The organism is Streptomyces sp. NPDC086147, assembly GCF_040702165.1.
GTDB lineage: Bacteria > Actinomycetota > Actinomycetes > Streptomycetales > Streptomycetaceae > Streptomyces.
The window spans coordinates 31,688-87,753 of the sequence record NZ_JBFBJO010000003.1 but is presented as its reverse complement, the minus strand read 5'-3'; the positions used below and the strand labels follow the sequence as shown (position 1 = coordinate 87,753).

General features: G+C 71.6%; 51 protein-coding genes, 8 tRNA genes and 1 other RNA gene. 27 read left to right on the top strand and 33 right to left on the bottom strand.

All coding sequences use genetic code 11. The features are described 5' to 3' along the window. Window positions 1–94: 94 nt before the first annotated feature. The 3 genes from tadA to AB0398_RS08455 form a co-directional block, all read right to left on the bottom strand. Window positions 95–523, bottom strand: a complete 429-nt coding sequence (tadA, locus tag AB0398_RS08465) for a tRNA adenosine(34) deaminase TadA (RefSeq protein WP_366373103.1) — start codon at window positions 521–523, stop codon at window positions 95–97. A gap of 89 nt (window positions 524–612) precedes the next feature. Beyond that, a complete protein-coding gene (locus AB0398_RS08460; RefSeq protein ID WP_366373102.1) occupies window positions 613–1,149 on the bottom strand; it encodes a hypothetical protein in 537 nt (178 codons plus the stop codon). A gap of 344 nt (window positions 1,150–1,493) precedes the next feature. Next, a complete protein-coding gene (locus AB0398_RS08455; RefSeq protein ID WP_053640088.1) occupies window positions 1,494–1,703 on the bottom strand; it encodes a hypothetical protein in 210 nt (69 codons plus the stop codon). Window positions 1,704–1,795: 92 nt separating this feature from the next. Between AB0398_RS08455 and upp the strand changes: the two genes are divergently transcribed. Further along, on the top strand, window positions 1,796–2,431 hold the full coding sequence (gene upp, locus AB0398_RS08450) for a uracil phosphoribosyltransferase (protein WP_366373101.1): 636 nt from the start codon (window positions 1,796–1,798) through the stop codon (window positions 2,429–2,431). 124 nt (window positions 2,432–2,555) lie between these two features. Here upp and AB0398_RS08445 read toward each other — a convergent pair whose 3' ends face one another. The 6 genes from AB0398_RS08445 to AB0398_RS08420 form a co-directional block, all read right to left on the bottom strand. Continuing rightward, a complete protein-coding gene (locus tag AB0398_RS08445) occupies window positions 2,556–3,185 on the bottom strand; it encodes a LytR C-terminal domain-containing protein (RefSeq protein ID WP_366373100.1) in 630 nt (209 codons plus the stop codon). A 113-nt stretch (window positions 3,186–3,298) separates the two neighbouring features. Further along, a complete protein-coding gene (locus tag AB0398_RS08440; protein WP_030209440.1) occupies window positions 3,299–3,595 on the bottom strand; it encodes a type II toxin-antitoxin system VapB family antitoxin in 297 nt (98 codons plus the stop codon). Between the two features lie 285 nt (window positions 3,596–3,880). After that, on the bottom strand, window positions 3,881–5,434 hold the full coding sequence (locus AB0398_RS08435; protein WP_366373099.1) for a M28 family metallopeptidase: 1,554 nt from the start codon (window positions 5,432–5,434) through the stop codon (window positions 3,881–3,883). A 179-nt stretch (window positions 5,435–5,613) separates the two neighbouring features. Next, window positions 5,614–6,564, bottom strand: a complete 951-nt coding sequence (gene pip, locus AB0398_RS08430) for a prolyl aminopeptidase (RefSeq protein ID WP_366373098.1) — start codon at window positions 6,562–6,564, stop codon at window positions 5,614–5,616. Window positions 6,565–6,763: 199 nt separating this feature from the next. Further along, on the bottom strand, window positions 6,764–7,348 hold the full coding sequence (locus tag AB0398_RS08425; RefSeq protein ID WP_366373097.1) for an alpha/beta hydrolase: 585 nt from the start codon (window positions 7,346–7,348) through the stop codon (window positions 6,764–6,766). A gap of 120 nt (window positions 7,349–7,468) precedes the next feature. Beyond that, window positions 7,469–8,113: a helix-turn-helix domain-containing protein gene (locus tag AB0398_RS08420; RefSeq protein WP_366373096.1), complete on the bottom strand. Its 645-nt coding sequence runs from the start codon at window positions 8,111–8,113 to the stop codon at window positions 7,469–7,471. Window positions 8,114–8,299: 186 nt separating this feature from the next. Between AB0398_RS08420 and wrbA the strand changes: the two genes are divergently transcribed. Continuing rightward, entirely contained in the window at window positions 8,300–8,908 is a 609-nt protein-coding gene (gene wrbA, locus AB0398_RS08415) for an NAD(P)H:quinone oxidoreductase (RefSeq protein WP_366373095.1), read from the top strand. Window positions 8,909–8,932: 24 nt separating this feature from the next. Here wrbA and AB0398_RS08410 read toward each other — a convergent pair whose 3' ends face one another. After that, window positions 8,933–9,220 (bottom strand): metal-sensitive transcriptional regulator, encoded by a 288-nt coding sequence (locus tag AB0398_RS08410; RefSeq protein ID WP_366373094.1) that lies wholly within the window; start codon window positions 9,218–9,220, stop codon window positions 8,933–8,935. Window positions 9,221–9,725: 505 nt separating this feature from the next. After that, entirely contained in the window at window positions 9,726–10,142 is a 417-nt protein-coding gene (locus AB0398_RS08405; protein WP_366373093.1) for a YciI family protein, read from the bottom strand. 135 nt (window positions 10,143–10,277) lie between these two features. On the opposite strand from AB0398_RS08405, the gene AB0398_RS08400 reads away from it, so the two are divergent. Continuing rightward, window positions 10,278–10,907 carry a MarC family protein gene (locus AB0398_RS08400; protein ID WP_366373092.1) on the top strand — a complete coding sequence of 210 codons (630 nt, stop codon included), beginning with the start codon at window positions 10,278–10,280 and terminating at the stop codon, window positions 10,905–10,907. Between the two features lie 20 nt (window positions 10,908–10,927). Here the strand turns inward: AB0398_RS08400 and AB0398_RS08395 are convergent, their stop codons facing one another. Continuing rightward, entirely contained in the window at window positions 10,928–11,905 is a 978-nt protein-coding gene (locus AB0398_RS08395; RefSeq protein WP_366373091.1) for a DUF5937 family protein, read from the bottom strand. A 104-nt stretch (window positions 11,906–12,009) separates the two neighbouring features. Between AB0398_RS08395 and AB0398_RS08390 the strand changes: the two genes are divergently transcribed. Next, window positions 12,010–13,221, top strand: a complete 1,212-nt coding sequence (locus tag AB0398_RS08390) for an MFS transporter (protein ID WP_366373090.1) — start codon at window positions 12,010–12,012, stop codon at window positions 13,219–13,221. Between the two features lie 4 nt (window positions 13,222–13,225). On the opposite strand, the gene AB0398_RS08385 is transcribed toward AB0398_RS08390, so the two are convergent. The 5 genes from AB0398_RS08385 to AB0398_RS08365 all read right to left on the bottom strand — a co-directional run bounded on the left by AB0398_RS08385 (window position 13,226) and on the right by AB0398_RS08365 (window position 17,385). Further along, a complete protein-coding gene (locus AB0398_RS08385) occupies window positions 13,226–13,438 on the bottom strand; it encodes a DUF4287 domain-containing protein (RefSeq protein WP_366373089.1) in 213 nt (70 codons plus the stop codon). Between the two features lie 79 nt (window positions 13,439–13,517). After that, entirely contained in the window at window positions 13,518–15,770 is a 2,253-nt protein-coding gene (locus tag AB0398_RS08380) for an FtsX-like permease family protein (RefSeq protein WP_366373088.1), read from the bottom strand. Further along, the gene (locus AB0398_RS08375) at window positions 15,767–16,441 is read right to left on the bottom strand and encodes an ABC transporter ATP-binding protein (RefSeq protein WP_366373087.1); all 675 of its coding nucleotides are present in this window, start codon (window positions 16,439–16,441) and stop codon (window positions 15,767–15,769) included. The genes AB0398_RS08380 and AB0398_RS08375 overlap by 4 nt, the downstream gene beginning before the upstream one ends. 55 nt (window positions 16,442–16,496) lie before the next feature. Further along, window positions 16,497–16,904, bottom strand: a complete 408-nt coding sequence (locus AB0398_RS08370; protein WP_366373086.1) for a hypothetical protein — start codon at window positions 16,902–16,904, stop codon at window positions 16,497–16,499. Window positions 16,905–17,297: 393 nt separating this feature from the next. Continuing rightward, window positions 17,298–17,385, bottom strand: a tRNA-Ser gene (locus AB0398_RS08365). Between the two features lie 117 nt (window positions 17,386–17,502). On the opposite strand from AB0398_RS08365, the gene ffs reads away from it, so the two are divergent. The 6 genes from ffs (at window position 17,503) to AB0398_RS08335 (ending at window position 26,132) form a co-directional block, all read left to right on the top strand. Beyond that, window positions 17,503–17,601, top strand: an RNA gene (ffs, locus tag AB0398_RS08360) — signal recognition particle sRNA small type. A 196-nt stretch (window positions 17,602–17,797) separates the two neighbouring features. Continuing rightward, window positions 17,798–19,879 carry a DNA polymerase III subunit gamma and tau gene (locus tag AB0398_RS08355; RefSeq protein WP_366373085.1) on the top strand — a complete coding sequence of 694 codons (2,082 nt, stop codon included), beginning with the start codon at window positions 17,798–17,800 and terminating at the stop codon, window positions 19,877–19,879. A gap of 61 nt (window positions 19,880–19,940) precedes the next feature. Continuing rightward, window positions 19,941–21,191 carry a phosphoribosylamine--glycine ligase gene (purD, locus tag AB0398_RS08350; RefSeq protein WP_366373084.1) on the top strand — a complete coding sequence of 417 codons (1,251 nt, stop codon included), beginning with the start codon at window positions 19,941–19,943 and terminating at the stop codon, window positions 21,189–21,191. Between the two features lie 251 nt (window positions 21,192–21,442). After that, a complete protein-coding gene (locus AB0398_RS08345) occupies window positions 21,443–23,347 on the top strand; it encodes a hypothetical protein (protein WP_366373083.1) in 1,905 nt (634 codons plus the stop codon). A 303-nt stretch (window positions 23,348–23,650) separates the two neighbouring features. After that, window positions 23,651–25,111, top strand: a complete 1,461-nt coding sequence (locus tag AB0398_RS08340) for a N,N-dimethylformamidase beta subunit family domain-containing protein (protein WP_366373082.1) — start codon at window positions 23,651–23,653, stop codon at window positions 25,109–25,111. A 109-nt stretch (window positions 25,112–25,220) separates the two neighbouring features. Next, window positions 25,221–26,132: a phosphoribosylaminoimidazolesuccinocarboxamide synthase gene (locus AB0398_RS08335; protein WP_366373081.1), complete on the top strand. Its 912-nt coding sequence runs from the start codon at window positions 25,221–25,223 to the stop codon at window positions 26,130–26,132. 48 nt (window positions 26,133–26,180) lie between these two features. Here the strand turns inward: AB0398_RS08335 and AB0398_RS08330 are convergent. The 8 genes from AB0398_RS08330 to AB0398_RS08295 form a co-directional block, all read right to left on the bottom strand. Continuing rightward, a tRNA-Gly gene (locus AB0398_RS08330) sits at window positions 26,181–26,256 on the bottom strand. A 22-nt stretch (window positions 26,257–26,278) separates the two neighbouring features. Continuing rightward, the gene (locus AB0398_RS08325) at window positions 26,279–26,887 is read right to left on the bottom strand and encodes a response regulator transcription factor (protein ID WP_366373080.1); all 609 of its coding nucleotides are present in this window, start codon (window positions 26,885–26,887) and stop codon (window positions 26,279–26,281) included. Next, window positions 26,884–28,266: a histidine kinase gene (locus AB0398_RS08320; RefSeq protein WP_366373079.1), complete on the bottom strand. Its 1,383-nt coding sequence runs from the start codon at window positions 28,264–28,266 to the stop codon at window positions 26,884–26,886. The genes AB0398_RS08325 and AB0398_RS08320 overlap by 4 nt, the downstream gene beginning before the upstream one ends. Before the next feature lie 22 nt (window positions 28,267–28,288). Continuing rightward, window positions 28,289–29,092 carry an ABC transporter permease gene (locus AB0398_RS08315; protein ID WP_366373078.1) on the bottom strand — a complete coding sequence of 268 codons (804 nt, stop codon included), beginning with the start codon at window positions 29,090–29,092 and terminating at the stop codon, window positions 28,289–28,291. Next, on the bottom strand, window positions 29,089–30,120 hold the full coding sequence (locus AB0398_RS08310; protein ID WP_366373077.1) for an ABC transporter ATP-binding protein: 1,032 nt from the start codon (window positions 30,118–30,120) through the stop codon (window positions 29,089–29,091). The genes AB0398_RS08315 and AB0398_RS08310 overlap by 4 nt, the downstream gene beginning before the upstream one ends. A 143-nt stretch (window positions 30,121–30,263) precedes the next feature. Next, window positions 30,264–30,336: transfer RNA gene (locus AB0398_RS08305), tRNA-Gly, on the bottom strand. A gap of 80 nt (window positions 30,337–30,416) precedes the next feature. Then, window positions 30,417–30,488, bottom strand: a tRNA-Gly gene (locus AB0398_RS08300). 310 nt (window positions 30,489–30,798) lie between these two features. After that, entirely contained in the window at window positions 30,799–31,173 is a 375-nt protein-coding gene (locus AB0398_RS08295; protein WP_366373076.1) for an Lsr2 family protein, read from the bottom strand. A 354-nt stretch (window positions 31,174–31,527) separates the two neighbouring features. Here AB0398_RS08295 and purS point away from each other — a divergent pair, with 354 nt between their 5' ends. The 9 genes from purS to purM all read left to right on the top strand — a co-directional run bounded on the left by purS (window position 31,528) and on the right by purM (window position 40,962). Further along, window positions 31,528–31,797, top strand: a complete 270-nt coding sequence (gene purS, locus AB0398_RS08290) for a phosphoribosylformylglycinamidine synthase subunit PurS (RefSeq protein ID WP_030209633.1) — start codon at window positions 31,528–31,530, stop codon at window positions 31,795–31,797. Further along, entirely contained in the window at window positions 31,794–32,474 is a 681-nt protein-coding gene (gene purQ, locus AB0398_RS08285) for a phosphoribosylformylglycinamidine synthase subunit PurQ (RefSeq protein WP_366373075.1), read from the top strand. The genes purS and purQ overlap by 4 nt, the downstream gene beginning before the upstream one ends. Then, window positions 32,474–34,723 (top strand): phosphoribosylformylglycinamidine synthase subunit PurL, encoded by a 2,250-nt coding sequence (purL, locus tag AB0398_RS08280; protein ID WP_366373074.1) that lies wholly within the window; start codon window positions 32,474–32,476, stop codon window positions 34,721–34,723. The genes purQ and purL overlap by 1 nt, the downstream gene beginning before the upstream one ends. Before the next feature lie 168 nt (window positions 34,724–34,891). Beyond that, window positions 34,892–35,401 carry a helix-turn-helix domain-containing protein gene (locus AB0398_RS08275; RefSeq protein WP_366373073.1) on the top strand — a complete coding sequence of 170 codons (510 nt, stop codon included), beginning with the start codon at window positions 34,892–34,894 and terminating at the stop codon, window positions 35,399–35,401. A 67-nt stretch (window positions 35,402–35,468) separates the two neighbouring features. Next, window positions 35,469–36,308, top strand: a complete 840-nt coding sequence (locus AB0398_RS08270; RefSeq protein ID WP_366373072.1) for a M23 family metallopeptidase — start codon at window positions 35,469–35,471, stop codon at window positions 36,306–36,308. Window positions 36,309–36,349: 41 nt separating this feature from the next. Beyond that, window positions 36,350–37,138: a sterol carrier family protein gene (locus tag AB0398_RS08265; protein WP_366373071.1), complete on the top strand. Its 789-nt coding sequence runs from the start codon at window positions 36,350–36,352 to the stop codon at window positions 37,136–37,138. A gap of 88 nt (window positions 37,139–37,226) precedes the next feature. Further along, on the top strand, window positions 37,227–38,054 hold the full coding sequence (locus AB0398_RS08260) for an META domain-containing protein (protein ID WP_366373070.1): 828 nt from the start codon (window positions 37,227–37,229) through the stop codon (window positions 38,052–38,054). Between the two features lie 230 nt (window positions 38,055–38,284). Beyond that, the gene (purF, locus tag AB0398_RS08255) at window positions 38,285–39,811 is read left to right on the top strand and encodes an amidophosphoribosyltransferase (RefSeq protein ID WP_366373069.1); all 1,527 of its coding nucleotides are present in this window, start codon (window positions 38,285–38,287) and stop codon (window positions 39,809–39,811) included. Between the two features lie 71 nt (window positions 39,812–39,882). Beyond that, a complete protein-coding gene (purM, locus tag AB0398_RS08250) occupies window positions 39,883–40,962 on the top strand; it encodes a phosphoribosylformylglycinamidine cyclo-ligase (RefSeq protein ID WP_366373068.1) in 1,080 nt (359 codons plus the stop codon). Between the two features lie 158 nt (window positions 40,963–41,120). Here purM and AB0398_RS08245 read toward each other — a convergent pair whose 3' ends face one another. Together AB0398_RS08245 and AB0398_RS08240 are read right to left on the bottom strand one after the other, a co-directional pair. Continuing rightward, window positions 41,121–41,378 carry a DUF3073 domain-containing protein gene (locus tag AB0398_RS08245; RefSeq protein WP_062753514.1) on the bottom strand — a complete coding sequence of 86 codons (258 nt, stop codon included), beginning with the start codon at window positions 41,376–41,378 and terminating at the stop codon, window positions 41,121–41,123. Between the two features lie 290 nt (window positions 41,379–41,668). Further along, on the bottom strand, window positions 41,669–42,769 hold the full coding sequence (locus AB0398_RS08240; RefSeq protein ID WP_366373067.1) for a Glu/Leu/Phe/Val dehydrogenase dimerization domain-containing protein: 1,101 nt from the start codon (window positions 42,767–42,769) through the stop codon (window positions 41,669–41,671). 156 nt (window positions 42,770–42,925) lie between these two features. Between AB0398_RS08240 and AB0398_RS08235 the strand changes: the two genes are divergently transcribed. Further along, window positions 42,926–43,789, top strand: a complete 864-nt coding sequence (locus AB0398_RS08235) for a hypothetical protein (RefSeq protein WP_366373066.1) — start codon at window positions 42,926–42,928, stop codon at window positions 43,787–43,789. Window positions 43,790–44,569: 780 nt separating this feature from the next. Next, window positions 44,570–44,776 carry a developmental transcriptional regulator BldC gene (bldC, locus tag AB0398_RS08230; RefSeq protein ID WP_003949541.1) on the top strand — a complete coding sequence of 69 codons (207 nt, stop codon included), beginning with the start codon at window positions 44,570–44,572 and terminating at the stop codon, window positions 44,774–44,776. Between the two features lie 328 nt (window positions 44,777–45,104). On the opposite strand, the gene AB0398_RS08225 is transcribed toward bldC, so the two are convergent. From AB0398_RS08225 to hrpA, 3 genes are all read right to left on the bottom strand, one after another. Beyond that, the gene (locus tag AB0398_RS08225) at window positions 45,105–45,305 is read right to left on the bottom strand and encodes a DUF6274 family protein (RefSeq protein ID WP_366373065.1); all 201 of its coding nucleotides are present in this window, start codon (window positions 45,303–45,305) and stop codon (window positions 45,105–45,107) included. A gap of 127 nt (window positions 45,306–45,432) precedes the next feature. Continuing rightward, window positions 45,433–45,506, bottom strand: a tRNA-Asp gene (locus AB0398_RS08220). 177 nt (window positions 45,507–45,683) lie between these two features. After that, window positions 45,684–49,646: an ATP-dependent RNA helicase HrpA gene (hrpA, locus tag AB0398_RS08215; RefSeq protein ID WP_366373064.1), complete on the bottom strand. Its 3,963-nt coding sequence runs from the start codon at window positions 49,644–49,646 to the stop codon at window positions 45,684–45,686. 334 nt (window positions 49,647–49,980) lie between these two features. Here hrpA and AB0398_RS08210 point away from each other — a divergent pair, with 334 nt between their 5' ends. The 3 genes from AB0398_RS08210 (at window position 49,981) to AB0398_RS08200 (ending at window position 51,996) form a co-directional block, all read left to right on the top strand. After that, entirely contained in the window at window positions 49,981–50,286 is a 306-nt protein-coding gene (locus AB0398_RS08210) for a hypothetical protein (protein WP_366373063.1), read from the top strand. A 67-nt stretch (window positions 50,287–50,353) separates the two neighbouring features. Further along, window positions 50,354–51,160: a thioredoxin domain-containing protein gene (locus AB0398_RS08205; RefSeq protein WP_366373062.1), complete on the top strand. Its 807-nt coding sequence runs from the start codon at window positions 50,354–50,356 to the stop codon at window positions 51,158–51,160. Continuing rightward, on the top strand, window positions 51,157–51,996 hold the full coding sequence (locus AB0398_RS08200; protein ID WP_366373061.1) for a cytochrome c biogenesis CcdA family protein: 840 nt from the start codon (window positions 51,157–51,159) through the stop codon (window positions 51,994–51,996). The genes AB0398_RS08205 and AB0398_RS08200 overlap by 4 nt, the downstream gene beginning before the upstream one ends. A 113-nt stretch (window positions 51,997–52,109) precedes the next feature. On the opposite strand, the gene AB0398_RS08195 is transcribed toward AB0398_RS08200, so the two are convergent. From AB0398_RS08195 to AB0398_RS08185, 3 genes are all read right to left on the bottom strand, one after another. Next, window positions 52,110–52,183, bottom strand: a tRNA-Phe gene (locus tag AB0398_RS08195). 22 nt (window positions 52,184–52,205) lie between these two features. Beyond that, a tRNA-Asp gene (locus AB0398_RS08190) sits at window positions 52,206–52,279 on the bottom strand. Between the two features lie 40 nt (window positions 52,280–52,319). After that, window positions 52,320–52,392: transfer RNA gene (locus tag AB0398_RS08185), tRNA-Glu, on the bottom strand. Between the two features lie 105 nt (window positions 52,393–52,497). Between AB0398_RS08185 and AB0398_RS08180 the strand changes: the two genes are divergently transcribed. From AB0398_RS08180 to AB0398_RS08170, 3 genes are all read left to right on the top strand, one after another. Further along, window positions 52,498–52,848 carry a metallopeptidase family protein gene (locus AB0398_RS08180; protein ID WP_053648331.1) on the top strand — a complete coding sequence of 117 codons (351 nt, stop codon included), beginning with the start codon at window positions 52,498–52,500 and terminating at the stop codon, window positions 52,846–52,848. Window positions 52,849–53,113: 265 nt separating this feature from the next. Then, window positions 53,114–53,806 carry a hypothetical protein gene (locus tag AB0398_RS08175; RefSeq protein ID WP_366373060.1) on the top strand — a complete coding sequence of 231 codons (693 nt, stop codon included), beginning with the start codon at window positions 53,114–53,116 and terminating at the stop codon, window positions 53,804–53,806. 199 nt (window positions 53,807–54,005) lie between these two features. Further along, window positions 54,006–56,066, top strand: a 2,061-nt coding sequence (locus tag AB0398_RS08170) for a DEAD/DEAH box helicase (protein ID WP_366373059.1), incomplete at its 3' end; no start/stop codon positions are given.

The following is a 56,066-nucleotide window of genomic DNA, read 5'->3' as shown; positions in this document are numbered from 1 at the left end:
CTGGCGCTGCGATGAAATCCGTATCCCGGCGCAGGTCGGAGCGGGGGCGGAGGGGGCGTCGGCAGGGGTGTCGGCGGGTGCGTCAACAGGCGTGTCAGCGGGTGCGGAAGAAGGCCGTGAGCCGCCGGGCGCACTCCTCGCCGAGCACGCCGTGGATTACCTCGGGGCGGTGGTTGAGCCGCCGGTCCCGCACGAGGTCCCAGAGCGATCCCGCCGCGCCCGCCTTCTCGTCCGGGGCGCCGAACACCACGCGCTCCACCCGGGACTGGACCAGGGCGCCCGCGCACATCACGCACGGCTCCAGGGTCACGACCAGCGTGCAGCCCGTCAGGCGCCACTCCCCGGTCACCGCGGCCGCCCGGCGCAGGGCGAGCACCTCGGCGTGCGCGGTGGGGTCGCCGACCGCCTCCCGCTCGTTGTGCGCCCGCGCGAGGACCTTCCCGTCCGGGCCGAGCACGACCGCGCCGACCGGCACGTCGCCGGCCGGCCCGGCGGCCTCCGCCTCGTCGAGCGCGAGCAGCATGGCGTCCCGCCAGGGATCCCGCAGGGGATCCGGTGCGGGACCGGCCGTGGAGCCGGCTCCGGCGTCGGGAACAGGTACCGCGGGAACCACTAGCGGACGGCCTCCAGGACCTCGCCCGCGCCCAGCGCGTCCGCGATCTCGGTGAGCGCGTCGGTCTCCAGGGCGAGCAGATCGGCCGGCGGCAGACCGAGGTCCGCCAGGATCAGCCGGTCACCCACCGGGGCGGCCGGGACGGCCTCGGCGGCCACGGAGCCCGCCTCGTCGTCCTCGTCCCCGTCGGCGTCGAGCGGTTCCCCGTCCTCCGTGCCGTCCAGGTCCAGCGACTCCAGCTCGTCGGCCAGGTCGTCCAGATCGTCACCGAGGATCTCCCGGGTGAGCATCTCCCCGTACGAGGAACGGGACGCGGCCGCCCCGTCCGAGACGTAGATGCGGGGATCCTCCTCCCCTTCGATCCGGACGATCCCGAACCACGCGTCCTCCTGCTCGATGAAGACGATCACCGTGTCGTCGTCCGAGGCGTCGCGGGCCAGCTCGACCAGATCCGACAGGGTCTCCACGTCGTCGAGCTCCGTGTCGCCCGCTTCCCACCCGTCTTCGGTGCGCGCGAGCAGTGCGGCGAAGTACACCTGACTCTCTCCCACTGATCAGAGGTGTGACGTTCCGGTGGCGCGGTCTTGAGCCCCGCCCCCTCGGCATCGTGACAGAAACGGCGCTCGCAGGAGAGGTCTTCGGCTCTTGCGTCGTGCATCAGTCTGAACGTCCCCGCTATCGGGCGGGCGCGCGACCCCGGCGCACTCGGGGGGCGCACGGCCAGCCCCGGCCGGTCGTCGCTGGTCCGGGCCCGTTTCCACCGGTCACACCGCGCCCGGCGGTACGCACGCGTTCCGGGACGCCCGACCGGCCGGTCACGCCGGAACCCGCCCGTAACCCCCATAACACCCGTACCGCCGGCACCGCTCGTCCCGCCGCCTCACCAGCGGAAGGTCCGCATCCGCATCGCCTGCCGCATCCGGGCCGCCCGGGCGCGCCGGGGCTGCACGCGTTCGCGCAGCGCCTTCGCCTCGTGCAGCTCGCGCAGGAACTGCGCACGGCGCCTGCGGCGCTCCGTGTCGGTCTCCGCCGCCGGTCCCCGGGCCACCCTCTCGGCGGCCCTCTCGACCGGTCCTTCCAGGTCGGACATCTCCCACACCACCCCATCACCGGGTCCGTGTGCCCCCACCTTCCCCCAGTGGCGCGGATCGACGCCAGTGCGGGGCGGGCTACTGTTGAGTCATGCGTCTCCACGTCGTCGACCACCCCCTGGTCGCCCACAAGCTCACCACCCTGCGCGACAAGCGCACGGACTCCGCGACCTTCCGGCGTCTCGCCGACGAGCTGGTCACCCTGCTCGCCTACGAGGCCACCCGGGACGTGCGGACCGAGCAGGTCGACATCGAGACCCCGGTCACGACCACGACCGGTGTGAAGCTGTCGCACCCGCGCCCGCTGGTGGTGCCGATCCTGCGCGCCGGCCTCGGCATGCTCGACGGCATGGTCCGGCTGCTCCCGACCGCCGAGGTCGGCTTCCTGGGCATGATCCGCAACGAGGAGACGCTGGAGGCGTCGACCTACGCCACGCGGATGCCGGAGGACCTCTCGGGCCGCCAGGTGTACGTCCTGGACCCGATGCTGGCGACCGGCGGCACGCTGGTCGCGGCGATCCAGGAGCTGATCAAGCGCGGCGCGGACGACGTGACCGCGGTCGTGCTCCTCGCCGCCCCGGAGGGCGTCGAGATCATGGAGCGCGAGCTCGCCGGCACCCCCGTCACCGTCGTGACGGCCTCGGTCGACGAGCGCCTCAACGAGAACGGCTACATCGTCCCGGGCCTCGGCGACGCGGGCGACCGCATGTACGGCTCGGCCGAATAGGCCTCCGGGCCGTAGGGGCCTCAGGGGCTTGTACGGGTCGTAGAGGCCGTACGGGCCGTGAGAGTCGTACGGGGGCCGTACGGGCCTCCGGGGGCCGGTCGGACCCCCGGGCCGGTCACGGTCCTCAGCACTTCCCGGTCGGAGCGGGCGCGGGCTTGGTCAGGGCGACCAGGGCCGCGTCCGCCGTCGTTTTCGGGGACAGGTTCTTGAAGGCGGTCCCGATGATCAGGTCCACGTCCGCCGTGGCCCGGGTGTCCGTCCTGGTCGTGGCGCCCGCGAGCTGGGTGCCGAGGACCGGGAAGGCGCCCTTGGCGGCGGCGGGCGCGCCGAGGAGCAGTCCGGCGCCGGGGACCTTCTTGTCGTAGGCGACGGGCGCGTTCCCGACCTTGCCGACCTTGAAGCCGCGCTTCTTGAGCTCGTCGGCCGTCGTCTTGGCGAGTCCGCTGCGCGGGGTCGCGTTGTAGACGTTGACCGTGATCTGCGCGGGCTTGGGCAGGGCCGCGGCCGGTGCGGCGGTCGGCGTGGGAGCGGGCTTGCAGTCGGCCGTCTTCCCGGCCGCCGCCTTCGTGCCCGCGTCGCCGGAGAACACGTCGACGAGCTGGAGCGTGCCCCAGCCGGCCGCGCCGAGCACGACCACGGCGGCAGTGGCTGCGAGGACGATCCTGCGCCGACGGTGGGGGCGGCGCATGCGCGGGTAGACATCCCCCGTGATGCGGTACTTTCCGCCCATGCCGGGGGGAGTGAGCATGCTCATGAGCGCAGCGTAATGCCGCTGGTGGGTGATGCCTACTTGATGATCATGTGATCGCGTCCGGATGGGGTGGAACTGACCCCGAAAGGGTCAGCGGCCACCCTTGCGGGCCACCGTCAGTCCAGTTCGAGGACGCGGGCGTGCAGCACCTGGCGCTGCTGGAGCGCCGCGCGGACGGCCCGGTGCAGTCCGTCCTCGAGGTAGAGGTCGCCCTGCCACTTCACGACGTGCGCGAAGAGGTCGCCGTAGAAGGTGGAGTCCTCCGCGAGCAGGGTCTCCAGGTCCAGCTGGCCCTTGGTGGTGACCAGCTGGTCGAGGCGGACCGGGCGCGGGGCGACGTCCGCCCACTGCCGGGTGCTTTCCCGGCCGTGGTCGGGATACGGCTTTCCGTTTCCGATGCGCTTGAAGATCACACGGAAAGCCTACCGGGCGAGCGGCTCTCGGCGCAGCCACGCCCGCCCGCTGGGATGCCGGTGCGAAACGGGACGAACCGGGATCCGGGTGCCGTCACGCGCGCGAGCGGGCCGCCACCGCCCCGGGAAGAGGGGCCCGGAGGGCCTCGCTCCGGGACGCCGCCCGTCACCCGGACGAGCGGCCGGGAACGGGGCGAGCGGCCGGGAACGGGACAGGGGCTCCCCTCCGGCGGCGGTCCGCCGGAGGGGAGCCCCTACGGGCCGACCCTTCGGTGCTTGCCCGACTTACTCGGTGACCTCGTGGTGGTCGTCGTGCAGGCCGCCGCCGCTGCCCGCGTCACCGGTGGTCGGGACGGAGACGACCGGCTTGCGGAGCGAGGAGATGTCGTGGGCGTAGGTGCCCACGGCGTTGGCGATGACGTCGATGTTGACGTCGAACGCCTTCAGGTTGATGTTGCTGAGGTTGTCGCCCTTGGCGTGGTAGTTCACGTCGTACGCGACGCCCGCCTGGCCGCCGAACTTGGCCGCCTGGCCCGCGGTCTTGATGCCCTCGGCGCCGGTGAAGGTGCCGCCGGAGGGGATGCCGACCTCGATGAACGGGCCGTAGTCGGAGCGGCCGGTGAAGTCGGTGCCCTCGTGCGGGTGCCCGTTCTTGTCGAGGAACTCGTTGATGTCGCGCTCCAGCTGGGCCGAGCCCGCGGGGCCCGCGCCGGCGCCGACGCCGTCCGAGTCGTCGCCGTCGTACACGAACAGGCCGTAGTTCGGCGAGGCGATCATGTCGAAGTTGAGGTAGAGCTTGATCTCCTTCTTGTCGAGCGCCGTGAGGTTCTGCACGTAGTGCTCGGAGCCGAGGAGGCCGTTCTCCTCCGCCGACCACCAGGCGAAGCGGACCTTGTTGCGGACCTTGTCCTTCGACTCGGCCAGCTTCAGGGCGGCCTGGAGGAGGCCGGCGGAGCCGGAGCCGTTGTCGTTGATGCCGGGGCCCGCGGTGACGGAGTCGAGGTGGGAGCCGAGCACCACGGTGTTGGCGGCGTTGCCGGCCTTGGTCTCCGCGATGACGTTGTTGGTGGAACGTATCTGCTGGAGCTGGCGGATCTCCACGGAGAGGGTGACCGGGCCCTTGGCGAGGTCGGCGGCGAGCGCCGTGCCCTCGGCCAGGGTGATGCCGCCGGTGGGGATCTTCCCGGAGGCGGCGTCCCCGAGGGTGCCGGAGAGGACGCCCTCGGCGTTGTTGTAGATGACGGCGGCGACGGCACCGGCGTCGGCGGCGTTCTGCTGCTTCACCGCGAAGGCGCAGCCGCCGCGCTTGATGAGCGCGATCTTGCCGGTGAAGGCGCCGGCGGCGAAGTCGCCCGGCTCGCAGCCGGTGGTGGCGTCGGCGTCGACCGGCACGGCCACGAGCTCGGCCTTGACGCCGCCGACCGGGGTGGACTTGGTGTAGGTCATGGCCTTGATGTCGAACGCGCGGGGCGCGGGGGTGACGACGGAGGCCTTCTCGGCGAGCGTCTCCGTGTACTCGAAGTCGAACTTCTGGTACCAGACGTTGTAGCCGGCCTTCTTGAGCTGCGTGTACACGTACGCGGCCGAGGCGTCGTGCCCGAGCGAACCGGCCGCGCGGTGGCCGCCGGCCGAGTCGGCTATCGCCTGGAACTTCTGCAGGTGCTTGTAGGCGTCCTTGGCGGTGGTGTCGCGGACCAGCTTCTTCGCCAGCTTGGCGGCATCGCGGGCGGGTGCGGCCGTGGGGTCCTGTCCCGCGGTGGCGGGGGATGAGAGGACCAGCGGGGCGGCGAGAGCGGCGGCGGCGAGGATGGCCGCGGCCCGGCGCTGGGATGCGTTCACAGAAGTCCTTCCCGGTACGGACGAGGTTGAGGGGAAGTTAGCGATCTCGGAGGCGTTCTGTGAACAGATTCGCCACAATTCCTGCCGGGTCGAACAGGATTGAAATCTGGAATTCTCAATTCCCTTACGAGTTGCGATCGTTCAGGGCTTTTGCCGGATACGTTCCCGACGGGTTCCGGTCACGTCCTCGCGAAGCGGTCGAGGGCCGCGAGGAGCAGCCGGCCGGTCTCCTCGCCGCCCAGGTGTCCGGCGCGCTCGACCACGTGCAGCTCGGCGTCCGGCCAGGCGCGGACGAGTTCCCGGGCGGTGGTGAGCGGCCCGCCCAGGTCGAGCCGGCCGTGGACCAGGACGCCCGGGATTCCGGCGAGCCGGTGCGCGTCGCGGATCAGGGCGCCCTCCTCCAGCCAGGCGCCGTGCGCGAAGTAGTGCGAGCAGATCCGGACAAAGCCGAGCCGGGCGTCGTCGACGCGGTCGGTGTACGGGGTGCCCATGCCCTCCGTCGAGAGGACGGCGTCCTCCCAGGCGCACCAGTCGGCCGCGGCCCTCTCCCGTACGGCCCGGTCGGGGGCGTTCATCAGGGCGGCGTACGCCCCGACGAGCTCGTCCGCCCCGGCCCCGTCGGCGGCCCCGGCCCCGGCCCGGAAGCGCTCGTGGGCCTCGGGGAAGAAGCGCCCGACGCCCTCGTACAGCCAGGCGGTCTCGGAGCGGCGGGTGGTGGTGACGGCGGCGATCACGATCTCGGTGACGCGCTCGGGGTGGGCCTCCGCGTACGCCAGGATCAGGGTGGAGCCCCAGGAACCCCCGTAGAGCAGCCACTTCTCGACCCCGAGGTGTTCGCGCAGCCGCTCCATGTCCGCGACCAGGTGCGCGGTGGTGTTGACGGAGAGGTCGGCGGCCGGGTCGCTCGCGTGCGGGACGGAGCGGCCGCAGCCGCGCTGGTCGAAGAGGACGACCCGGTACGCCTCCGGGTCGAAGAGGCGCCGGGAGTGCGGGGAGGAGCCGGAGCCCGGCCCGCCGTGGACGACGAGCGCGGGCTTGCCCTCCGGGTTCCCGGAGACCTCCCAGTGGACGCGGTTGCCGTCGCCCACGTCGAGCAGGCCCTGGTCGTACGGTGCGGTCTCCGGGTGCATCCGGCCGACCCTACGGGGACCGCGGTGGCCCCGCCCGGGGTTTCCGGCGGCCCCTACGGGACCTCGGGGCCTTGAGGGGCTTCGCCGGTCCCTACGGGACCTCGGGCCCCTACGGGACCTCGGGCCCCTACGGGACCTCGGGCCCCTACGGGACCTCGGGCCCCTACGGGACCTCGGGCCCCTACGGGACCTCCGACCCCTACCGGCCCCGCACCCGCACCGACGGGTCCTCGCACCACTCCAGGACCGAGGGCCAGTCCCCGTACCCGCTGGCGGGGTTGAGGTGCTCGCCGCCCGGTACGCGGTCGGGGTCGAGGCCGAGCGGACGGCCGTAGTGCAGGTCGGCGCCCTCGGGGCAGTACGGGTCGCCGTCCCCGTACACCAGGCGCGCCGCGAGGCCCGTCTCCGCGAGGTCGAGGCCGTCGGCGAAGGCGGCGATCTCGGGGATCGAGGCGGTCACCGGCGGCGAGGGCGGGGCGACGAGCAGCACCCGGTCGGCGTCCGGCCTGCGGGCCCCGGCCCGCAGCCACAGCAGGACGGACAGGCTGTGCGCGAGGACCACGAACTCGCCCCGGGCGGGCCGCTTCCCGTGCTCCTCCAGGGCGTCGAGCCACTCCGCGAGCACGGGCGCGTCCGGCGAGGGGAGCTGCGGATAGCGGACCTCGTGCCCGCGCTCCCGCAGCCGCCCGGCGAGCCAGTGCTGCCAGTGGCCGACCGGCCGGTGGTTCTGGAACCCGTGCAGGATCAGGAAGGTCTTGGCGGTGAAGTCGTTCTCGGTCGTCATGGCGTGATCGTGCGGTCCGGGGAGCCCGGAGGTCCAGACGGGTTCCGGGGTGTGGACACGGCGGTCGTGCCCGGTGCGCACGCACCGGCCCCGACCCCGTAGGGGACGGGCCCCGGGCCCTCAGGAGCCTTCCCGCAGGGTGAGGAGCTCCCGTACGCCCGCCTTGAGGCGCTCGCCCGAGAGTTCCTGTTCGACGGCCAGGTGGTGCATGACGTCGGGGGAGAAGGGCGCGAGCACCAGGTGGGCGAGGAGCGCGCCGTCGGATCCCGGCCTGAGCTGTCCGACGAGCAGGGCGACGTGCGTGTGCATCACCCGGTACGCGCCGCTGTGGTACCGGGCGCGGGGCGCGGCGGAGTGCGCGGCGAGCAGGATCTCGCGCTGCTCGGCGACCCGGTCGACGAGCGCGTCGAGGAAGGCGTCGAGCCGTTCGGCGGTCGGGGCGCCGGGGCCGAGCGGCGGCGGGCCGCTCATGTACGCCTCCTGGAACTGGCGCTCGCGGTCGTCGAGGAGCGCCCACAGGAGCTGGGAGACGTCGCCGAAGCGGCGGTAGACGGTGCCGACGCCGATGCCGCTGGCGTGGGCGACCTGGTTCATGGTGACGGCGTCGGGGCCCTGCTCGGCGACGATCCGGGCGGCCGCGTCGAGGATCCTGCGCCGGTTGCGGGCCGCGTCGGCGCGCTCGGGGGCGGGGGCGTCGAGCGTCGGGAGCAGGCCGAGCGCGGGCGCCGCCGCCCGATCGCCGTCCCGCGGGTTCTCGGTGCTCATCTCTGCGGACTCCTGCCCTTCTGTCCTGCGTCCCTGCCCCTCGGATCGAGCATACCCGCCCCCCTTGCAAAACGGATAGAGATCCGCTTAGCTTCGATCAGGAAAGCGGATAGCAATCCACTTCTACGGATCGATCCGGTCCCGATCGTGAAGACATCGTCGCGAAGACATCGAGGAGAGTTCGTCATGTCCGTCAAGGTCGCCGTCATCCACTACTCGGCCACGGGTAGCGTCCACCACCTCGCCCGGGCCGTCGCCGAGGGTGCGGAGAAGGCGGGCGCCGAGGTGCGCCTGCGCCGGGTGCCCGAGCTCGCCCCGGACGCCGCGATCGACGCGAACCCGGCCTGGCGCGCCCACGTGGACGCCACCGGCGACGTGGAGGTCGCCACCCTCGACGACCTGGAGTGGGCGGACGCGTACGCCTTCGGCTCCCCGACCCGCTTCGGGAACGTGGCCGCGCAGCTCAAGCAGTACATCGACACGTCGGGCGGCCTGTGGCAGCGCGGCGTCATGGCGGACAAGCCCGCGACCGCCTTCACCAGCGCCCACAACGTCCACGGCGGCAACGAGTCGACGCTGCTCGCCCTCTACAACACCTTCCACCACTGGGGCTCGGTCATCGTCTCGCCCGGCTTCACCGACCCGTCGGTGTACGCGGCGGGCGGCAACCCCTACGGGACCGCCCACCCGGGCGCCCACGGCGAACCCGGCGAGGACGTCCTCGCCGCCGCCCGCTACCAGGGCGAACGCCTCACCCGGATCGCGAAGCGCCTGAAGGGCCTCGCGGACGCCTGAGGCGCCGCGGCACCCCGCGGGCGGTCACGCCAGGGACAGGAACAGCTTCTCCAGGCGGGCCCGCATGGCGTCGCGGTCCTCGCCGTCCTTGCGGCCGTCCTCGATGTCGGTCAGGCACTGCTGGAGCCCGGTCGCGATGATCGCGAAGCCGGCCCGGTCGAGGGCGCGGGAGGCGGCGGCGAGCTGGGTCACGACCTCCTCGCAGTCCCGGCCCTCCTCGATCATCCGGATCACCCCGGAGATCTGGCCCTGCGCCCGGCGCAGCCGGTTCAGTACGGCCTTGAGCTCCGCGCCCGCGAGATCGAGTTCCACAACGTCTCCTCCACAGATACCCCAGGGGGTAATTTACTCCCCGGCCCGGGGCTCCGTCGTAGTCCAAGGATGACACCTGGACGGACACCTGGAGGAGGACGCCGACGGGCGGCGACCGACGGCCGGGAGCGGGAGCGGGCTCCTGACCGGCCGGTGGGCCGGTCGGCCGGTCCTGGAGGGCTCGGCCCGTTCCGCCCGTCGAGCAGGGTCTCCATATGCAGGTCGACCGGCGCTTCCTCTCTCCGTCGGGACCTTGCCCAGGAGCCGCACGCTGCCGTCCTGGTGGGCGGGGCGGTCGTAGAAGTGGAAGTCGGCGTCGCGCCGTGGATCTTGTTGCGGTCGTCGAGGAGCGACAGCGAGACGTCGGCGTCGGCGCCGTCGTCCGCCGCACTGCTCCAGCTCGGCCCGACGACCACCGGGCCGGTGGCTTCACCGAGGGTGGTGACCCCGTCCGGGCTCGGCCAGATGACCCGCCCCAGCTCCATCCAGGTGACCCGATCCGGTTTCACCCCACCTCCGGACCCGCCTCGTCCACCGGCCGCACGACCACCGGGTACACCGGGGAGCCGGCCGGGGCCGGGCAGCGGGCCACCCGGGCGGCGATCTCGGTCACGCGCTCCAGGGAGGCGCACTCCAGGAGCCAGTAGCCGGCGACGACCCCCTCGGCCGCCGCGTACGGGTCGTCCGTGACGACCGCGCTCCCGTCGTCGTCCACCGTCACGAAGCGGGCCGTGGACGGGGCGGCGAGGCCCTGTGCGTCGAGCAGCTCGCCGTTCGCGGCGAGTTCTTCGTTGACCGCGTTCATGTGGTCGAACATTGCCTGCATCCCCGCCCGGTCCCAGGCGGGACTGCCGGCGGAGCCGCGCCCCGCCATCGCCTCGTAGTCGGCCTGCGATCCCTGGACCGTCACCAGGTACTTCATGGCGCTCTCCTTCCTGCCCGGCGCGCACGCGCCCGTCCTCCGCAGCACAGCCGGAGCCGGGCCGCCGTGCCCGACACCGCGCGGACGCGAACCCGAAAAACGGGATAAATCACTCGGCCGCCCCATGATGCAGACGTGAACGCATTCACCTTCTCCGCCGCCTTCATCACCTTCTTCTCCGTCGTCGGCCCGCCGAAGGTGCTCCTCTCCTTCGCCGGCCTCGCCCAGGTCCACCCCGCCAAGCAACTGCGGACCATCGCCCTCATCTCCTCGGGCGCGGCCGTCCTGGTGGGCCTCCTCGCCGGCATCACGGCCCCCTGGCTGCTCGACCTCTTCCACATCAGCACCCCCGCCCTCCAGCTCGCGGGCGGCGCCATCTTCTTCCTCTACGCCGTCGGCCTCGTCCTCGGCATGCACCTCGGCTCCGACCGCGCCCACCAGGACGCCCCGGACCTGGTCAGCGGGGTGCGCGAACTGCTGATGCCGTACGTGGTGAGTCCGCTGGCCCTGACGGCGGTCCTCATCGAGGCGGCGGCCCGCTCCGGCTTCAGCTGGCGCTCGACGGTCGTCGGGGCGTACGTGGCGGTCATCGTCCTCGACCTGGTCTGCGTCCTGCTCCTGACCCGGGTCCTGCTCCACACCCACCACGCCACGATCGAGCTCCTCGGCCGCCTCCTGGGCCTCCTGCTCGCCGCCGTCGGCGTCGACCTGATCCTCGACGGCCTCTCCGACCTGGGCGTACCGGGCCTGGACGCGCGGAAGTAGACGGCCGGGAGGCGGCTCCCCTAGGGGTTGAGGAGCTGATCGGCGACGGAGGTGCGGGCGTAGAGGACGGAGCGTCCGCTGCGGTGGGCGGTGACGAGGCCGGCGTTCCGCAGGGCGATGAGGTGCTGGGAGACGCCGGCGGCGGAGAGCCCGGAGTGGGTGGCGAGCTGGGTGGTGGAGGCCGGGGTGTCGAGCGAGGTGAGGAGCAGGGTCCGGGAACGGCCGAGGACGGCGGCGACGGCGTCCGTGGAGGCGGTGGTACGGGGTTCCCATACGGCCCCGAACCCGCGGGCCGGGTAGGCGAGTTGGGGCGGGTCGGGGTGGACGGAGCGGGTGAGGACCCGGGGCCAGACGAAGACGGAGGGCACGAGCAGCAGCCCGGACCCGGTCTGGTCGCGGCTGAGCGCGCAGTGGCGCCGTACGAGGCGCAGGGTGCCGTCGTCCCACCGTACGGTCTCGTGGAGTTCGCCCAGGACGCGGGCGGAACCGTGCTCGGCGACCTGCCGGGCCCGGTGGAAGACGTCGGCCTCCAGGACCTTCTGGATGCGGGCCCAGTAGGGGGCGAGGGCGAGTTCCCAGTAGGTCTCGATCTCGTCGGCGACCTTCGGCAGGACGGCCTCGGGGTCGTCGTGCAGGGACTGGAGCCGCCCGCCGTCGCCTCCCTCCGCGACCAGCTTCCGCAGGTCCTCGCGCACCTGCCCGGCGGGGGTGCGGCGGACGGCGTCGAGCTCGGCGCCGAGGGTGGGGAAGGGCCCGTCGGGGGTGGGGTTGAGGAAGTCGGCGAGGTATCCGTGGGCGGGCACGAGGGCGGCGAGCCGTCCGCGGTCGAGCCCGGCGCGGACGATCCGGGGCCGTACCTGGGCGGCCCAGCGCTGGTGGGGGGCGGAGTCGGACCGCTGGGCGAGGATCCGGAAGCTGGTGACGACCTCCCAGAGGGGGGAGACGGCGAACCGGGTCTGGGCGAGGTCGGCGGCGGAGAAACTGAGTTCGGATTCCATGCGTGCGTGCCCCCGGAAGCGGCGAAGTGGCGACCGAACCCGAATGGATTCGCTCCCACCTTAATCATTGGAGCCCCCACCGACGGAAGAAGCAATCTCCCTCCATGCCCTCCAAGCCGTTCATGCCCTCCGCCTTCCGCGACCTCCCGCCCGTCGTCTGGACGCTCTTCGCCGGAACGATCGTCAACCGCCTCGGTTACCTCGTCACCCCGTTCCTGGTCTTCTTCCTCGCGTCGCGGGGAGTGACCGGCTCCGACACCTCGTACGTCCTCGGCGCCCTGGGGGCGGGCCATCTCCTCGGCCCCGCCGTCGGCGGCGTCCTCGCCGACCGCATCGGCCGCCGCCCCACCATGCTGATCGGCCTGATCGGCGCGTCGGCGGCGCAGGGGGCCCTGTTCCTCGCCCCCGGCGTCTGGACGATGGCGGCGGCCGCGCTGCTGATCAGCGCGGCGGGCAGCACCGTCTCACCGGCCGTGTACGCGCTCCTCGCGGACGCGGTCGACAGCGAACGGCGCCGGCGCGCGTACGCCCTCTTCGGCTGGGGCGTGAACATCGGGACGGCGGCCGGGGGAGTGCTGGGCGGCTACCTCGCGGCCCACGGCTACTGGCTGCTGTTCGCGGTGGACGCGGGCTCGATGCTCCTGTACGCGCTGGTGGTGACGTTCCGCCTGAAGGAGCCGGAGCGCCCCACGAGGAACGACCGGAAGGCGGATGACGGAATCGGCTACGGAGTGGTCCTCCGGGACCGCCTGGCCCTCCTGACCCTCCCCCTCTTCGGCATCCAGCTCTTCGTCTACTCGCTCACCGAGGTCGCCCTGCCGCTCGCGATCCGCGACAGCGGCCTCTCCCCGGCGGTGTACGGGGCGATGGCGGCGGTCAACGCGGTCCTGGTGGTGGCGCTCCAGCCGCTCGTGACGGCGTGGCTGACGAGGCTGCCGCAACTGGCGGTGCAGAGCGCGGGCAGCGCGCTGATCGCGGTGGGCGTGGCGCTCACCGGCCTCGCGGACGGGGTGGCCGGCTACACGGTGTCGGTCGTGGTCTGGTCGCTCGGCGAGGTGGTGGTGGCCGGCATCGCGGCGAGCGTCGTCGCGAACCTGGCCCCGGCGCACGCCCGCGGCCGCTACCAGGGTGCCTTCGGCTGGACGTGGGGCATGGCCCGCTTCGCGGCCCTGACCCTGGGCGTCACCGTGTACACGACCCTGGGCCCCGCGGTGCTGTGGTGGACGGCCCTGGTGGCGGGCACGGCCGCGGCGGCGGGGACCCTGGCCCTGGCGAAGAGGATCGAACGCCGCACGAAGCACGCGCTGGCTGCCTGAGTCCCTACCCCTTGGCGGAGGCGCGGACATGGGCCACGAGCGCGTTGGCGTGCCCGTGGCCCAGGCCGTGCTCGGCCTTCAGCCAGGAGACCAGCTCCATGTGCTTGTCGAGCGGCGAGGAGCGGACGATCTCCAGCCACTCGCCGATCGGCCGTCCGTACTTCTTCTCGATGGAGGGGAAGTATCCGGCGGGACCCTTGACGACGTTCTCGACCACGGTGATCTCCTGTACTGGCTCGGGCGCTTGTCACAGTGAAGACCGCCGCCCCACCGGAAACTCATCGCTCCCTGCCCGGTCAATCCCGCCGGATGTGCTCGGGATCGATGTGCCGCCGCACCATGGGCACGGAGGCGAGCGCGGCCGCGAGCACGACGCCCAGCGCGCAGGCGAAGAGCAGGGGAAGCCCCTCCCAGTCCCAGTGCACCGCCCCGCCCCCGGTGATCAGATAACTGGACTCGGCAAGCCACCCGGCCACGATCGCCGCCCCCAGCCCCACGACCAACGGCAACACCACCTGCACGACCTGCACCACCCGCAACGTCCCGGCCCGCGCCCCCAACAACGCGAGCGCGGTCACCTGCCCCCGCCGCTCCATGGCCCGATCGGCCACGGACACGACGAACGCGGCCACCCCGATGACCAGCCCGAGCACCATCCCGACGACCAGCAGACTCCGAATCACGGTCAACTGCGCGAGCGAGTCGATCACGATGCCGACGGGTTCCACGGATGCGGTGGGGGCGATGGCTCCGATGCCGTCCAGGACGGAGCGGATGGTGGCGGGGTCGGCGTCGCTCAAGAGGGTGAGGACGCCGTCCGTGTCCGCCAAGTCGGAGGGAACGAGTGAAGGCGGTACGAGCAGAGTGCCCGACTCGAAGACGGACAGGTCCCAGGGATGCACATCGATTCGCTCATCCGGTACGGCGAACATGATGTTCCGGCCGTTCTTCAGCGCGAAAGGATACTGCTCTCCGGCCTTCGGGTCGTACTCGTACGTGGTGCGATCGTCCCGCAACTGCATGATCCGGTCGTCTGCACAGCCCGTGGCCCGCTCTGTGTAGACGGCAAGCTGCGCGCAGGTGCCGACTACCAGGGCAGCGTGTTCTACATCGCTCCCGTCCAGTGGATCCCAGGAGTTGTACGAGATGACCGATGCCTGTACACCAGGGACCTTGGCCATTTCCTTCCGCTGTGCAGGCGAGACCTCGTTCAGGCGGATGTTGTACTCCTGAAAGGGGGCTGTTCGCCGACTGATCTGATCCAGCTCGATGAGCACTCCCTGCGTGAGCGAAGCCCCGAAGACCAACAGTACGAGTCCGGTGACCACCCGCAAGGATGATCCCGGATCAACTTCCGTACGTCGCATCGCCAAAGCCACGGGCAGCGACTTCGTGATTCCCGCCAACCGCTGCGCCAGCCACGCCGTGATCGGCGCCAGCCCGAAGACGAGTCCGGCACCGGTCACCAGCACGGCGCTAGGAACCAGCACAGAATTGGACGATCCCCCTGACGGGTCTCGTCCCATCAGACTAAGTGCGCAGTAACCGCTGATGACTCCGAGCCCGGGAACCAGCAGCAAAGAGGCGTACTTCCTCGGTAGCTTTCGTTCGCCGGTCCTCCGCACGCTGATCGGTGACACCGCGGCTCGTCGCGCACTGAACTGCCCCACGATCCAAGCAAGCGCTGGACACCCCGCCATGCATACGACCACGGTCATCCCGTCGGGACGCCCATCCGCTGGGTACCAGTGAAGTCCAGGCAGTCCGACCCGGGCCATTACTTCGTTGAGCCCGATATAGCCAATGAGCCCGATCACGGCTCCAGCAAGAGCAGCGGCCACGCTTTCTCCGGCGTTCACTCGCAACGTGTCTTTCACACTTAGCCCGGCAAGCCTGAGGGCTGCGAGCCGGCGTGCGCGAGACTCACCGGAGAGGCGTGCGCAGACGGAGAGGAAGATGACCAGGGGCAGTAGCACGATGCACCCGAGGACGAACCGCAGGATGTCCAGGGTCGCGGGCTCGACGACCGGCTGCCAGGTTCGCCCCGTGCCGAAACCACCGAGCGTCTCTGCTTCGGGCAGGTCGGCTGGGGTGGTGCCGATGTAGGCGTACAGGTCATCGGAGCCGCCCAGTCCCTCTGGTGAGACAGTGCCGGTCAGACGGCCAGGGACAAGCCCAGCTGCTTTTGGATTGGCTGCCAGGGCCTCGCCCAATTTCGGCGAAACGATTACTTCACCAGAGCCGGGAAGGCTTTCGATGCCCGGTGGAACTGGTGTCGAACCAGGAGCAATGCGAGCGACGAAGACTCGATGGAGAAGTTGTGAGCCGTATGGGTCCCGAAATTCACGGTAAATGACATTGCTTGTACCGGGCCGTGGCTCCCGGGCGGCAGTGCGAGCGTCATGAGCGGCAAGAATCGACGGAATGGTCAATACAGCGGCAAGACAGGCCACCCCGAGCGCCGACCCGAGCGACATCAACAGAAAACGGATCCGCCCCCTGCGCCCACTGCCCCACAGCAGGCGCATCCCAAGGAGGAACGGGTTCACACTGCCACCCGCTGTGCCAGAACGCCGTCCGTCATCGTGTACTGCGTATCGGCCTTCGCCGCGACGTCCGCATCGTGAGTGACGATGACCACCGCAGTCTTCTGCCGCCGCGCAAGCTGAAGAAACTCGTCCAGCACGGCAGCCGCGTTGACGCTGTCGAGCGCCCCGGTCGGCTCATCCGCGAACACCACGTCCGGCCGGTGGACCAGAGCCCGGGCGACCGCCACACGCTGACTCTGGCCACCCGACAGCTTCGAGGTCCTGCGACGTGCCAGATCGCTCATACCGAGCCGCTTCAACACCTGGCCGGCCATGACGTGGGCATGGTCCTTGCTGATCCCGGCGAGCCGGAGAGGAAGCGCTGCGTTCTCCTCGACGGTCAGCTCCGGCAGTAACTCCCCGTACTGGAAGACGAAGCCCAACCGCGTACGACGCAGCGCGCTGAGTTCCCCGTCGGGAAGGCAGGACAGCCGCTCCCCGTCGAAGGTCACCGCCCCGTTGGTGGGCGGCAGGACCCCGGCAAGGCAGTACAGCAGGGACGACTTACCTGACCCACTGCTGCCCATGATGGCGGCCACCTCGCCGCGCTTGAGGGTGAAGTCGACACCGAAGACGGCCTGCTCGGTGCCGTAGAAGAGGTCCACGCCTTCGGCGCGAAGAATGACATCCATTTGATGTACCTCCTGGGGAACGGGGGCCGCCTTTCGACAGCCCCTCAATGGCCGATTACCGTCGCACGAACAGTCGCTCGGTTGAGCAGCTGTCCGGCCGGAAGGAGCCACGGTCGAGGCACACCTGCAGTCGGACTTCTTTAGTCTTCAGAACTGCTCCGTCGTAAAAGACCTTGTCAACCTTAATGCTCTTCCTTTGGACACCGTTGAGTTGGCGCCACGAATAACCCTCCACCTTGGACCGGAGGTAGATGTTGTGGCCGTCCTTCGGTGCCTCGTCACGCAGTGTTCCCTTTACGTGGAGACCACTCGGAGCCTTGCTTGTGGGCTGCCACTGATACGTGCCGAGAAGCGCAGCTCCAGGCGTCCTTAGAACCAACTTGTTCTCAGAGGAGGCCAAAGCTGTCCCCATTCCTCCGAAGAACAGCCCTGCAGTTACCACCGCTGCAACCAACTTCTTCATGAATAACCTCTGTTGGGTCGCGTGCCGACTGATGATCACAGAACGTATCCGCATCGCTGCATGCTGAATGCCGCAGGAACGTGTCTCCGTGCCTACAACCCTCTGATCCAGTGAACGAAACGCTCCTGGTCGCCCCTACTCCGTGAGGGTGATCGCTGAGGTGTCCGCAGAGAAGGGGAGCCCCGGTCTTCAGTCGCCCCTTTGGTGCGCCCCGTCGTCACCGTCAACCAACCGCCCCCTCGCGGCCCGCATATCCGTCAATCGCAGGGTGGGACGGCTCTGCGCACCCCTGGCCAATGTGGCGGGGGTCACTGAAGGTGTTGATGGTCGGGAAACGTCGAAGGGCCCCACTGCTTGCAGTGGGGCCCTTCGACATCGTGCCCGGTGAGGCACTGGCGGAGGATACGAGATTCGAACTCGTGAGGGGTTGCCCCCAACACGCTTTCCAAGCGTGCGCCCTAGGCCTCTAGGCGAATCCTCCGCCGGGAACATTACATGACCGAGGGGGGTGCTCGCGAACTCGATCGCAGGTGGGGTCTGCGGGAGGCCCCGGACGGGAGGTGTGGGGCCCGGCGCCGTCGGCATCGGGTAGTCTGGGCGGAGCCCCTCACGCGGCGCTATCTGACTGAACTCCCCCAGGGCCGGAAGGCAGCAAGGGTAGGTCGGCTCTGGCGGGTGCGTGGGGGGCGCTTGCGTTCCCAGGGCCAGCCCAGGGCCAGCCCAGGGGCGGAGGCCACGGGCAGGACCGCCGGGTCCGGGGCCAGGGTCAGGGCCGGAGCCAGGCCCATGAGCCCGAGCCGGCAAGGCCCGTCAGCCGGCCCCCCCCGCAGGCCCGAGCCCCCGCACCCCGCGATTTTCCCGAGTTGTCGGTGCGCGCCTATAACCTCGTACACGTGTCGTCTCTCGCGCTCTACCGCCGCTATCGCCCCGAGTCCTTCGCCGAGGTCATCGGTCAGGAGCATGTCACCGACCCGCTGCAGCAGGCCCTGCGGAACAACCGGGTCAATCACGCGTACCTGTTCAGCGGACCCCGTGGCTGCGGCAAGACGACCAGCGCGCGCATCCTCGCCCGCTGCCTGAACTGCGAGCAGGGTCCGACGCCCACGCCCTGCGGCGAGTGCCAGTCCTGTCAGGACCTCGCGCGGAACGGGCCGGGGTCGATTGACGTCATCGAGATCGACGCCGCCTCGCACGGCGGCGTGGACGACGCCCGCGACCTGCGGGAGAAGGCCTTCTTCGGGCCCGCCTCCAGCCGGTACAAGATCTACATCATCGACGAGGCCCACATGGTCACCTCGGCGGGCTTCAACGCTCTCCTGAAGGTGGTCGAGGAGCCCCCGGAGCACCTGAAGTTCATCTTCGCCACCACCGAGCCCGAGAAGGTCATCGGGACCATCCGCTCGCGGACCCACCACTACCCCTTCCGGCTCGTGCCGCCCGGCACCCTCCGGGACTACCTCGGCGACGTCTGCGGACGCGAGGGCATCCCCGTCGCGGACGGCGTGCTGCCCCTCGTCGTGCGCGCCGGTGCCGGTTCCGTGCGTGACTCGATGTCCGTCATGGACCAGCTCCTGGCCGGCGCCGCCGACGACGGTGTGACCTACGCCATGGCCACCTCGCTCCTCGGCTACACGGACGGCTCGCTGCTCGACTCCGTCGTCGACGCCTTCGCCGCCGGCGACGGCGCCGCCGCCTTCGAGGTCGTCGACCGGGTCATCGAGGGCGGCAACGACCCCCGCCGCTTCGTCGCCGACCTCCTGGAGCGGCTGCGCGACCTGGTGATCCTGGCCGCCGTGCCGGACGCCGCCGAGAAGGGCCTCATCGACGCCCCGGTCGACGTCGTCGAGCGCATGCAGGCGCAGGCGTCCGTCTTCGGGGCCGCCGAGCTCAGCCGGGCCGCCGACCTGGTGAACACCGGCCTCACCGAGATGCGCGGCGCCACCTCCCCCCGGCTCCAGCTGGAGCTGATCTGCGCGCGCGTCCTGCTGCCCGCCGCCTACGACGACGAGCGCTCCGTCCAGGCGCGCCTGGACCGGCTGGAGCGCGGCGCCACGACCGCCGCCGCGTCCGCCCCCGCGCCCGTCTTCACCCCCGGACCCCCCGCGTCCGCCGCGCCCGCCATGGGGTACGTCCCCGGGCCCGACGCCCACACCCCCATGGCCCCGCCACCGCCTCCGCCTTCGCCTTCGCCCGCCCCCGTACAGGCGCCGTCGCAGCCGCAGGCTCCCGCGTCCGCCGGGCCCCGGCCCGGTGCCTGGCCCGGGGCCGCCGCGCCCGGCGGCGGCAGCGCCCCCGGCGCCTGGCCCGGAGCCTCCGCCCCGGCCCCGCAGGCCCCCGCACCCGCCACCACCCCCGCTCCCGCGCCCGCCGCCACCCCCGCTCCCACCGGCGGCGACACCGCCCAGGTGCGGAACCTGTGGCCGCAGATCCTCGACGCCGTCAAGAACCGGCGCCGTTTCACGTGGATCCTGCTCAGTCAGAACGCGCAGGTCGCCGGGTTCGACGGCACCACCCTCCAGCTCGGCTTCCTCAACGCCGGCGCCCGGGACAACTTCGCGAGCAGCGGCAGCGAGGACGTCCTGAAGCAGGCCCTCGCCGAGCAGTTCAACGTGAACTGGAAGGTCGAGGCGATCGTCGACCCCTCGGGCGGTGCCGCGCCGCCGCCCGCCGCCGCCAACTTCGGCGGCCGTCCGGCGGCCCCGGCCCCGGCTCCCACATCGGCGCCCTCCTTCCAGCAGGCCCCGCCGCCCCCGCCCGTACAGGCGGCTCCCGCTCTCGCCCGGACGCAGCAGCCCGCGCCCGCCAAGGACCCGTCCCCGCCCGCGTACACCCCGCCCGCGCCGCGGCCCGTGGCGCCGGAGGACGACGTTCCGGAGGAGGACGATCCCGACCTCGTCGACTCGGCCCTCTCCGGGCACGACCTGATCGTGCGCGAGCTCGGCGCCACGGTCGTGGAGGAATACACGAACGAGTAGCGGCGTCTCGCTCGGTGGCCCGTACGAAGGGCATCCCGTCCCGCGGGCTACCCTGGCTGGCGTGAAGGTCCTCGTCATCGGCGGCGGCGCCCGCGAACACGCCCTGTGCCGCTCTCTCTCCCTCGATCCCGACGTCACCGCTCTGCACTGCGCGCCCGGCAACGCCGGAATCGCGGAGCTCGCCGAGCTGCACGCCGTCGACCAGCTGGACGGCGACGCCGTCGCGCGCCTCGCCACCGAGCTCGGCGCCGGTCTCGTCGTCGTCGGCCCGGAGGCCCCGCTCGTCGCCGGCGTCGCCGACGCCGTGCGCGCGGCCGGCATCCCCGTCTTCGGCCCCTCGCGGGAGGCGGCGGAGCTGGAGGGCTCCAAGGCCTTCGCCAAGGACGTCATGGCCGGCGCCGGCGTGCCCACCGCCCGCAGCTACGTCTGCACCACCCCCGAGGAGATCGACGAGGCGCTCGACGCCTTCGGCGCCCCGTACGTGGTGAAGGACGACGGCCTCGCCGCCGGCAAGGGCGTCGTCGTCACCGACGACCTGGAGAAGGCCCGGACGCACGCGCTCGCGTGCGACCGCGTGGTCATCGAGGAGTACCTCGACGGCCCCGAGGTCTCCCTCTTCGCCATCACCGACGGCACCACCGTCCTGCCGCTCCAGCCCGCGCAGGACTTCAAGCGCGCGCTCGACGGCGACGAGGGCCCGAACACCGGCGGCATGGGCGCCTACTCCCCGCTGCCCTGGGCCGACCCGAAGCTGGTCGACGAGGTCCAGGAGACCGTCCTCCAGCCGACAGTCGACGAGCTGCGCCGCCGCGGCACCCCCTTCTCCGGCCTCCTGTACGCCGGTCTGGCGATCACGAGCCGCGGCGTCCGGGTCATCGAGTTCAACGCCCGCTTCGGCGACCCCGAGACCCAGGTCGTCCTGGCCCGGCTCGCCACCCCGCTCGCCGGCGTCCTGCTGAACGCCGCCAACGGCACGCTCGCCGACCAGGCGCCGCTCCGCTGGCGGGACGACGCCGCCGTCACCGTGGTCGTCGCCTCCCACAACTACCCGGACACCCCGCGCACCGGCGACCGGATCACGGGCCTGGAGGAGATCGTGGAGCTGGACGCCCCGCACGCGTACGTGCTGCACGCCGGTACGAAGCGGGACGGCGACGCCGTGGTGAGCGCGGGCGGCCGCGTCCTCTCGGTCACCGCCACCGGAACGGACCTGGCGCGGGCCCGCGAGCGCGCCTACGCGGCGGTCGGCCGCATCCGGCTGGACGGCTCCCAGCACCGTACGGACATCGCGCGCAAGGCCGCCGAGGCCTGATTTCCGCATGACCGCTCCGTGCGGCCGGGCGGCGCACCGCACGGCCGCACGAGCGCCATCACCTTTGCCCAAAGCCATTCCATCGAGTGACGGATGGGCCATCCGGATGACGCCCGCCACCGCCCCAACTAGGGTGCGGCGCAGGCGTTCCGGCACTTGGCCCACCGGCATTGCGATGTCAGTGGCGGGTGCCACAGTGGGGGAGTGACCAACACCGCCACAGGCAGTCCCGACCAGGGCAGGAGGGGATGATGAGCGGCGTGTCCGGCAGCGGTTCCGCCGTCGGCGAGGAGTGGGGTGCGCGTGCCGCGCGCTCCCGGGCCCTCGCCGTCCTCCGCGTCCGCGGCAGGGCGCTGGGCCTCGCGGTGCTCCCCGCCGCGGTGGCCGTCGTGCTGTACGCGGGCGAGGTCACCGGCCACTTCTCGGGTACGGGATGGGGCACGGCCCGCTGGATCGTGACCGTCCTCGCGGTCGTCGTCCTCCTCGCCGCCACGGCGGTCGCCCTCGTCGTCGCCCGGGCCCGCCCGGCCGCCACGCCGACGGTGGAGCTGGCCGAGACCGCCGCCCCCGACCTGTACCGGCTCGTGCGGGACCTGGCCGACCGGCTCGGCGTCCCGGCGCCGGCCGCGATAGCCCTGACGCCGGACTGCGACAGCTGGCTGGAGGACCGCACCCACCGGGCCCACCGGGCGCATCGCGCGGGCGGCGGAACCGGTGCCGCTCCCGTCCTGGTCATAGGCTCGCCCTTCCTCTGGTGGATGCGCGTCGGCGAACTGCGGGCGGTCCTCGCCCCCGTCGTCGCCGGTACGGGACCGGCCGCCCATCCCGACATAGCCGCCGCCCGCCGCTTCGTCCGCGGCCTGGACGCCGCGATCGCCGTGCCCCGCGACCCCGGCCTCGACCCGGTCCGCCGCCTCGGCGCCCACGGCGTCGGGCAGGTCGCCCGCGTCCTGCTGCGCGCCTGCCGCGGGCACGCCGCCGAGATGGAGCGCGGGGTCGCCGCCGCAGGCTCGGAGCGCGCCCAGGAGGTCGACTACGGCGTACGGATCGTGGCGCAGGAGCAGGTCGGCCTGGCCTACGCGGGCTGGGACCGCCTCCTGACCCGGGTCGCGCTGCCCGCCTGGCGGATGGGCCGCTGGCCCGCCAAGCTCGACGCGGGCGTGGTCTCCGCCCTGACCGAGCTGTCCCGCCGCGACCGGCTCGCGGACGGCTTCTCCTCCCGGCTCGGCGAGCGCCCGGCCTGCGACCTCCTGGAGGAGCCGGGCGCGGTCGACGAGGCCGCCTCGCTGCTCGCCGCCCGCCTCTTCCACGGCGGCCCGGCCGCGCCCGGCCCCGATTGGTCGCCGGTGGAGTGGAGCCAGTACCCGGAAGAGGTCGTCGACCGGAAGTGGCGCACGGACGCGGCCCGTCTCCACCGGGCCCTCGACGGCATCGACGCGGCCGCCGCCACCCCCGGCGCCCCGCCCCCGGCCGACGGCCCGACCCTGACCCGCGTGATCGACCGCCTGACGACGACGGCGGCGGCGATCACGGCTACGGCCACAGCTACGGCTACGGCGCCCGAAGCGGTCCCGGGAGCGCATACCGAGACCGTCATCGAAGTCGCCCCCGAAGCCTCCGCCGGCCCGGACGGCCGCGACGGTCACGACAGCCGCGCCGACCTCACCGACCTAACCGACTTCGACGACCTCGACGACGACCCCCCGGTCAACCCCGCCGCCGACGCGCTCGCCGGGGCCCTCAGCGCCCTGCTCGCCCGTGAGGAGGCCGCGCGGGAGGCCCGGTTCGCCGCCGAGAGCGCCCGGGGCCGGACGGCGGGCGCCACCGCCCCGGCGGCGGACCGGGCCACCGCGTACGAGGGCGTCAGCGGCCCCGACGGCCCCCTGCCGCTCTTCCCGCTCCAGCCGCCTCGCAGCGGTCGTGACCTGCTGGCCGACCACGTCACCGCGATGGTCTGCTGCGCGGCCGTGGACACCGCCGAGGCGGCCCCCGGGCTCGACTGGCTCGACGGCCCCGCCCTGCTCCTTGGCGGCGAGCGGACGACGGACCTCGGCCCCCGTGTCCTCTCCCTCGTCGAGGACGGCGACCCCGAGCCCCTGCGGGACTGGCTGGCGCGCACCGGCGTACGTCCCGAGAAGCCCGTACGGCTCGTCTGACCCGCCGTCGGCCCCACTGCCCGCCCCGCCGCCGTCCAACTCCGCTGTCCGGCTCCGCCGTCCGAACCGCCGTTGACCCCGTCGTCCGGAGCGCCCCGGGCACGGACCCGGGACACGGACCCGTCGCACGCCCCCGGCATAGACCATCGGCACATGCGGAACCTCGTCTTCCACTCTCGTCAATTCACGACGAACGGTGACGGAGTGCGTGCGTTATGTGATGTGCTGGAGGCCATCACTGACAGAAGCACGAATCCACGGGAACTGACCGGCCGACCGGGGGAGTCGAGGGAGGGGCGCAGCATGGGGGCGGATCAGATCAGGCGGTGGGAGTCGGGTGCGCTCGCGCACGCCGTCTCCGATCCCTTCGGCCAGGGCCCGCTGCCCTGGCTGCGCGGCTCGGACAACTACTTCGACGACACCGGCCAGATGGTGCCCTGGTACGCGGACGAGGTGCTGGCCCGGGGCGGTACCGGCGGCCCCCGCACGGCCGACGACGTCCGGCGCCAGATCAAGGGCTTCGCGTCCGGCGGCGCCGTCGCGCCGGGCGATTCGATCGACTTCCACATCACCGTGGACCCGCCGCAGCAGTTCTCGGTCGACATCTATCGGATCGGTCACTACGGCGGTCACGGCGCGGCGAAGATCATCACCAGCCCGCGCCTCTCCGGGATCGTCCAGCCCGCCCCGCTGATCGTCGACCGCACGGTCTCCTGCCACCACTGGTGGCAGTCCTGGCGGCTCCAGGTCCCCAGCTACTGGGCGATCGGCGCGTACGTCGCCGTCCTCACCACCGCCGACGGGCACCGCTCCCACATCCCCTTCACGGTCCGCGACGACCACCCGGCGGACCTGCTCCTCGTCCTCCCGGACGTGACCTGGCAGGCGTACAACCTCTATCCGGAGGACGGGCACACCGGCGCCAGCCTCTACCACGCCTGGGACGAGGACGGCCGGCTGCTCGGCGAGGAGGACGCGGCCGTCACCGTCTCCTTCGACCGCCCCTACGCGGGCGCGGGGCTGCCGCTGCACGTCGGGCACGCCTACGACTTCATCCGCTGGGCCGAGCGCTACGGCTACGACCTGGCGTACGCCGAGACCCGCGACCTGCACGCGGGCCGCGTCGACCCGGGCCGCTACCGGGGCCTGGTCTTCCCCGGCCACGACGAGTACTGGTCGGCGCCGATGCGCCAGGCCGCCGAACGCGCCCGCGACCAGGGCACCTCGCTCGTCTTCCTCTCCGCCAACACCATGTACTGGCAGGTGGAACTGGGCCCCTCGGCCTCCGGCGCGCCCGACCGCCTCCTCACCTGCCGCAAGCGCCAGGGCCCCGGCCGGCCCGCGCTCTGGCGCGAGGTCGACCGGCCCGAGCAGCAGCTCCTCGGCATCCAGTACGCGGGCCGGGTGCCCGAACCGCACCCGCTGGTCGTGCGGAACGCCGAGCACTGGCTCTGGGAGGCCACCGGCGCCGGGGACGGCGACGAGATCCCCGGCCTGGTCGCGGGCGAGGCCGACCGGTACTTCCCGCGCACCGCGCTCCCCGAGCACGAGAGCCGCATCCTGCTCGCCCACTCGCCCTACCGGGACGGTGACGGGGTGCTGCGCCACCAGGAGACCTCGCTCTACCGGGCTCCGTCCGGGGCCTGGGTCTTCGCCTCCGGCACCTTCGCCTGGTCGCCCGCCCTCGACCGGCCCGGCCACGTCGACTCCCGGATCCAGCGCGCCACGGCGAACCTCCTCGACCGCATCTGCAAGAGGGACTGACCGGGTACGGGGAGAGGCGGGGAGGTCCGTACGGAGAGGCCGCCCACCGGTGGTCCGCGCGGGTGCGAGAGAATCGAAGCGCTCCTGGATCAACCTACGCGGAGGAACCGTGTCCGGATTCGTAGAAAAGCCCGAGCCCGTCCAGGTCCCGGGCCTCACCCATCTCCACACGGGCAAGGTGCGCGACCTGTACCGGAACGAGGCCGGCGACCTCGTGATGGTGGCGAGCGACCGCCTGTCCGCGTACGACTGGGTCCTGCCCACCGAGATCCCCGACAAGGGCCGGGTCCTCACCCGGCTCTCCCTGTGGTGGTTCGACCGGCTCTCCGACCTGGTCCCGCACCACGTCCTCTCCACCGAGCTGCCCGCCGGCGCCCCCGCCGACTGGGCGGGCCGCACCCTGGTCTGCAAGTCGCTGAACATGGTCCCGGTCGAGTGCGTCGCCCGTGGTTACCTCACCGGCTCCGGTCTCGTCGAGTACGACGCGTCCCGCACGGTCTGCGGCCTCGCGCTGCCCGAGGGCCTGAGCGACGGCTCCGAGCTGCCCGCCCCGATCTTCACCCCGGCCACCAAGGCCGCCGTGGGCGACCACGACGAGAACGTGTCGTACGAGGAGGTCGCCCGCCAGGTCGGCGCCGAGACGGCCGCGCTGCTGCGCCAGACGACCCTCGCCGTCTACTCCCGGGCCAGGGACATCGCCCGCGAGCGCGGGATCATCCTGGCCGACACCAAGTTCGAGTTCGGCTTCGAGAGCACCCCGGACGGCGACCGGCTCGTCATCGCCGACGAGGTCCTCACCCCGGACTCCTCGCGCTTCTGGCCGGCCGACCAGTGGCAGCCGGGCCGCGCCCAGCCCTCGTACGACAAGCAGTTCGTGCGCGACTGGCTGACCTCGCCGGCCTCCGGCTGGGACCGCAAGAGCGAGCAGCCCCCGCCGGCCCTCCCGCAGGAGGTCGTGGACGCGACCCGCGCCAAGTACATCGAGGCGTACGAGCTCCTCACCGGCAACGCCTGGAGCTAGCACGGGAACGAGAAAGCCCCCGGTCGGATCGACCGGGGGCTTTCTTCGTGGAGCGGACGACGAGATTCGAACTCGCGACCCTCACCTTGGCAAGGTGATGCTCTACCAACTGAGCCACGTCCGCATGCGCCGTAGCGCGCAGCCCACTATACCCAACCTTTCGCCCGCGCGAGACGCACCGCCGTGTGACGGTTCTCGGCACCGAGCTTCGCGGCGGCCGAGGAGAGGTAGTTCCGGACGGTCCCGGGGGAGAGCGAGGCGCGCCGGGCGATCTCCGTGACGGGTGCTCCGTCGGCGGCGAGTTCGAGCACCTCGGCCTCCCGGACGGTCAGCGGCGAGTCCCCGGACGCTATGGCGTCGGCTGCCAACTCCGGGTCCACATAACGGTTTCCGGCGTGCACGGTACGGACGATCTCGGCGAGCCGCTGGGCGCTGACGGTCTTCGGGGCGAAGCCGCGGACGCCCGCGGCGAGGGCCCGCTTCAGGTGCCCGGGGCGCCCGTGACTCGTCACGATCATGGCGCGGCAGTCGGGGAGTTCGTCCCGCAGGGCAGTGGCGACCATCACACCGTCCATGCCCGGCATCTGCAGATCGAGCACGGCGACGTCGGGGCGGTGGGCGCGGGCCATGGCGAGCGCCTCGGGTCCGGTCGCGGCCTCGGCGACGACCACGAGGTCGTCCTCCAGGGCGAGCAGGGCGGCGAGCGCCCCCCGGATCAGGTGCTCGTCGTCGGCGAGCAGTACGCGTACGGTCACGCGACCGTCTCCTCCTTCTCGTGTCTGCCGTGCTTCTCGTGTCCCCCGTGTCCCCCGTACTCCTCGTTCTTCCCCCGTACGGCCCGTGCTGGGCCCCCGGGCGTCCGCGCGGACCCGCCCCGCCCCGTACGGGGCAGCGGGACACGGGCGGTCACGCGGAACGAGTGCGGCACCGCCGGGCCCGCGTCCAGGGTGCCGTCCACCGCGCCGAGCCGCTCCCGCAGCCCGGCGAGCCCGGACCCGTGCCCCGCCCTGCTCAAGGCGTCGGCCGACCCCGCTCCCGTCTCGTCTCCGGCGCCCGCCTCCTCCGCCCCGTCGTTCTCGACGGTGAGCAGCACCGCCCCCGGCTCGGCCCGGAGCACGATCGCGCACCGGCGTGCGTCCCCGTGGCGCAGGACGTTCGTCGTGGTCTCCCGGACCACCCAGCCCAGGGCCGACTGCACCTCGGGCGGCAGGTCGAGCGCCGGGGCGTCCACGGCGCAGTCGATTCCGGCGGCCCCGAGCACTCCGCGCGCGCCCTCCAGCTCGACCCGCAGGTCGGCCTCGCGGTAGCCGCGCACGACCTCGCGCACCTCCCGCTGCGACTCCTGCGCGATCCGCTGCACCTCGACCATCTGGTCCACGGCCTCCGGGCGCCCGCGCCGGGAGAGCTGCACTGCGAGCTCGCTCTTGAGCGCGATCACCGAAAGGTTCCGTCCCATGACGTCGTGCAGGTCCCGTCCGAAGCGGAGCCGCTCCTCGGCGACGGCCAGCCGGGCCTTGAGGTCCCGGGAACGCTCCAGCTCCTGCACGATCCGGAGCAGCCAGGAGGAGAAGCCGCTGGTCATGGAGATGAAGACGCCGCCGACGAGGATGCCGGCCGCCGAACCGGCCGCCATGTCAAGGCCGTTGCCGACCGCCGCCATCGGGGCTCCGGTGGCGACGGCGGTGCCGAGCACCGCGTACACCACGTGCCGCACCGGGCCCAGGCAGAGGACGAGCGCGCAGAGCGTGAAGATCGAGGTCCCCGCGAGGACGCCCACGTTCACCGCCGGCTCGGGCAGCACCCCGCCCGCCCACAGGAGGTTCAGGGCGAGGTCGACGGCGAGGGTGACGCCGGCCACCGTGACGGCGAGCCGGACCGGCCGCTCCCGCTTCCCGGTCGTGTGGTCCAGGGCGCGGGAGGCGAGGAAGGCGCAGAGCACGGCGTGGACGCCGATCCACAGGAGCAGTCCGACCGCGGCCTCCGTGGGGAGCGGGTTCTCCACGTCGCGGTTGAACGGGGTGCCGCCGAGCACGAACAGCTCTATCGGCACGAAGAGGTGGAAGGTCCACCGCGTGTACAGCTCCACCTTCTCGGCGCTGCTGCGCCGGGACCACCATCCCGTCAGCCTGGACATCAGACCGCCCCCTCCCCGAGGTCTAGCGTCGCGGTTCCCAGCGGAACCACCGGCGGACCGCCCATGCCGTCAGGACGCCCCAGGCCACTGTATTGAGCCCCGCGCCCACCAGGCTCTCCGCCTGCGCGGTGCCGAGCCAGCCCGCCCGCACGAACTCCATCACGCCGCTGAGCGGCAGCAGTCCGCAGAGGTCGGCGGCGAGCGGGGGCAGGGCGTCGCGGGGCACGAAGAGACCGGAGCCGAAGCAGGAGACGAGGAAGAGCGGCAGGGTCGTCAGGCCGGCGCTCTCGACGGAGCGGGTGATCACGGTGGTGAGCGCGGCGAGCCCGGCGAGCAGGACGATCGCGGCGACGACACCGAGCAGTAGCAGGTCGGGCCGGGCGGGGGCGGACACGTCGAGGACGGCGATCCCGCCGGCCGTGAGGACGGCGCACTGCACGAGCGTGATGGCGGTGGCGGGCAGGGCGCAGCCGGTGAGTATCTCCGCGTCGCTCGCCTCGCCGGTCCGCAGCCGCTTGAGAACCAGCTCCTCGCGGCGGGCGACGAGCGCGGAGACGAGGCTCATGTAGGCGACGAAGAGCAGCACCATGCCGGTGCCGCCGATGAGGGTGGCCGCCCCGGCGCCCATCGGCAGGGCCTCCGCGTCGAGCTGGCTGAGCGAGGAGCGCAGCAGGAAGACCATGAGGAGCGGCATGAGCAGCGCGATGAAGAGGTTGTTCCGGTTGCGCACGAGGAGGGTCAGCTCGGCCCGGCCGAGAGCGGTGAGCCGGCTGCGGACGGTGGAGGCGGGCCCGGCGGCCGGGGGCGTGGTCGTGGCGGTGCTCATCGGGCGTCGGCCTCCTGCCGGTCGGTGCGGGCTGCGGTGTCGTGCGGCGGGACGCCCTGCGAGTGGCCGCCCCGCGGGCCGCCCTGCGTCAGGTCGTCCCGCGTGGATCCCTCGCGCGAGGCGATGTCGAGGAACGCCTCCTCCAAGGAGGCGGAGCGGGCGTCGAGCCCGTCGAGCCGTATCCCGCCGTCGCCGGCCCAGGCGAGGAGCACGGAGAGGTCCTCCTGGAGGTCATGGGTGCGGATCTCCACGCGGCCGCTGCTCTCGGCGGCCCGCAGACGCAGCGGGAGGTGTGCGGCCAGGACGCCCTCGGGGAGGGTGAAGCGGATCCTGGCGGGACGGGCCGCGGTGACCTCGGCCGGTGTGCCCGAGAGCACGATCTCGCCCCGGTTCATGATCGCGAGGCGGTCGGCGAGGGCTTCGACCTCCTCCAGGTAGTGCGTGGTGAGCAGCACGGTGGTGCCGCCGTCCCGCAGCTGCCGGACGAGGTCCCAGGTGTCGCGGCGGCCCTCGGCGTCGAGACCGGTGGTGGGCTCGTCGAGGAAGAGCACCTCGGGTCGGCCGAGCAGGGCGAGCGCCAGGTCGAGCCTGCGCCGCTCGCCGCCGGAGAGCTGCTTGATCCGGACGCGCTCGCGCCCGGCGAGGCCGGTGGCGGCGAGCGCCTCCCCGACGGGGCGGGCACCGCTGGTGCAGCCCGCCCACATCCGTACGGTCTCGGCCACGGTGAGGTCGGAGGGGAAGCCGCCCTCCTGCAGCATGATGCCGATCCGGGGTCGGACGGCGGACCGCTCGCGGTACGGGTCGTGGCCGAGGACGCGGGCGGTGCCGGCGCTGGGTGCGGCGAGGCCCTCCAGGAGTTCGACGGTGGAGGTCTTGCCGGCGCCGTTGGTCCCCAGGAGGGCGAAGATCTCGCCCCGGGGGACGGCGAAGGAGATCCCGCGCACGGCCTCGAAGCCGCCGCCGGATCCCCGGCCGGATCCCTCGGCATACGTACGGCGCAGGTCGGTCGCCTCGATCGCAGGTGTCATGTGTCCAGACTCCCGGCGTCCGTACGTCCCCGGCAGTGCGCACTGTCATGACCCCTGCTGACAAATGTCATGAGGACGACGGTGGAGAAGAGGGAAACACGTCGAAGGCCCCGGTTCCTGAGAACCGGGGCCTTCGCACTCTGAGCGGACGACGAGATTCGAACTCGCGACCCTCACCTTGGCAAGGTGATGCTCTACCAACTGAGCCACGTCCGCATTGCTCCCGACCGGCTTTCACCGGGCGGTGCGAGCACCACTGTACCTGATCCACAAGAGTGGCCGGTCATACGATGCAGAGCGGGTGACAGGAATTGCACACTGCGCCTTCCCCCTGGAAGGGGGCTGTTCTGCTACTGAACTACACCCGCACGCTGCTTGGAGTGGGGCCTTCCGGCCTCGCCCCTCGGCGTGATCCAGACTCTAGCCGATCACCCGGGGTGCAATGCAAATCGGCTCGGCCTGCGGTGACGGACGGGTCCGCCCGGACGGGCCCCTTTCCCGGCGGCCGCCCGCCTCGGCCCGGGTGGGCGTCCCGGTTGGGCGACCTGGTTCGGCCCGGGCGGGCGGCGCCCCGGTTCAGCCCCGGTGGGCCGCCCCGCTTCAGGCCGTCCCGCGCTCGGACCGCCCGCGCTCGGACCGCCCCGCTTCAGACCGCCCACCCCCGGATCGCGCCCCGCCTCAGCTCGCCTCGCGAAACGCCTCGTACACCCGCTTGGGGATCCGCCCCCGGGCGGGCACGTCCATCTTGTTGGACTGGGCCCAGGCGCGGACCGCCGCCGGGTCGGGGGCGAGATCGGTGTGCGTGTACGCCGCGGCCGTGGTCCTGCCCCGGCCGCCGGCGGCACCCGAACCGGCCCCGGCACCTGCGCCGATCCGCGCGGGGATCTTGCGGCCGGCCGCGAGGTAGGGCGCGAGGGCCTTGCGGAGTTTCTTTGCATTGGCAGCATTCAGGTCGATCTCGTACATCTTCCCGTCGAGGCCGAACGCGACCGTTTCAGCTGCTTCTCCGCCCTCGATGTCATCGGAGAGGGTGACCACCACACGCTGAGCCACGGATATCGGTCCTTTCCTGCGGCCGCCGAGGTCGTGGGGAGCGCTTGTGGCGCTCCTGACGTGCGACGATGCCGACCGTTCGGCTGTGCCGGAACAATGCTGCTTTCTTCTTGAAACCTTTCTACAGCGGCAGGTGTCGCATTGTGAAGCCCTGCCAATTGTTTCAGCGTGTCCCGGTGCAATGCGGTCCGCAATATTTCACGCGAATTTTGCCGTGGGGGATCGGCCCGGACGTGGCCGGAGAGGCCTTCGGGAACCCGCCTTTTGTAGGATCCTTCAGATCTCTACCCGCGTAGAATTTGGAGGCAGGTACGCTGAAGGAACCGCCCACGCAACACACCACCGGGAGTGCCAGTGGCACGCGTCGTAGTCGACGTCATGCTCAAGCCGGAGATCCTCGACCCCCAGGGGCAGGCGGTGCAGCGTGCACTGCCCCGCCTGGGATTCGCCGGAATCGCCGACGTCCGTCAGGGGAAGCGCTTCGAGCTGGAGGTGGAGGGGCCGGTCGACGACGCCGCCCTCGCCCGCATCCACGAGATGGCCGAAACCTTCCTCGCCAACACCGTGATCGAGGACTTCACCGTGAAGGTGGAGTCCACGGAGACCGCCGGGGCCTCGTCGTGACCGCACGCATCGGCGTCGTCACGTTCCCCGGAACGCTCGACGACCAGGACGCGCTGCGCGCCGCCCGCCTGGCGGGCGCCGAGCCCGTCTCGCTCTGGCACCGCGACAAGGACCTCAAGCAGGTCGACGCCGTGGTCCTCGCCGGCGGCTTCTCCTACGGCGACTACCTGCGGGCCGGAGCCATCTCCCGCTTCTCGCCGGTGATGGAGACGGTCATCGAGCAGGCGAAGGCGGGCATGCCCGTCCTCGGCATCTGCAACGGCTTCCAGATCCTCACCGAGGCCCACCTGCTGCCGGGCGCGATGCTGCGCAACAACCACCTCCACTTCATCTGCCGCGACCAGAAGCTGCGGGTGGAGAACGCGGAGACCGCCTGGACCTCGGACTACACCGAGGGCCAGGAGATCGAGGTCCCGCTCAAGAACATGGACGGCCGGTACGTCGCCGACGAGCGCGTGCTCGACGAGCTGGAGGCCGAGGGGCGGGTGGCCTTCCGCTACCTGGACGTCAACCCCAACGGCTCGCTGCGCGACATCGCGGGCATCACCAACGCCGCCGGCAACGTGGTCGGCCTCATGCCGCACCCCGAGCACGCCGTCGAGCCGCTGATCGGCACCGGAAAGACGGACGGTCTCGGTTTCTTCACCTCGATCCTCAAGAAGCTGGTCAACGCCTGATGAGCCTCGACACCGTCAAGCACGCGAGCGGGACGCCGGACAGCGAGCAGCCCTGGAAGGAGCTCGGCCTCAAGGAGGACGAGTACGCGCGCATCCGCGAGATCCTCGGCCGCCGTCCCACCGGCGCCGAGCTCGCCATGTACTCCGTCATGTGGTCGGAGCACTGTTCGTACAAGAGCAGCAAGGTCCACCTGAAGCAGTTCGGCGAGAAGGTCCCCGCCAACGACGCCATGCTCGTCGGCATCGGCGAGAACGCGGGCGTCGTCGACGTCGGCCAGGGGTACGCGGTCACCTTCAAGGTCGAGTCGCACAACCACCCCTCGTACATCGAGCCCTACCAGGGTGCGGCCACCGGTGTGGGCGGCATCGTCCGCGACATCCTCGCCATGGGCGCCCGCCCGGTCGCGGTCGTCGACCCGCTGCGCTTCGGCGCGGCCGACCACCCCGACACCAAGCGCGTGCTGCCCGGTGTCGTCGCCGGCATCGGCGGCTACGGCAACTGCCTGGGCCTGCCCAACATCGGCGGCGAGGTCGTCTTCGACTCCTGCTACCAGGGCAACCCGCTGGTCAACGCCGGCTGCATCGGCGTGATGAAGCACGAGGACATCCACCTCGCCAAGGCCTCCGGCACCGGCAACAAGGTGATCCTGTACGGCGCCCGCACGGGCGGCGACGGCATCGGCGGCGTCTCGGTCCTCGCGTCCGAGACCTTCGACGACACCAAGCCGACCAAGCGCCCCGCCGTCCAGGTCGGCGACCCGTTCCAGGAGAAGCTCCTCATCGAGTGCACCCTGGAGATCTTCGCGGAGAAGCTGGTCGCGGGCATCCAGGACCTCGGCGGCGCCGGGCTCTCCTGCGCCACCTCCGAGCTGGCCTCCGCCGGTTCCGGCGGCATGCGGGTCGACCTCGACCGCGTGCACCTGCGCGACGCGACGCTCTCGCCCGAGGAGATCCTCATGAGCGAGTCGCAGGAGCGCATGTGCGCGATCGTCGAGCCCGGCAAGGTCGACCGCTTCCTGGAGATCTGCGAGAAGTGGGACGTCATCGCCACCGTCATCGGTGAGGTGACCGAGGGCGAGCGCCTGGAGATCTTCTGGCACGGCGAGCAGATCGTGGACGTGCCGCCGCGCACGGTCGCCCACGAGGGCCCGGTCTACCAGCGTCCGTTCGCCCGTCCGGAGTGGCAGGACGCGCTCCAGGCCGACGACGCCGGCAAGCTGCCCCGGCCCGCGAACGGCGGGGAGCTGAAGGACCAGGTCCTCAGGCTCGTCTCCTCCCCGAACCAGGCCTCGAAGTCCTGGATCACGGACCAGTACGACCGGTTCGTGCAGGGCAACACGGTCCTGGCGCAGCCCGAGGACGCGGGCATGGTCCGCATCGACGAGGAGACCAACCTCGGCGTGGCCATGGCGACCGACGGCAACGGCCGGTACGCGAAGCTCGACCCGTACGCGGGCGCGCAGCTCGCGCTCGCGGAGTCGTACCGCAACGTCGCCGCCTCCGGTGCCAAGCCGCTGGCGATCTCCAACTGCCTCAACTTCGGCTCGCCCGAGGACCCGGACGTGATGTGGCAGTTCGCCGAGGCCACCCGTGGTCTCGCGGACGGCTGCTTCCAGCTCGGCACCCCGGTGACCGGCGGAAACGTCTCGCTCTACAACCAGACCGGTGACGTGGCGATCCACCCGACGCCCGTCGTGGCCGTCCTCGGCGTGATCGACGACGTCAACCGCCGCACCCCGATCGCCTTCGCGGAAGAGGGCCAGCTCCTCTACCTGCTCGGCGACACCAAGGAGGAGTTCGGCGGTTCGGCCTGGTCCGAGGTGATCCACCAGCACCTCGGCGGTCTGCCGCCGGCCGTGGACCTCGACCGGGAGAGGCTGCTCGGCGAGATCCTGATCTCGGCCTCCCGCGACGGCATGATCGACGCGGCGCACGACCTGTCCGACGGCGGTCTCGTGCAGGCGGTCGTCGAGTCCTGCCTGCGCGGCGGCAAGGGCGCCCGCCTGGTCGTCCCGGAGGGCCTGGACGCCTTCACCTTCCTCTTCAGCGAGTCGGCGGGCCGCGCGGTCGTCGCCGTCCCGCGCAGTGAGGAGCTCCGCTTCACCGACATGTGCGGTGCGCGGGGCCTGCCGGCGACCCGGATCGGTGTCGTCGACGGTGACGCGGTCGACGTGCAGGGCGAGTTCGCGCTCTCCCTGGAGGAGCTGCGCACGGCCCACGAGGCGACGATCCCGGGCCTGCTGGCCTGATCGCCTCCTCGCGGTAGGAGCAGTACGTACGGGAGCCCCCGTCCGGACCTTCGGGTCCGGGCGGGGGCTTCGTCGTCCCCTTCCGCGTTCTCCCCAAGTCGCCTCCCTCTTCCGATTCGCCTCCGATTCACCCTTGCACGGAGTTACGTAGTTACGTAATCTGTACGCATGGAGCTGGAAGAGCGGTTCACCGAGCTGGAGCGGCGCATCGCGGCGCTGGAGGGCATGGAGGCCCCCGAGCGCCCCGGATCCGCCGGAGGGCACCTTTGGGCCCTGGAGGGGTTCAAGGCCGAGCTGGCCGAGGCGGGCCCGCGGGGCGCCGATGGCGGAGTGCTGTTCACGGGCTCGGTCCGGCTGCCCACCGAGGAGCGGTACGAGTGGCAGTTCGGCGCGTTCACCGAGCGGCTGCTCGACGAGGACTGGGCCGAGACCGCGGAGTCCTTCGCCGCCCTTGGCCATCCCGTACGGCTCCGGCTCCTGCGGGAGATACTCGGCGGCTGCCACACCGCCGCCGAGCTGGCCGAGCTCCCGGAGACGGGCACGACCGGCCAGATCTACCACCACCTGCGCCAACTGACCGGCGCGGGCTGGCTGCACACGACCGGACGCGGCCGTTACGAGGTTCCGGCGGCCCGGGTCGTCCCGCTCCTGGTGGCCTTCACGGCGGCCCACCCGTAGCCCTTCGACCACAGCCGCCGGTCCTTCGACCACAGCCGTCGACCACGATCGTTCAGGGGGAACGCTCATGTTCACGCGCAAGTCCGCAGTGCTGCTCCACCGCACGCTCTGGTTACTGTTCCTCGTCCAGGCGATCGTCTCGTTCACCGTTGGACTGCCCTACTCGTACGCGGTGAGCTGGCTGCCGCTGGCCGCCGCCATGGTGGTGGGGATCGGCCTCGCCCGGCACACCGGCAAGCAGGTAGAGGCGGCGGCGCGGCCCCCGGTCGAGGTGGACCCGCCGGTCGCGGGGCGCTGGTCGGCGCTCAACAGCCCGGCGGACCGGACGCCCAGCCACGGCACCCACCAGTACGGCCAGACGTACGCCATCGACATCCTGACGGAGGCGGAAGACGGGGAGCGGGCCCGGCCCTCCTTCGCGTGGCTGTGGCCGGTGGCCCGCCGGAGCGAGGACTTCCCGGCCTTCGGCGCCCCGCTGTTCGCGGTCGCCGACGCGACCGTCGTGCACGCCGAGGACGGCCAGCGCGACCACCTCAGCCGCAACTCGCTGCCCGCCTTCCTCTATCTGATGGTCTTTGAGGGCATCGTCCGCGTCCTCGCGGGAGCCCGGCGGGTCGTCGGGAACCACCTGATACTCGACCTCGGGAACGGCACCCACGCGGTGTACGCCCACCTCCGGCGGGGTTCGCTCACCGTCCGGGCGGGCGACCGGGTGACGGCCGGCCAGCGGCTCGCCCAATGCGGAAACTCCGGCAACTCCACCGAACCGCACCTGCACTTCCACCTCATGAACGGCCCCGACCTGGGCACGGCCAGGGGTGTGCCCTTCACCTGGCGCGGTGTCGGCGTGCCGAAGAACGAGGAGACGTTCGAGGCGATACCGGGCTCGGCCCGCCCGGCGGTCTGACCTCCACCCGTGACGCACCCGTCGCCGACTACCCTCGCCCCATGCCACCGGCCAAGAAGCGCACCCGCAGTTACGACTCCGCCAAGACCCGGGCCGCGGTCCACGCCCAGTTCCGGCACGTACGGGTGGCCGTCGAGGCGTTCACGCCGGTCCAGCTCGACGGGCCGACCCGGCTCGGCGAGTGGACCGTGCGGGACCTGGCGGCGCACCTCGCGCGGATGGTCGACTCCGTGCCCCGGCTGCTCGCCGCGCCCGCGCCGGCCGCGAGGGAACTGGCCCTGCTCGACTGGCCGTCCAGGACGGCGTCGGCCGCCGAACGGATCGACGCGGAGACGCGCGGGGCCGACGCCTCCGATCTGCACGGGCTCTACGCGCGCGTGCAGGACGATTACGAGGAGGCGGTGGCGGGCGCGCCCGACGAGCGACTCCTGCCGGTGAGCTTCGGGGCCATGACGCTCGGGGACTTCCTCGTCACCCGGACCGTCGAACTGATCGTCCACACCGACGACCTGAACGAGGCGACCGGCGCCGGCATCCCGTACGACCGGCAGGCGCTCGCCGCCTGCACCCGTCTCCTCGCCGACGTCCTCGCGGTGCGGGTCCCCGGCGGGGCGGTCGAGGTGCGGGTCCCGCCGTACGCCGTCGTCCAGTGCGTGGAGGGGCCCCGGCACACCCGGGGCACCCCGCCCAACGTGGTCGAGACGGACCCCCTGACCTGGATCCGGCTCGCGACCGGGCGCGTGGAGTGGGCGACGGAGCTGGACGCGGCCCTGGTGAGCGCGAGCGGCGAGCGCGCCGATCTGGCGGAACTGCTGCCGCTGATGGGCTGACGGCGTGGGCTGACGGCCGGTCGTCGCAGGTCCGCAGGGGGCGGCGGGGCCGGTGGAACCGACTCGTCCGTTCGTCCGTCCCATTTCCATGTCGAAGCCACGAGCACTCGTCGTCCTGGTCCCGCTCCTCCCGGCCCTCCTGCTCACCGCGTGCGGCACGGAGGGAGGTCAAGGCTCCGGGTCCGGGGCGGGCACCGTCTCCCCGGACCTTCCGCTCACCGGCACGCACTGGACCGTCCACGAAGTCACCGTCGGCGGAAGCGCGTCCGACGCCCCGCGCGACGCCCGCGTGACGTTCGGGAAGGACGGCCGCGTCACGGGCAGCGGAGGCTGCAACACCTTCAACGCCACCGTCGCCGTGAAGGGCGACACCCTCACCGCCTCCCCGGGGCCGATGACCGAGATCGCCTGTTCCGAGGACCGGATGCGGTTCGAGAAGGAGCTGGTCGAGGCGTTCTCCGGAGAGCTGAAGGGCACGCTGAAGAACGACACGCTCACCTTGACCTCGGCCGACGGGCGGAACGTCCTCGCGCTCACCGCCGAGCGCCCCGCCCCGCTGCGCGGCACCGCGTGGAAGGTCGACGGCCTGCTCTCCGGGAAGACCGCGTCCTCCCTGCCCGCCGGCAGTGAGGGCAAGGCGCGGATCGTCCTGGGCGAGGACGGCAAGGTCACCGGGAACCTGGGCTGCAACAACTTCTCCGCGACCGCGAAAACCGACGGCACGACCCTCACCGTCGAGGGCCCGGCGGCCACCACCCGGATGATGTGCACGGGCCCGCAGATGAAGCTGGAGACCAAGCTGTACGAGCTCCTCGACGGGCCGCTCACCTACCGGGTCGACCACCGGACCCTGACGCTCACCGACGCCTCGGGCGAGGGCCTCACCGCCACCGCCGAACCGGCCGGACGCGCGTAGCGTCCGGGGTTCGAATCCGCTCCGATTGCGAACTCCGTCACATCGTGGGACGGCTCCGGGGACGGTATGAGCGTCCGCTTTTCACGGCTCCGGAGCCGGAATCCCTTCCCCTGCCTGGTTTGTAGCCCTCTCCAAGCACAGAATGATCATTTCGTGCGATCGCACGAGTACGGCCGACCCCGCTTTTCCTCAATTCGGACCAGTGGTCGAGCCCGTCTACACTCGGAAACGTGCCACGTGGTGACGGTCGACTCAATCACGACCTGCTTCCCGGTGAGAAGGGCCCCCAGGACGCTTGCGGCGTCTTCGGGGTCTGGGCTCCGGGTGAAGAGGTCGCAAAGCTCACGTACTTCGGGCTCTACGCCCTCCAGCATCGGGGCCAGGAATCCGCGGGAATCGCGGTCAGCAACGGCTCCCAGATCCTCGTCTTCAAGGACATGGGCCTCGTGTCCCAGGTCTTCGACGAGACCTCTCTCGGTTCCCTCCAAGGTCACATCGCGGTCGGTCACGCCCGCTACTCGACCACCGGTGCCTCCGTGTGGGAGAACGCGCAGCCGACGTTCCGGGCGACCGCCCAGGGCTCGATCGCGCTCGGCCACAACGGCAACCTGGTGAACACGGCGCAGCTCGCCGAGATGGTCGCGGACCTGCCCAAGAAGGAAGGGCGCGCGACCCGGGTCGCCGCCACCAACGACACCGACCTGGTCACCGCGCTCCTCGCGGGCCAGGTGGACGAGGACGGCGCGCCGCTCACCATCGAGCAGGCCGCCGCGAAGGTCCTCCCCGAGGTCCGGGGCGCCTTCTCCCTCGTCTTCATGGACGAACACACGCTCTACGCGGCCCGCGACCCGCAGGGCATCCGCCCGCTGGTCCTCGGCCGTCTGGAGCGCGGCTGGGTGGTCGCCTCCGAGTCCGCCGCCCTCGACATCTGCGGCGCCAGCTACGTCCGCGAGGTCGAGCCGGGCGAGATGATCGCGATCGACGAGAACGGCATCCGCACCTCTCGATTCGCGGAAGCGAAGCCCAAGGGCTGCGTCTTCGAGTACGTGTACCTGGCCCGCCCGGACACCGACATCGCCGGCCGGAACGTGTACCTCTCCCGCGTGGAGATGGGCCGCCGCCTCGCGAAGGAGGCGCCCGTCGAGGCCGACCTGGTCATAGCGACCCCGGAGTCCGGCACCCCGGCCGCCATCGGCTACGCCGAGGCCTCGGGCATCCCCTTCGGCGCCGGCCTGGTGAAGAACGCCTACGTCGGGCGCACCTTCATCCAGCCCTCCCAGACCATCCGCCAGCTGGGCATCCGGCTGAAGCTGAACCCCCTCAAGGAAGTCATCAAGGGGAAGAAGCTCGTGGTCGTCGACGACTCGATCGTCCGCGGCAACACCCAGCGGGCCCTGGTCCGGATGCTCCGCGAGGCCGGTGCGGCCGAGGTCCACATCCGGATCTCCTCCCCGCCGGTCAAGTGGCCCTGCTTCTTCGGCATCGACTTCGCGACCCGCGCGGAGCTGATCGCCAACGGCATGTCGGTCGACGAGATCGGCAAGTCGCTGGGCGCGGACTCGCTCTCGTACATCTCCCTGGAGGGGATGATCGAGGCGACCACGATCCAGAAGCCGAACCTCTGCCGCGCCTGCTTCGACGGCGAGTACCCGATGGAGCTTCCGGACCCCGAGCTGCTCGGCAAGCAGCTCCTGGAGACCGAGCTGGCCGCCGGCCCGGCCGCCACCGCGGCCTCCGACGCGCTCCGTCGTCCGTAGCGACGCGCCAACGCCCGTCAACAGCCCGTAAGACCCCGCTGCAACCGCAGTACGACACGAAAGTTCCCAGCATGTCTGAGTCCCTCAGTGCCGAAGGCGGCGCGAGCTACGCGTCCGCGGGCGTCGACATCGAGGCGGGCGACCGCGCCGTCGAGCTGATGAAGGAGTGGGTGAAGAAGACGAAGCGGCCCGAGGTCCTGGGCGGCCTCGGCGGCTTCGCCGGCCTCTTCGACGCCTCCGCCCTCAAGCGCTACGAGCGTCCGCTGCTCGCCTCGGCGACCGACGGCGTCGGCACGAAGGTCGACATCGCCCGCCAGATGGGCGTCTACGACACCATCGGCCACGACCTGGTCGCGATGGTCATGGACGACATCGTCGTCTGCGGCGCCGAGCCGCTCTTCATGACCGACTACATCTGCGTGGGCAAGGTCCACCCGGAGCGGGTCGCGGCGATCGTCAAGGGCATCGCCGAGGGCTGCGTCCTGGCCGGCTGCGCCCTGGTCGGCGGCGAGACCGCGGAGCACCCGGGCCTCCTCGGCCCGGACGACTTCGACGTCGCCGGCGCGGGCACGGGCGTCGTGGAGTACGACCGGCTGCTCGGCGCGGACCGCATCCGTACGGGTGACGCGGTCATCGCCATGGCCTCCTCCGGCCTTCACTCCAACGGGTACTCGCTCGTGCGGCACGTGGTCTTCGACCGCGCCGGCATGACCCTCGGCCAGCGGGTCGACGAGCTCGGCCGGACGCTGGGCGAGGAGCTCCTGGAGCCCACGAAGATCTACTCGCTCGACTGCCTGGCCCTCACCCGGACCACGGACGTCCACGCCTTCAGCCACATCACGGGCGGCGGCCTGGCGGCCAACCTGGCCCGGGTGATCCCGGACGGCCTGCACGCCACCGTCGACCGGTCCACCTGGGCCCCGGGCGCGATCTTCGACCTGGTCGGCAAGGCCGGACAGGTGGAGCGCCTGGAGCTGGAGAAGACCCTGAACATGGGCGTCGGCATGATGGCCGTCGTACCGGCCGAGTCCGTGGACGCGGCCCTGACCACCCTGGCGGACCGCGGGGTCGAGTCCTGGGTCGCGGGCGAGATCACCGAGCGCGGCGACCGTGCCACCGGCGCCGAGCTGGTCGGGGACTACGCGAACTGACCCGTGGAGGACGTACGCATCGGGGGTGCCCTCAGGGGCACCCCCGATCGCCGTTCTCGGCCGCGCCCGTCCGTAGGGGAGCAGCCGGGCGGACGTTCCCGCGGACAGCACAGAAACCCGGCCGGGTGTACCGGACCGGGTTTCGGTGGTTCAGAAGGTCAAGCGCGACGCGAGGAGGACGAAGAGGGACCGGACTGGTCGTCCTCGTCCTCGTCGTCCGTGTTGTAGAGATCCGCGTACTGGGCGTACGGGTCGTCTTCCTCGTCGTCGTCCTCGAACGGCTCGCCATTCGGCGGCTGGCTCGAAGTCGAAGCGCCCAGCTCATTGGCCAGACGCGTCAGGTCCGTTCCGCCGCTGCTGTACTTCAGCTGGCGGGCGACCTTGGTCTGCTTGGCCTTTGCCCGGCCGCGCCCCATGGCTCGACCCCCTCGGTGACGGGGCTCGATGGCCCCAGAGTCTTGACACGCGTTCATGATTCGGAACGGGCTCTCGAAGGAGAGACCGGCCCGTAGGGCTTCAACGGTACCTGTTTCCGTGGGTCTACGGTACGCCGCGCGCATCACATACCTCGGTACAGAACCTTCGAGGTGCCCTTTCCTCGCTGGTCAGTCGCGATTTTAACCTCTTCCGGGGGCACGACCCGCCGATAAGGGTGAGGGAAGTCTCCCCGGCACCCTTCCGGAGGCGGGCCGCCCCCCGGCCCGGCTCAGCCGCGCCGCGCCTCCGCCATGCGCTGCTCGGCGATCCGGTCGGCCGCCGCGGCCGGCGGAATCCCGTCTTCCTTCGCACGTGCGAAGATCGCGAGCGTGGTGTCGAAGATCTTCGTCGCCTTCGCCTTGCACCGGTCGAAGTCGAAGCCGTGCAGCTCGTCCGCGACCTGGATCACGCCGCCGGCGTTGACCACGTAGTCGGGCGCGTAGAGGATCCCGCGCTCCTCCAGGTCCTTCTCGACGCCGAGGTGGGCGAGCTGGTTGTTGGCCGCGCCGCAGACGATCTTCGCGGTGAGGACCGGCACGGTGTCGTCGTTCAGGGCGCCGCCGAGCGCGCAGGGCGCGTAGACGTCCAGGCCCTCGACGCGGATCAGCGCGTCGGTGTCGGCGACCACCTTCACCTGCGGGTGCCGGTCGGTGATCCGGCGCACCGACTCCTCGCGCACGTCGGTGACGTACACCTCGGCGCCGTCCTCCAGGAGGTGCTCGACGAGGTAGTGGCCGACCTTGCCGACGCCCGCGACGCCGACCTTGCGGCCGCGCAGCGTGGGGTCGCCCCACAGGGTCTGCGCGGAGGCGCGCATGCCCTGGAAGACGCCGAAGGCGGTGAGCACGGAGGAGTCGCCGGCGCCGCCGTTCTCGGGGGAGCGGCCGGTGGTCCACGCGTTCTCGCGGGCGACGACGTCCATGTCGGCGACGTAGGTGCCGACGTCGCAGGCCGTGACGTACCGGCCGCCGAGGGAGGCGACGAAGCGCCCGTAGGCGAGGAGGAGCTCCTCCGTCTTGATCTGCTCCGGGTCGCCGATGATGACGGCCTTGCCGCCGCCGTGGTCGAGACCGGCCAGGGCGTTCTTGTACGACATGCCGCGCGCCAGGTTGAGCGCGTCGGCGATCGCCTCGGCCTCGGTGGCGTACGGGTAGAAGCGGGTGCCGCCGAGGGCCGGGCCCAGGGCGGTGTCGTGGAGGGCGATGACGGCCTTGAGGCCGGTCGCGCGGTCCTGGCAGAGCACGACTTGCTCGTGGCCACCCTGTTCCGAACGGAAGAGGGTGTGCAGCACGTCTGCGGGATCGACAGGAACGCCGGTCACATCGGTCACGGTGGTGACTCCCAAGTACGAAGCGGCGGTTTTCGGCCCTCCCTGCGGGTGGGGGAGGGACCGGTTCGGCAAGAGGGTAAGCGCTACCTGGGCGTAGATCAGCCTCAGTGCGCAGGATCACCCCCTCGGGGAGTACCTCCGTGGAAGGATCGCGACATGTCGGTCGCCTCCTCGGTCCTCGTCCCCTACGCGTCCTACCTGCGGGTGTACGAGCCGCTGGCCGCGTTCCCCGAGCCGGAGCGGTCCCACTGGGCCCGGTACGCGCGGCGGCCCCGCACCCCCGGGGCGCAGGAGGAGCTGCGCCGGTCGCTCGCGGACCTGCTGCCGACGCCCCCGGTGCCGGTGCCGGTCCACGAGAGCGGCGAGGCCTTCGTCGCCCGTCTGGACGGGGCGGTGGTGATCTGCCCGTGGCGGACCCGGCTGCGCGGCTGGCTGGCCCTGGAGGAGCTGGTGGCGGAGGGGTACCCGGGGCCGGTGCTCGACGCGATGCTGCCGCCGGTGGTGCGCGCCCAGGTGGCGGCGGACCACGAGCGCTGGCTGGCGCGGAACCCGGACGCGCGCCCGTGGATCCGTACGGCGGTGTGGCAGGTGCCGGTGCGCTGGTTCTCGCTCTTCGGCGACGAGGACCGGCAGTACGAGCCGGGCGTCCCGAAGGAGGGGGAGGAGGCGGGCCGGGCGCCGGTGCTGCGGTACAGGACGACGATGGCCCAGGCGCGGCGCCGGCTCGCCCGGGCCCTGCGGGCGCTGCGGGAGTCGATCGACGAAGGCCCCATGACGGAGGGTCTGATCGAGCTGGGGCGCTGGCTGGAGGAGTTTCATCCGCGCGCCCTGGTGGAGCTGGACTTCGGCGGCCTGGTGCACGCGGTGCCGGAGGAGTGGCTGGCGGAGGAGCGGTCGGCGGCCCGGCTGGCGGAGGGGCTCGCCGCGCTGCGGGCGGGGGACGGCGAGGCGGCGAGCGAGGCGTACGGGCGGCTCGCGGAGCGCTGGCGGGCGATCAGGGACCTGCGGTTCGCGAACTGACGCGCTCTTGCGGGGAGCCCTCTTGAAGGGAGCCGGCCGTCGACGGGAGGGGGCCGGCCGTCGGCAGCGTGCGTCCTGCCGTCGGCAGCTTGCGTGCGGTCGTCGCCAATCGGCAATCGTGGCCGGTCCGGAGCGGTCCGGGCGTCGAGAACCGGTAACCGTGGCCGGAAGCCTCCGTGTGCGAACTGACATCAGTCGGGCATCTTCGTCAGGTCGGTATCGACAAGACATGTCCGACCGGTGTAAATGATCTTCGAGGCCTCTGGAGCCGACGGCTCCGGGGTTCCTCCGCGCCCCCTCTCCGATCCACGGGTCCTTCGGCTCCCGTCCGGCGGGGGACGTTGGTCCCGATCCGGGCCTTTGGCTCAAGCGTGACGGACAGCACTTAACGCACCCTTGCGCCGATCACCCATCCTCGTGCCAAAATAGGACAAGGAGTCCGGGGAGGGTTCCTTCCGCCCAACTTTGGGCGGAACGCTCAGCATTGCACTCTATGGGGGGTCTGAGGACTCCTGATCGCCCTGTGACTGATCGTCACAGACGCGTGACTGTCCGTTATGGCATGGTCCATCGACTTCCGCCGCTGATGAACACCTGCGAGGGCAATTCCATCGGTTTGGCCGACGTGGCTGGACGGATGGTGTAGTTGTAGTGCCGAGGACAAGCCGTTCGTCCTATAACCGACTCGGCCCGCTTCTGCCATTTCGGGCAACGCGGGTCAAGGTGCAGAATTTAGAGGAAAGAACCGAGATTGGTTCGGTTCTCCCGAGGAGGCCGCTCATGACCGCTCGCACCCCTGATGCCGAGCCGCTGCTGACCCCTGCCGAGGTCGCCACGATGTTCCGTGTGGACCCGAAGACGGTGACCCGTTGGGCCAAGGCGGGCAAGCTCACGTCCATCCGCACCCTGGGTGGGCACCGCCGGTACCGCGAGGCCGAGGTCCGCGCGCTGCTGGCGGGCATTCCGCAGCAGCGCAGCGAGGCCTGAGGTCGCGTGACACCCCGCAGTACCCCGTAACACCGGGCCCTGTCGGATCCCCCAATCCGTCGGCCCACCCCTAGCTCTGCCGGCGAACACCTGCCCCAACAGGTCTTCGTCACATGATCGCGCTGGACTCCGCCGGGTCCAGCGCGATTTTTTGTGTCCCGTCCCGGCCGGTGGACGGTGGTGCAATTGCACCGATTAAATCGGACCGGTGTAGGGAGGGTGTAAGTGAAAGGGTTTCTGAAACTCTTTCAGTGACACCCGTCACACGCGCGAACCCTTGCCAAGGTCAAGCCTGCCACTCCGGGGAGGGTGTCCGACCCGCCGTCGGTCACGGATCGCCGGGACCTTCGTCCTCCGCCGCCGATGCCTGTTCCTCGGCCTCGGAGGCCTCCGGGACCTCCATGGCGAGCCTCAGGAGACGGTGGCAGACCACGCAGTGGCGCGTGAGGTGCCCGTACCGCGACGCGGCCGCCAGATGGGCGCGCAGCAGTGCTCGTGTGTCGTGCCGTGCTGCGGACGCCGCGGCCATGCGCGACCACCTCCAGTCGGGCCCCCGATTCCCTGAAGTCCGGAGTACCGGCGGGCACGGGCCCCCGTCAAGACATGGGGACACAACGAAGGCCCGCATCTCACGATGCGGGCCTTCGAATTCGAGGCGATCCTGACGGGACTTGAACCCGCGACCTCCACCTTGACAGGGTGGCGAGCTAACCAACTGCTCCACAGGACCTTGCTCGCAACCCTCGTTCAAGCGGCTGCGAGAGAGACTGTACAGCAGGTCAGCGGGTCCGGTCGAACTCACCGACCGCGAGGCCCCGGCTACCGGTCCGCGCAGGTCCGGCATGGGGTTCCCCACCGGCCCGAGCGGGTCCGGCGGCGGGTTCCCGACCGGTCCGCGCGGGTCCGGTTACGGGACCATCGCGTCGATCGCCTTCACGATTCGCTTGTCCGAGACCGGGTGCGCTGTCCCCAGGGCGTGCGCGAAGTAGCTCACCCGCAGTTCCTCGATCATCCAGCGGATGTCGGTGACCTCGGCCGGCACCGGCCGCCCCTTCGGGAGCTGTTCGAGCAGCCAGGCGTACTCGTCCTGCATCTCCTGGACCTTCTCCATCCGGGTGGTGTCCCGCTGGACCCCGGTGGGCATCTGCTGGAGCCGCCGGTCCACCGCCACCAGGTAGCGCATCAGGTCCGGGAGCCGCTTCAGACCCGTACGGGTGACGAAGCCGGCCGGCATCAGCCAGTTGAGCTGCGCCCGCACGTCCTGGAGGTTCGGAAGGAGCGCCGGGCTGCTCGTGGACTTCAGGCGCCGCTCGCAGGCCTGCCAGGCCGCCAGGATCTGCTGGACCTGGCCCACCGTCCGCACCGTCGTGTCCACCAGGTCCGCGCGGACCTTGTCGTACAGCTTCCGGAAGGACTCCTCGTCCCAGGCCGGGCCGCCGTGGTCCGCGATCAGCTTGTCGGCGGCGGCGGTCGCGCAGTCGTCGAAGAGGGCCTGGATCGAACCGTGCGGGTTCGAGGACAGGGCCAGCTTCTGCTGGTTGGTCAGCTTGTCCGAGGCGAACTTCGCCGGGTTCACCGGGATGTTCAGCATGATCAGCTTCCGGGTGCCCCGCCACATCGCGAGCGCCTGCTCGGCCTCCGTGTCGAAGAGCCGCACGGCCACGCTGTCGCCCTCGTCCACGAGCGCCGGGTACGCCTTGACCGGCTGGCCCGCCCGTCTGGTCTCGAAGACCTTCGTGAGCGTGCCGATCGTCCAGTCCTTCAGACCCGAGCGCTCCAGGGAGGGCCCTGAGCCGTCCGGGCCGCCCGTGGCCGCCGCGGCGGCCTTGGAGAGGGCCTGGCGGGCCTTCGGGCGCAGCGTGAGCCGCAGCGTCTCCAGGTCCTTGGCCTCGGCCAGCTTCCGGCGCCGCTCGTCGACGATCCGGAAGGTCACCTTGAGGTGCTCGGGCACCTTCGCCCAGTCGAAGTCCTCGGCCGTCAGCGGCACTCCGACCATCCGCTGGAGCTCGCGCGCCAGCGCCGTCGTCAGCGGCTCCTGCACGGGCACGACCGCGTCGAGGAAGCGGCCCGCGAAGTTGGGCGCCGGGACGTAGTGACGGCGGATCGGCTTCGGCAGGGAGCGGATCAGCTCCGTGACGACCTCGGCCCGCAGGCCCGGGATCTGCCACTCGAAGCCCTCGTCCGTCACCTGGTTGAGCACCTGGAGCGGTATGTGGACGGTCACGCCGTCCGCGTCCGCGCCGGGCTCGAACTGGTACGTCACCCGGAACTTGAGCGGGCCCTGCCGCCACGAGTCCGGGTAGTCGTCCTTGGTGACCGCCCCCGCCTTCTCGTTGATGAGCATCTCGCGCTCGAAGTCGAGGAACTCCGGCTCCTCGTGGCGCTTGTGCTTCCACCAGGAGTCGAAGTGCGCGCCGGAGACGACGTGCTCGGGGACCCGCTTGTCGTAGAAGTCGAAGAGCGTCTCGTCGTCGACGAGGATGTCCCGGCGCCGGGCCCGGTGTTCCAGCTCCTCGACCTCGGTGAGCAGCTTGCGGTTGTCGGCGAAGAACTTGTGGTGGGTGCGCCAGTCGCCCTCGACCAGCGCGTTCCGGATGAACAGGTCCCGGGAGACCTCCGGGTCGATCCGCCCGTAGTTCACCTTGCGGTCGGCGACGATCGGGACGCCGTACAGCGTCACCTTCTCGAACGCCATCACGGCCGCCTGGTCCTTCTCCCAGTGCGGCTCGCTGTACGTCTTCTTCACCAGGTGCTGGGCGAGCGGCTCGATCCACTCCGGCTCGATCCGGGCGTTCACCCGGGCCCAGAGGCGCGAGGTCTCCACCAGCTCGGCGGACATGACGAAGCGCGGGGGCTTCTTGAAGAGCGCGGAGCCGGGGAAGATCGCGAACTTGGCGCTGCGGGCGCCGAGGTAGTCGTTCTTCGCTGTGTTCTTCCCGCCCTCCCCCCCGGCGTTCTTCACGTCCTTGAGACCGATGTGGGAGAGCAGACCGGCCAGCAGGGACACGTGCACGGACTGCTCCGGCGCGTCCTCCTCGTTGAGGTGGATCCCCATCTGCTTCGCGACCGTCCGCAGCTGGGCGTAGATGTCCTGCCACTCGCGGATCCGCAGGAAGTTCAGGTACTCCTGCTTGCACATCCGGCGGAAGGAGCTGGAACCCCGCTCCTTCTGCTGCTCGCGCACGTACCGCCACAGGTTCAGGTACGCGAGGAAGTCGCTCGTCTCGTCCTTGAACCGGGCGTGCTGCTGGTCGGCCTGCGCCTGCTTCTCCGCCGGCCGCTCGCGCGGGTCCTGGATGGAGAGCGCCGCCGCGATCACCATGACCTCGCGGACGCAGCCGTTCCGGTCCGCCTCCAGGACCATCCGGGCGAGCCGGGGGTCCACGGGCAGCTGGGACAGCTTCCGGCCCTGCGGGGTGAGCCGCTTCTTCGGGTCCTTCTCGGCCGGGTCGATCGCGCCCAGCTCCTGGAGGAGCTGCACGCCGTCCCGGATGTTGCGGTGGTCCGGCGGGTCGATGAAGGGGAACTTCTCGATGTCGCCGAGGCCGGCGGCGGTCATCTGGAGGATGACGGAGGCCAGGTTCGTCCGGAGGATCTCGGCGTCCGTGAACTCGGGACGGGACAGGAAGTCGTCCTCCGAGTACAGCCGGACGCAGATGCCGTCGGACGTACGGCCGCAGCGGCCCTTGCGCTGGTTGGCGCTGGCCTGGCTGACGGGCTCGATCGGCAGCCGCTGCACCTTCGTCCGGTGCGAGTACCGCGAGATGCGGGCGGTGCCCGGGTCGATCACGTACTTGATGCCGGGGACGGTCAGGGACGTCTCGGCGACGTTGGTGGCGAGGACGATCCGGCGGCCGGGATGGGCCTGGAAGACGCGGTGCTGCTCGGCGTGCGACAGGCGCGCGTAGAGGGGGAGGACCTCGGTGTTGCGTAGGTTCCGCTTGAGGAGGGCGTCCGCCGTGTCGCGGATCTCGCGCTCGCCGGAGAGGAAGACCAGGATGTCGCCGGGGCCCTCGCCCTGGAGCTCGTCGACGGCGTCGCAGATCGCGGTGATCTGGTCCCGGTCGGACTCCTCGGAGTCCTCTTCGAGGAGCGGCCGGTAGCGCACCTCGACGGGGTACGTACGGCCGCTGACCTCGACGATCGGGGCGTCGCCGAAGTGGCGGGAGAAGCGCTCCGGGTCGATGGTCGCGGAGGTGATCACGACCTTGAGGTCGGGGCGCTTCGGGAGCAGCTGGGCCAGGTAGCCGAGCAGGAAGTCGATGTTGAGGGACCGCTCGTGGGCCTCGTCGATGATGATCGTGTCGTACGCACGCAGCTCGCGGTCCGTCTGGATCTCCGCGAGCAGGATGCCGTCCGTCATCAGCTTCACGAAGGTCGCGTCGGGGTTCACCTGGTCGGTGAAGCGGACCTTCCAGCCGACGGCCTCCCCGAGGGGGGTCTTCAGCTCCTCGGCGACCCGCTCGGCGACCGTGCGGGCGGCGATCCGGCGGGGCTGGGTGTGCCCGATCATGCCCCGGACGCCCCGGCCCAGCTCCATGCAGATCTTCGGGATCTGGGTGGTCTTTCCGGAGCCCGTCTCACCGGCGACGATCACGACCTGGTGGTCGCGTATCGCCTCCAGGATCTCGTCCTTCTTCTGCGAGACGGGGAGCTGTTCGGGATAGGTGACGGCGGGCACGCGCGCGGCGCGCGCGTCGACGCGTTCCTTGGCCTTGGCCGCCTCTGCGGCGATCTCGTCCAGGACGGCCGCGCGGGCCTCGGGCTTGCGGATGCGGCGGGCGCCTTCGAGACGGCGGCCGAGCCGGTGGGAGTCCCGCAGCGAGACCCCGGCCAGGACGGACTGGAGGGCGGCGAAGGAAGTAGACATACGGAATCCAGGATCGCACCTGCGGACGAGAAGCGGCGAACCGATTTACGAGCGGCGCCCCCCGGGGCGTCCGTGCGGGGTGCGTACTATTTCGGGCACGCCGACCGAACCGGAGAGGTTTCGCATGTTCCGCACCACCCGCGCGCCGGCGGCGTTCGCCGCGCTCCTGGTGCTGGTGCTGGGGCTTCTGGTGGGGGGCGTCCAGGGAGAGCGGACCGTTTCCGCCGGTCCTGCCGTGGGTTCCGTGGTTTCTGCTCTTGCCGGGCCTGTGGCTTCCGGGGCCTCTGCGCCGGTGGCTCCCGTGGCTTCCGCTTCCGTCGGTTCCGTCGGTCCCGTGGCCTCCACTTCCGTCGGCCCTGCGGGTTCCGTGGCCCCCGCTTCCGCCGGTTCTCCGGGCTCCGCTCCGGGGGCCGGCGTGCCCGGCTGCGATCCGGGACGGTCCGTCGTCGCGGGCGCCGACGGTCCCGTCGTACCGCCGCGTACGCACGGCTTCGCGGAGCTGCTGCCCGCCCTCGCCGCCGACCGGGCGGCGGGCGGGGCCCGGTGCGCGGTCGCGGACGGCCCGGAACCGGCACCGGGACGGGAGCCGCCCGACCTCGTACCGCCGTCGCCGGTGGAGCTGTCGGTCCTGAGGGTGTAGACGGACGGCCCTCCTCCGCCGTCCTTGTCTTCCTCCCCCACTCCTCACTCCTCAGGAGCGCTTCCGCATGTCCGCATCCCCCTCCGCCAAGACCTCCGCCAAGACGTCTGCCAAGTCCAGGCCGGTCGTGATCGTCGCCGGGGTGGCGGCCGCCGCCGTGCTGCTCGGCGTCGTCTCGTACACCGCCACCAAGCCCGCGTCCCCCGGTGCCTCCGGTTCGTCCGCCGTCGCGGAGGTCTCCGCCGACCCGGCCGCCGGCGTCTACCCGGAGCTGGAGGCGTACGCGCGCCGCGACGCCTCCGACGGGCTCGCCCTGGGCCGGGCCGACGCGCCCGTGGTGCTCATCGAGTACGCCGACTTCAAGTGCGGCTACTGCGGGAAGTTCGCCCGGGACACCGAGCCGCTCCTGGTGGAGAAGTACGTGAAGGACGGGACCCTGCGCATCGAGTGGCGGAACTTCCCGATCTTCGGTGAGGAGTCCGAGGCCGTCGCCCGCGCCTCCTGGGCGGCCGGGCGGCAGGGCAGGTTCTGGGAGTTCCACAAGGCCGCCTACGCGGAGGGCGCCAAGGAGAAGGGCTTCGGGAAGGACCGGCTCGCCGCCCTCGCGAAGGAGGCGGGCGTCCCCAACGAGGCCCGGTTCGCGAAGGACTCCGAGGGGGCGGCGGCCCGCGCGGCCGTCGGCAGGGACCAGGAGCAGGGCTACTCGCTCGGCGCCACCTCCACCCCGTCCTTCCTCGTCAACGGGCGCCCGATCGCGGGCGCGCAGCCCCTGGAGACCTTCACGGAGGCGATCGAGGCGGCGGCCAAGACGGCGAAGACGACGAAGAAGCAGCCTGCGAAGCCCTCCGCGACCTCGTCCGGGGCCGGGCGGTGACCTCCGGAATCGGCTACTTCGCCGCCTTCCTCGGGGGGCTGCTCGCCCTGCTCAGCCCCTGCAGCGCCCTGCTCCTGCCGGCCTTCTTCGCGTACTCCATCGACACGCGCGCGAAGCTGGTCGCCAGGACCGGCATCCTCTACGCGGGCCTGGCGACCACCCTCGTCCCGCTCGGCGCGGCCGGCTCCTTCGCGGGCCGGTTCTTCTACGGCCACCGGGACCTGCTCGTCACGGTCGGCGGCTGGCTGATCATCGGACTCGGCGTGCTCCAGATCCTCGGCCTGGGCTTCGCCTCCCGCCGGATCGCGGAGGCGAGCGGCCGCATCAGGCCCACGTCGGCGGTCTCCGTCTACGCGCTCGGCCTGGTCTACGGCCTCGCGGGCTTCTGCGCGGGCCCGATCCTCGGCAGCGTCCTGACGGTGGCGGCGCTGAGCGGCAGCCCGGCGTACGGGGGGCTGCTCCTCGCGGTGTACGCGCTCGGGATGGCGGTGCCGCTGTTCCTCCTGGCGCTGCTCTGGGAGCGGTACGACCTGGGCCGGCGGCGCTGGCTGCGCGGGCGGCCCCTCCGGATCGGGCGCCTCACGCTCCACTCGACCTCGGTGCTCTCGGGCCTCTTCTTCGTCGCCCTGGGCGCGCTGTTCCTGGTCTTCGACGGGACGACCGCGCTGCCGGGCCCGCTGTCGGTCGACGACTCGTTCGCCGTGGAGGAGCGGGTGGCCGCGCTCGGCCGGGCGGTGCCGGACTGGGCCCTGCTCGTCGCGCTCGTGGCCGTGGCGGCGCCGCTCGCGCTGCGGGGCCGGCGGAGGAGCCGTACGGAGGAGCGCGAGGAGGCGTGACGCGTACGGGGGAGGGGCGCGGGCCCCTTCCCCGTACTGCCGTCGCTTTTCGGGGCTTCCCCGGTCCCGGACACGACGAAGGCCCCGTTCTTTCGAACGGGGCCTTCTGCTTGTGGCTGGGGCCGGGGTCGAACCGGCGACCTATCGCTTTTCAGGCGATCGCTCGTACCAACTGAGCTACCCAGCCACGAAGCTGTTTCCAGCTTCAGCGACTCTGACGGGACTTGAACCCGCGACCTCCACCTTGACAGGGTGGCGAGCTAACCAACTGCTCCACAGAGCCAAGCTTGTGCGCGATCACTAGTCTCGCACACGGTACTGCGTGCCCCCAACGGGATTCGAACCCGTGCTACCGCCTTGAAAGGGCGGCGTCCTGGGCCACTAGACGATGAGGGCTAGGGGCTCACCTGGGCGCTTCATCAGCGCGTCGGGGACGTGAGAAGCATATGGGATGTCGGCCGCTATCGCCAAAACGGTTCCCACCCGGGGGAGAATGGGCGGGTGCTGGAGATGACGCGCGAGGAGTTCGAGGAGCTCGTCGCCGAAGCCCTGGACCGGATCCCGCCGGAGTTGACGCGGCTGATGGACAACGTCGCCGTGTTCGTGGAGGACGAGCCGCCCTCCGACGATCCCGAGCTGCTCGGGCTCTACGAGGGGACGCCGCTGACCGAGCGGGGCGAGTGGTACGCAGGGGTCCTGCCGGACCGGATCACGATCTACCGGGGGCCGACGCTGCGGATGTGCGAGTCGCGCGAGGACGTGGTCGCGGAGACCGAGATCACGGTGGTGCACGAGATCGCCCACCACTTCGGCATCGACGACGAGCGGCTGCACGCGCTGGGCTACGGCTGACGGGTACAGGTACGGCTACGGCTGACGCGTACGGCCGGGGGGACGGTCTTCCGGCCTCCGGGGAGACGCGTACGGCCGGAGGGGCGCCTTCCGGGGAGGCGAGCGCGGCCGGAGGGGGCGGTCTTCCGGGTGGGGGAGCGGCCCCGCGAGTGGGGGCGTGGGCTCCGTTTCCCTTGGGTGGGGGCCCGTGTCCCTTGTGGGCGCAGGGGAGTTGGGCAGGGCGACGCGTTCCGTTCCTGCCTGTCGTGCCCTGGAGGTGCCCCCCGTGCGCCATTTGCCCACCCCGGTGAGATGGATCGCCACCGCGCTGACCGTCGCGGCCTGCGCCGGTCTGAGCGGCTGTATGAGTGTGAGCGACGACGGGGCGAAGCCGGGGCCCGGCGCGTCCGGCGGGAAGCGGGGCGTGGCGGCCGAGTCCGACGGTGGCGGGGGGCTTCCGGACGGCGGCGGCGGTTCCTGGGGCGGCCGGTCGGACGGTGGCGGGCCGGACGTGACCGGATCGGGCAAGGAGACGCCGGTGCCGAGCGGCTCGCCGTCCGGCAGCGCGCACCCCACGGAGGGCGCGGTTCCGCCGGGTGTCGGCCCGTCCGGCGGCACGGCGAAGCCGCAGCCGTCCGGCGGCCACGAGACGGCGGCCGGCGGTACGGGCAGCGGTGGCGGCGCCGGCGGAAGCGGGGACGGGAGCGCGGGCGGCGGGAACGGCGGGGCCGGCGGCGGGACCGGAGGGCCGGGCGGCGACGGGGGCACGCCCGCCCCGGAGCCGACGCCGCCCGTCGACCCCACGCCCGAGCCGCCGGCCCCGACCCCGGAGCCGACGCCCGAGCCGACCTCGGCCCCGACCGATCCGCCGGTGCCGGGCCCCGACGTCCAGCTGGGCGCCATGCGGGCCGCAGAGGCGGAGGAGGGCGTCGACGCGTCCCCTGAACCGGTGGCGTCCCCGCAGGTGGGACCGGTGTGACGGAGTCCGATTTGCCATAGGTGGGGGAGGGTGCGTATGGTGGTAGATCGTTTGATCCCATTGCCCGGCGCCGACACAGAAGAGCGCCGTGTGGCGCGTACTCTCCCTAGCCGTGGCTGGACCGCATTGAGGCGGTCGAATTGCGAAAACACGGAGTTGACGGGCGCGTGCCGAGACTCCGGAAGGTTTCGCATTTCGCATGTCCATTTTCAGTTCTGACCACGCCGTCATGCCCGAGAACGACGAGATCGTCGAGGCCGCGGAGGCCACCGAGACCGTCGCGATCGAGGCCGAGGCCCAGGCCCTGATCGAGGCCGACACCCTCGCCGAGGCCGAGGCCGAGCTCCAGGCCGACGACTCCGCCGAGGAGTCCGAGGAGCCCGCCGAGCCCACGATCACCTTCGCGGACCTCGGTCTGCCGGAGGGCGTCGTGCGCAAGCTCGCGCAGAACGGCGTGACCACCCCCTTCCCGATCCAGGCGGCGACCATCCCGGACGCCCTGGCCGGCAAGGACATCCTCGGCCGTGGCCGCACCGGCTCCGGCAAGACCCTCTCCTTCGGTCTGCCGCTCCTCGCCACCCTGGCGGGCGGCCACACCGACAAGAAGAAGCCCCGCGGCGTCATCCTCACCCCGACCCGTGAGCTCGCGATGCAGGTCGCGGACGCCCTCCAGCCCTACGGCGACGTGCTCGGCCTCAAGATGAAGGTCGTCTGCGGCGGTACGTCCATGGGCAACCAGATCTACGCCCTGGAGCGCGGCGTCGACATCCTCGTCGCCACCCCGGGCCGTCTCCGCGACATCATCAACCGCGGCGCCTGCTCCCTCGAGGCCGTCCAGATCGCCGTCCTCGACGAGGCCGACCAGATGGCCGACCTGGGCTTCCTGCCCGAGGTCACCGAGCTGCTCGACCAGGTCCCGACCGGTGGCCAGCGCCTCCTCTTCTCCGCCACCCTGGAGAACGAGATCGACAGCCTGGTCAAGCGCTACCTGGTGGACCCCGTCACGCACGAGGTCGACCCGTCCGCCGGCGCCGTCACCACGATGACCCACCACGTCCTCGTCGTGAAGCCGAAGGACAAGGCCCCGGTCACCGCCGCGATCGCCGCCCGCAAGGGCCGCACGATCATCTTCGTCCGCACCCAGCTCGGTGCCGACCGCATCGCCGAGCAGCTGCAGGACACCGGCGTCAAGGCCGACGCCCTGCACGGCGGCATGACGCAGGGCGCCCGTACGCGGGTCCTCGACGACTTCAAGAAGGGCTACGTCAACGCGCTCGTCGCGACCGACGTCGCCGCCCGAGGCATCCACGTCGACGGCATCGACCTGGTCCTGAACGTGGACCCGGCCGGCGACCACAAGGACTACCTGCACCGCTCGGGCCGCACCGCCCGTGCCGGCCGCTCCGGCGTCGTGGTCTCCCTGGCCCTGCCGCACCAGCGCCGCCAGATCTTCCGCCTGATGGAGGACGCGGGCGTCGACGCCTCGCGCCACATCGTCGGCGGGGCCGGCGCCTTCGACCCGGAGGTCGCCGAGATCACCGGCGCCCGTTCGCTGACCGAGGTCCAGGCCGACTCCGCGAACAACTCGGCCAAGCAGGCCGAGCGCGAGGTCGTCGACCTCACCAAGCAGCTGGAGCGCCTCCAGCGCCGCGCCGTCGAACTCCGCGAGGAGGCCGACCGCCTGGTGGCCCGCGCCGCCCGTGAGCGCGGCGAGGACCCGGAGGCGGCCGTGGCCGAGGTGACCGAGGCCGCCGAGGCCGAGGTCGCCGAGGCGGCCGTCGAGGCCGAGCGCGCCGCGCGTGCCGAGGAGCAGCAGCGCCGCGAGGAGCGTCCGTCCTTCCGCGACGAGCGCGGCAACTTCGAGCGCCGCGACCGCGGTGGCGACCGTGGCGGTGACCGCGGTGGGTTCCGTCGCGACGACCGCGGTGGTGACCGTGGCGGTTTTCGTCGCGACGACCGTCCGTCCGGTGGGTTCCGTCGTGACGACCGTCCGTCGGGCGGTTTCAACCGTGACGACCGTGGTGGCCGTTCCTTCGAGCGTCGTGACAACGACCGTCCGTCCGGCGGTTTCCGCCGTGACGACCGTCCCTCCGGCGGTTTCAACCGTGACGACCGTGGCGGCCGTTCCTTCGAGCGTCGTGACAACGACCGTCCGTCCGGTGGCTTCCGTCGTGACGACCGTCCGTCGGGCGGTTTCAACCGTGACGACCGTGGTGGCCGTTCCTTCGAGCGTCGTGACAACGACCGTCCGTCCGGCGGA

What these genes read in the sequence shown, in the direction of transcription:
- tadA (WP_366373103.1), bottom strand. Translation starts at nt 523, where the DNA reads ATGCTGCTCGCGCTCGACGAGGCGGAGGCCGCCGGGCCGGCCGGCGAC.
- AB0398_RS08455 (WP_053640088.1), bottom strand. Translation starts at nt 1,703, where the DNA reads ATGTCCGACCTGGAAGGACCGGTCGAGAGGGCCGCCGAGAGGGTGGCC.
- upp (WP_366373101.1), top strand. Translation starts at nt 1,796, where the DNA reads ATGCGTCTCCACGTCGTCGACCACCCCCTGGTCGCCCACAAGCTCACC.
- AB0398_RS08445 (WP_366373100.1), bottom strand. Translation starts at nt 3,185, where the DNA reads ATGAGCATGCTCACTCCCCCCGGCATGGGCGGAAAGTACCGCATCACG.
- pip (WP_366373098.1), bottom strand. Translation starts at nt 6,564, where the DNA reads ATGCACCCGGAGACCGCACCGTACGACCAGGGCCTGCTCGACGTGGGC.
- AB0398_RS08425 (WP_366373097.1), bottom strand. Translation starts at nt 7,348, where the DNA reads ATGACGACCGAGAACGACTTCACCGCCAAGACCTTCCTGATCCTGCAC.
- AB0398_RS08420 (WP_366373096.1), bottom strand. Translation starts at nt 8,113, where the DNA reads ATGAGCACCGAGAACCCGCGGGACGGCGATCGGGCGGCGGCGCCCGCG.
- wrbA (WP_366373095.1), top strand. Translation starts at nt 8,300, where the DNA reads ATGTCCGTCAAGGTCGCCGTCATCCACTACTCGGCCACGGGTAGCGTC.
- AB0398_RS08405 (WP_366373093.1), bottom strand. Translation starts at nt 10,142, where the DNA reads ATGAAGTACCTGGTGACGGTCCAGGGATCGCAGGCCGACTACGAGGCG.
- AB0398_RS08395 (WP_366373091.1), bottom strand. Translation starts at nt 11,905, where the DNA reads ATGGAATCCGAACTCAGTTTCTCCGCCGCCGACCTCGCCCAGACCCGG.
- AB0398_RS08390 (WP_366373090.1), top strand. Translation starts at nt 12,010, where the DNA reads ATGCCCTCCAAGCCGTTCATGCCCTCCGCCTTCCGCGACCTCCCGCCC.
- AB0398_RS08375 (WP_366373087.1), bottom strand. Translation starts at nt 16,441, where the DNA reads ATGGATGTCATTCTTCGCGCCGAAGGCGTGGACCTCTTCTACGGCACC.
- AB0398_RS08370 (WP_366373086.1), bottom strand. Translation starts at nt 16,904, where the DNA reads ATGAAGAAGTTGGTTGCAGCGGTGGTAACTGCAGGGCTGTTCTTCGGA.
- AB0398_RS08345 (WP_366373083.1), top strand. Translation starts at nt 21,443, where the DNA reads ATGAGCGGCGTGTCCGGCAGCGGTTCCGCCGTCGGCGAGGAGTGGGGT.
- AB0398_RS08340 (WP_366373082.1), top strand. Translation starts at nt 23,651, where the DNA reads ATGGGGGCGGATCAGATCAGGCGGTGGGAGTCGGGTGCGCTCGCGCAC.
- AB0398_RS08320 (WP_366373079.1), bottom strand. Translation starts at nt 28,266, where the DNA reads ATGTCCAGGCTGACGGGATGGTGGTCCCGGCGCAGCAGCGCCGAGAAG.
- AB0398_RS08315 (WP_366373078.1), bottom strand. Translation starts at nt 29,092, where the DNA reads ATGAGCACCGCCACGACCACGCCCCCGGCCGCCGGGCCCGCCTCCACC.
- AB0398_RS08310 (WP_366373077.1), bottom strand. Translation starts at nt 30,120, where the DNA reads ATGACACCTGCGATCGAGGCGACCGACCTGCGCCGTACGTATGCCGAG.
- purL (WP_366373074.1), top strand. Translation starts at nt 32,474, where the DNA reads ATGAGCCTCGACACCGTCAAGCACGCGAGCGGGACGCCGGACAGCGAG.
- AB0398_RS08275 (WP_366373073.1), top strand. Translation starts at nt 34,892, where the DNA reads ATGGAGCTGGAAGAGCGGTTCACCGAGCTGGAGCGGCGCATCGCGGCG.
- AB0398_RS08270 (WP_366373072.1), top strand. Translation starts at nt 35,469, where the DNA reads ATGTTCACGCGCAAGTCCGCAGTGCTGCTCCACCGCACGCTCTGGTTA.
- AB0398_RS08265 (WP_366373071.1), top strand. Translation starts at nt 36,350, where the DNA reads ATGCCACCGGCCAAGAAGCGCACCCGCAGTTACGACTCCGCCAAGACC.
- AB0398_RS08260 (WP_366373070.1), top strand. Translation starts at nt 37,227, where the DNA reads ATGTCGAAGCCACGAGCACTCGTCGTCCTGGTCCCGCTCCTCCCGGCC.
- purM (WP_366373068.1), top strand. Translation starts at nt 39,883, where the DNA reads ATGTCTGAGTCCCTCAGTGCCGAAGGCGGCGCGAGCTACGCGTCCGCG.
- AB0398_RS08245 (WP_062753514.1), bottom strand. Translation starts at nt 41,378, where the DNA reads ATGGGGCGCGGCCGGGCAAAGGCCAAGCAGACCAAGGTCGCCCGCCAG.
- AB0398_RS08235 (WP_366373066.1), top strand. Translation starts at nt 42,926, where the DNA reads ATGTCGGTCGCCTCCTCGGTCCTCGTCCCCTACGCGTCCTACCTGCGG.
- bldC (WP_003949541.1), top strand. Translation starts at nt 44,570, where the DNA reads ATGACCGCTCGCACCCCTGATGCCGAGCCGCTGCTGACCCCTGCCGAG.
- AB0398_RS08225 (WP_366373065.1), bottom strand. Translation starts at nt 45,305, where the DNA reads ATGGCCGCGGCGTCCGCAGCACGGCACGACACACGAGCACTGCTGCGC.
- hrpA (WP_366373064.1), bottom strand. Translation starts at nt 49,646, where the DNA reads ATGTCTACTTCCTTCGCCGCCCTCCAGTCCGTCCTGGCCGGGGTCTCG.
- AB0398_RS08205 (WP_366373062.1), top strand. Translation starts at nt 50,354, where the DNA reads ATGTCCGCATCCCCCTCCGCCAAGACCTCCGCCAAGACGTCTGCCAAG.